This is a genomic window from Nocardiopsis codii (genome assembly GCF_036327455.1).
Lineage (GTDB): Bacteria > Actinomycetota > Actinomycetes > Streptosporangiales > Streptosporangiaceae > Nocardiopsis > Nocardiopsis codii.
In genome coordinates this window covers 1-57,671 of the sequence record NZ_JAUZMY010000016.1, presented here as the reverse complement: position 1 = coordinate 57,671, position 57,671 = coordinate 1, and the positions used below count along the sequence as shown (strand labels likewise).

45 protein-coding genes, 2 tRNA genes and 1 pseudogene (1 of these 48 running past the window's edge) are annotated in these 57,671 nt (G+C 72.4%); 36 read left to right on the top strand and 12 right to left on the bottom strand.

Translation table 11 applies throughout. The features are described from left to right. From Q8791_RS16955 to Q8791_RS16945, 3 genes are all read left to right on the top strand, one after another. Nucleotides 1-2,094, top strand: partial view of a penicillin acylase family protein gene (locus tag Q8791_RS16955; protein WP_330092687.1) — the 3' portion only. The gene continues 837 nt to the left of window position 1, outside the view; the window shows 2,094 of its 2,931 coding nt (coding positions 838-2,931); the start codon falls outside the window, past its left edge; the stop codon is at nt 2,092-2,094. 172 nt (nt 2,095-2,266) lie between these two features. Beyond that, entirely contained in the window at nt 2,267-2,731 is a 465-nt protein-coding gene (locus tag Q8791_RS16950; RefSeq protein ID WP_330092686.1) for an NfeD family protein, read from the top strand. A gap of 36 nt (nt 2,732-2,767) precedes the next feature. Beyond that, the gene (locus Q8791_RS16945; protein ID WP_330092785.1) at nt 2,768-3,850 is read left to right on the top strand and encodes an SPFH domain-containing protein; all 1,083 of its coding nucleotides are present in this window, start codon (nt 2,768-2,770) and stop codon (nt 3,848-3,850) included. A 106-nt stretch (nt 3,851-3,956) separates the two neighbouring features. Here the strand turns inward: Q8791_RS16945 and Q8791_RS16940 are convergent, their stop codons facing one another. Further along, on the bottom strand, nt 3,957-4,922 hold the full coding sequence (locus Q8791_RS16940) for a quinone oxidoreductase family protein (RefSeq protein ID WP_330092685.1): 966 nt from the start codon (nt 4,920-4,922) through the stop codon (nt 3,957-3,959). A 630-nt stretch (nt 4,923-5,552) separates the two neighbouring features. Between Q8791_RS16940 and Q8791_RS16935 the strand changes: the two genes are divergently transcribed. After that, nucleotides 5,553-5,837, top strand: a complete 285-nt coding sequence (locus Q8791_RS16935) for a DUF6504 family protein (protein WP_407942012.1) — start codon at nt 5,553-5,555, stop codon at nt 5,835-5,837. On the opposite strand, the gene Q8791_RS16930 is transcribed toward Q8791_RS16935, so the two are convergent. After that, the gene (locus Q8791_RS16930) at nt 5,834-6,460 is read right to left on the bottom strand and encodes a GNAT family N-acetyltransferase (protein WP_330092683.1); all 627 of its coding nucleotides are present in this window, start codon (nt 6,458-6,460) and stop codon (nt 5,834-5,836) included. The genes Q8791_RS16935 and Q8791_RS16930 overlap by 4 nt on opposite strands. A gap of 179 nt (nt 6,461-6,639) precedes the next feature. Here Q8791_RS16930 and Q8791_RS16925 point away from each other — a divergent pair, with 179 nt between their 5' ends. Beyond that, nucleotides 6,640-7,257, top strand: a complete 618-nt coding sequence (locus tag Q8791_RS16925; protein ID WP_330092682.1) for a DinB family protein — start codon at nt 6,640-6,642, stop codon at nt 7,255-7,257. Between the two features lie 243 nt (nt 7,258-7,500). Here the strand turns inward: Q8791_RS16925 and Q8791_RS16920 are convergent, their stop codons facing one another. After that, complete coding sequence (locus Q8791_RS16920) at nt 7,501-8,610, bottom strand: peptidoglycan recognition protein family protein (protein WP_330092681.1); 1,110 nt, start codon at nt 8,608-8,610, stop codon at nt 7,501-7,503. Nucleotides 8,611-8,909: 299 nt separating this feature from the next. Between Q8791_RS16920 and Q8791_RS16915 the strand changes: the two are divergent. From Q8791_RS16915 to Q8791_RS16865, 11 genes and pseudogenes are all read left to right on the top strand, one after another. Beyond that, nucleotides 8,910-9,212 (top strand): annotated as a pseudogene (locus Q8791_RS16915) (Rv2231c family pyridoxal phosphate-dependent protein CobC); the annotation flags it as partial. 300 nt (nt 9,213-9,512) lie between these two features. Continuing rightward, complete coding sequence (cobT, locus tag Q8791_RS16910; RefSeq protein WP_330092680.1) at nt 9,513-11,894, top strand: nicotinate-nucleotide--dimethylbenzimidazole phosphoribosyltransferase; 2,382 nt, start codon at nt 9,513-9,515, stop codon at nt 11,892-11,894. A 234-nt stretch (nt 11,895-12,128) separates the two neighbouring features. After that, nucleotides 12,129-12,902 (top strand): enoyl-ACP reductase FabI, encoded by a 774-nt coding sequence (gene fabI / locus Q8791_RS16905; protein WP_330092679.1) that lies wholly within the window; start codon nt 12,129-12,131, stop codon nt 12,900-12,902. Between the two features lie 209 nt (nt 12,903-13,111). Beyond that, entirely contained in the window at nt 13,112-14,392 is a 1,281-nt protein-coding gene (gene cobA, locus Q8791_RS16900) for a uroporphyrinogen-III C-methyltransferase (protein WP_330092678.1), read from the top strand. 72 nt (nt 14,393-14,464) lie between these two features. Continuing rightward, entirely contained in the window at nt 14,465-16,363 is a 1,899-nt protein-coding gene (locus tag Q8791_RS16895) for a dynamin family protein (protein ID WP_330092677.1), read from the top strand. Then, nucleotides 16,360-18,969: a GTPase gene (locus Q8791_RS16890; RefSeq protein ID WP_330092676.1), complete on the top strand. Its 2,610-nt coding sequence runs from the start codon at nt 16,360-16,362 to the stop codon at nt 18,967-18,969. The genes Q8791_RS16895 and Q8791_RS16890 overlap by 4 nt, the downstream gene beginning before the upstream one ends. 576 nt (nt 18,970-19,545) lie before the next feature. Further along, nucleotides 19,546-20,928: a GGDEF domain-containing protein gene (locus Q8791_RS16885; RefSeq protein WP_330092675.1), complete on the top strand. Its 1,383-nt coding sequence runs from the start codon at nt 19,546-19,548 to the stop codon at nt 20,926-20,928. Nucleotides 20,929-21,012: 84 nt separating this feature from the next. Continuing rightward, nucleotides 21,013-22,236 carry a DUF4192 domain-containing protein gene (locus Q8791_RS16880; RefSeq protein ID WP_330092674.1) on the top strand — a complete coding sequence of 408 codons (1,224 nt, stop codon included), beginning with the start codon at nt 21,013-21,015 and terminating at the stop codon, nt 22,234-22,236. A gap of 285 nt (nt 22,237-22,521) precedes the next feature. After that, nucleotides 22,522-24,186: an energy-dependent translational throttle protein EttA gene (gene ettA, locus Q8791_RS16875; protein ID WP_330092673.1), complete on the top strand. Its 1,665-nt coding sequence runs from the start codon at nt 22,522-22,524 to the stop codon at nt 24,184-24,186. 232 nt (nt 24,187-24,418) lie between these two features. After that, nucleotides 24,419-24,937, top strand: a complete 519-nt coding sequence (locus tag Q8791_RS16870) for a globin (protein ID WP_330092672.1) — start codon at nt 24,419-24,421, stop codon at nt 24,935-24,937. 132 nt (nt 24,938-25,069) lie between these two features. Continuing rightward, nucleotides 25,070-25,654 (top strand): GNAT family N-acetyltransferase, encoded by a 585-nt coding sequence (locus Q8791_RS16865; protein WP_330092671.1) that lies wholly within the window; start codon nt 25,070-25,072, stop codon nt 25,652-25,654. 158 nt (nt 25,655-25,812) lie between these two features. On the opposite strand, the gene Q8791_RS16860 is transcribed toward Q8791_RS16865, so the two are convergent. Together Q8791_RS16860 and Q8791_RS16855 are read right to left on the bottom strand one after the other, a co-directional pair. After that, nucleotides 25,813-26,253: an acyl-CoA thioesterase gene (locus tag Q8791_RS16860; RefSeq protein WP_330092670.1), complete on the bottom strand. Its 441-nt coding sequence runs from the start codon at nt 26,251-26,253 to the stop codon at nt 25,813-25,815. Between the two features lie 136 nt (nt 26,254-26,389). Beyond that, complete coding sequence (locus Q8791_RS16855) at nt 26,390-28,483, bottom strand: prolyl oligopeptidase family serine peptidase (protein ID WP_330092669.1); 2,094 nt, start codon at nt 28,481-28,483, stop codon at nt 26,390-26,392. A gap of 375 nt (nt 28,484-28,858) precedes the next feature. Between Q8791_RS16855 and Q8791_RS16850 the strand changes: the two genes are divergently transcribed. The 3 genes from Q8791_RS16850 to Q8791_RS16840 all read left to right on the top strand — a co-directional run bounded on the left by Q8791_RS16850 (nt 28,859) and on the right by Q8791_RS16840 (nt 30,484). Beyond that, a complete protein-coding gene (locus Q8791_RS16850; protein WP_330092784.1) occupies nt 28,859-29,359 on the top strand; it encodes an HNH endonuclease in 501 nt (166 codons plus the stop codon). A gap of 314 nt (nt 29,360-29,673) precedes the next feature. Continuing rightward, complete coding sequence (locus tag Q8791_RS16845; RefSeq protein WP_330092668.1) at nt 29,674-29,880, top strand: FmdB family zinc ribbon protein; 207 nt, start codon at nt 29,674-29,676, stop codon at nt 29,878-29,880. A 91-nt stretch (nt 29,881-29,971) separates the two neighbouring features. Then, nucleotides 29,972-30,484: an HIT family protein gene (locus Q8791_RS16840; RefSeq protein WP_330092667.1), complete on the top strand. Its 513-nt coding sequence runs from the start codon at nt 29,972-29,974 to the stop codon at nt 30,482-30,484. Nucleotides 30,485-30,598: 114 nt separating this feature from the next. Here Q8791_RS16840 and ilvD read toward each other — a convergent pair whose 3' ends face one another. Next, entirely contained in the window at nt 30,599-32,461 is a 1,863-nt protein-coding gene (ilvD, locus tag Q8791_RS16835) for a dihydroxy-acid dehydratase (RefSeq protein WP_330092666.1), read from the bottom strand. Nucleotides 32,462-32,750: 289 nt separating this feature from the next. Next, on the bottom strand, nt 32,751-33,554 hold the full coding sequence (locus Q8791_RS16830) for a nuclease-related domain-containing protein (RefSeq protein ID WP_407942011.1): 804 nt from the start codon (nt 33,552-33,554) through the stop codon (nt 32,751-32,753). 192 nt (nt 33,555-33,746) lie between these two features. On the opposite strand from Q8791_RS16830, the gene Q8791_RS16825 reads away from it, so the two are divergent. Continuing rightward, nucleotides 33,747-35,186 carry an amidase gene (locus tag Q8791_RS16825; protein ID WP_330092665.1) on the top strand — a complete coding sequence of 480 codons (1,440 nt, stop codon included), beginning with the start codon at nt 33,747-33,749 and terminating at the stop codon, nt 35,184-35,186. 18 nt (nt 35,187-35,204) lie between these two features. Here the strand turns inward: Q8791_RS16825 and Q8791_RS16820 are convergent, their stop codons facing one another. Beyond that, entirely contained in the window at nt 35,205-36,527 is a 1,323-nt protein-coding gene (locus Q8791_RS16820) for an MFS transporter (protein WP_330092664.1), read from the bottom strand. 197 nt (nt 36,528-36,724) lie between these two features. Here Q8791_RS16820 and malQ point away from each other — a divergent pair, with 197 nt between their 5' ends. Next, on the top strand, nt 36,725-38,761 hold the full coding sequence (malQ, locus tag Q8791_RS16815) for a 4-alpha-glucanotransferase (protein ID WP_330092663.1): 2,037 nt from the start codon (nt 36,725-36,727) through the stop codon (nt 38,759-38,761). A gap of 59 nt (nt 38,762-38,820) precedes the next feature. Here the strand turns inward: malQ and pepN are convergent, their stop codons facing one another. Next, nucleotides 38,821-41,364 (bottom strand): aminopeptidase N, encoded by a 2,544-nt coding sequence (gene pepN, locus Q8791_RS16810; protein ID WP_330092662.1) that lies wholly within the window; start codon nt 41,362-41,364, stop codon nt 38,821-38,823. 212 nt (nt 41,365-41,576) lie between these two features. On the opposite strand from pepN, the gene Q8791_RS16805 reads away from it, so the two are divergent. The 10 genes from Q8791_RS16805 to Q8791_RS16760 all read left to right on the top strand — a co-directional run bounded on the left by Q8791_RS16805 (nt 41,577) and on the right by Q8791_RS16760 (nt 50,467). Next, nucleotides 41,577-42,212, top strand: a complete 636-nt coding sequence (locus Q8791_RS16805; RefSeq protein WP_330092661.1) for a mycothiol-dependent nitroreductase Rv2466c family protein — start codon at nt 41,577-41,579, stop codon at nt 42,210-42,212. A gap of 299 nt (nt 42,213-42,511) precedes the next feature. Then, nucleotides 42,512-42,667 carry a hypothetical protein gene (locus tag Q8791_RS16800; protein ID WP_330092660.1) on the top strand — a complete coding sequence of 52 codons (156 nt, stop codon included), beginning with the start codon at nt 42,512-42,514 and terminating at the stop codon, nt 42,665-42,667. 95 nt (nt 42,668-42,762) lie between these two features. After that, nucleotides 42,763-44,184: an aldehyde dehydrogenase family protein gene (locus Q8791_RS16795; RefSeq protein ID WP_330092659.1), complete on the top strand. Its 1,422-nt coding sequence runs from the start codon at nt 42,763-42,765 to the stop codon at nt 44,182-44,184. 137 nt (nt 44,185-44,321) lie between these two features. After that, entirely contained in the window at nt 44,322-44,471 is a 150-nt protein-coding gene (locus Q8791_RS16790; protein ID WP_330092658.1) for a hypothetical protein, read from the top strand. A gap of 92 nt (nt 44,472-44,563) precedes the next feature. Continuing rightward, entirely contained in the window at nt 44,564-45,031 is a 468-nt protein-coding gene (locus tag Q8791_RS16785) for a ribose-5-phosphate isomerase (protein WP_330092657.1), read from the top strand. Between the two features lie 587 nt (nt 45,032-45,618). Continuing rightward, complete coding sequence (locus Q8791_RS16780) at nt 45,619-46,722, top strand: PP2C family protein-serine/threonine phosphatase (RefSeq protein WP_330092656.1); 1,104 nt, start codon at nt 45,619-45,621, stop codon at nt 46,720-46,722. A 300-nt stretch (nt 46,723-47,022) separates the two neighbouring features. Continuing rightward, nucleotides 47,023-48,366, top strand: coding sequence for a magnesium transporter (gene mgtE, locus Q8791_RS16775; protein ID WP_330092655.1), 1,344 nt, complete (start codon nt 47,023-47,025; stop codon nt 48,364-48,366). Between the two features lie 105 nt (nt 48,367-48,471). Then, nucleotides 48,472-48,669, top strand: a complete 198-nt coding sequence (locus Q8791_RS16770; protein ID WP_330092654.1) for an Rv0909 family putative TA system antitoxin — start codon at nt 48,472-48,474, stop codon at nt 48,667-48,669. Between the two features lie 318 nt (nt 48,670-48,987). After that, nucleotides 48,988-49,824 (top strand): M23 family metallopeptidase, encoded by an 837-nt coding sequence (locus Q8791_RS16765; RefSeq protein WP_330092653.1) that lies wholly within the window; start codon nt 48,988-48,990, stop codon nt 49,822-49,824. 58 nt (nt 49,825-49,882) lie between these two features. Next, entirely contained in the window at nt 49,883-50,467 is a 585-nt protein-coding gene (locus Q8791_RS16760) for a (2Fe-2S) ferredoxin domain-containing protein (RefSeq protein ID WP_407942020.1), read from the top strand. Between the two features lie 251 nt (nt 50,468-50,718). Here the strand turns inward: Q8791_RS16760 and Q8791_RS16755 are convergent, their stop codons facing one another. The 3 genes from Q8791_RS16755 to Q8791_RS16745 all read right to left on the bottom strand — a co-directional run bounded on the left by Q8791_RS16755 (nt 50,719) and on the right by Q8791_RS16745 (nt 53,652). After that, the gene (locus Q8791_RS16755; RefSeq protein ID WP_330092782.1) at nt 50,719-52,584 is read right to left on the bottom strand and encodes an ABC transporter ATP-binding protein; all 1,866 of its coding nucleotides are present in this window, start codon (nt 52,582-52,584) and stop codon (nt 50,719-50,721) included. 151 nt (nt 52,585-52,735) lie between these two features. Further along, the gene (locus tag Q8791_RS16750) at nt 52,736-53,239 is read right to left on the bottom strand and encodes an adenylyltransferase/cytidyltransferase family protein (protein ID WP_330092651.1); all 504 of its coding nucleotides are present in this window, start codon (nt 53,237-53,239) and stop codon (nt 52,736-52,738) included. A gap of 339 nt (nt 53,240-53,578) precedes the next feature. Further along, nucleotides 53,579-53,652, bottom strand: a tRNA-Gly gene (locus Q8791_RS16745). A gap of 117 nt (nt 53,653-53,769) precedes the next feature. Between Q8791_RS16745 and Q8791_RS16740 the strand changes: the two genes are divergently transcribed. From Q8791_RS16740 to Q8791_RS16720, 5 genes are all read left to right on the top strand, one after another. Then, a tRNA-Pro gene (locus Q8791_RS16740) sits at nt 53,770-53,844 on the top strand. Nucleotides 53,845-54,071: 227 nt separating this feature from the next. Continuing rightward, complete coding sequence (gene tig, locus Q8791_RS16735; RefSeq protein WP_330092650.1) at nt 54,072-55,559, top strand: trigger factor; 1,488 nt, start codon at nt 54,072-54,074, stop codon at nt 55,557-55,559. Between the two features lie 296 nt (nt 55,560-55,855). Next, a complete protein-coding gene (locus tag Q8791_RS16730; RefSeq protein WP_267948590.1) occupies nt 55,856-56,380 on the top strand; it encodes a ClpP family protease in 525 nt (174 codons plus the stop codon). A gap of 64 nt (nt 56,381-56,444) precedes the next feature. Next, complete coding sequence (locus tag Q8791_RS16725; RefSeq protein ID WP_267948591.1) at nt 56,445-57,101, top strand: ATP-dependent Clp protease proteolytic subunit; 657 nt, start codon at nt 56,445-56,447, stop codon at nt 57,099-57,101. 278 nt (nt 57,102-57,379) lie between these two features. Then, a partial coding sequence (locus Q8791_RS16720; protein WP_330092781.1) for a ClpX C4-type zinc finger protein occupies nt 57,380-57,671 on the top strand: 292 nt, incomplete at its 3' end.

Here is a 57,671-nt window from a genome sequence, read left to right as displayed (position 1 = left end):
GGCATCTTCGGCGGGGGTGGCGGCGGCGAGGTCCAGGCGGCCGTCGTCCTCGCCAACTTCCAGGACCGCTACGGGGCCGAGGAGGGCGCCGAGCTCTGGCAGGCCTGGCGGATGGAGAACGACCCCGAGGCCGTGGTCAGCGTCGACGGCGAGTTCCCGTACACCGGGACCCCGGACTCCCCGGTCGGCGAGGTCGCACCGGATCCCGGATCCGTCGAACCCTACGACATCGTCCACGACGAGCACGGCTCCGCTGCGAGCGACGAGACCGCGGACGCGCCCGCACCGCTCGCGAGCGCCGTCGAGGAGCCCGAGGACGGCGCCGAGGCCCCCACCGTCGAGGACCTGCCCCAGGAACAGCAGGACGAACTGGAGCAGATGGTCGAGGACGGGGACCTGTCGGCGGCGGAGGGACTCTTCGACGAGGGCGTGCTCCCCGAGGGCTTCATGGACCCGCGCGGCATGTCCAACGCGCTGCTGGTCTCGGGGGAGCACACCGAGAGCGGCAACCCCGTGGCCGTGATGGGCCCCCAGACCGGCTACTTCTCCCCGCAGCTCCTCATGCTGCAGGAACTCCAGGGGCCGGGCATCAGCGCGCGCGGCGCGTCCTTCGCGGGCGTGAGCTTCTACGTCCAGATGGGGCGGGGCGCCGACTACGCCTGGAGCGCCACCTCGGCGGGCCAGGACATCACCGACACGTTCGCGGTCGAGCTCTGCGAGACCGACGGTTCCGCCCCGAGCACCGCCTCGCGCGCCTACGTGGACACCGCGGGCGACTGCACCGCCTTCGAGGAGCTGAGCGTCACCAACGAGTGGTCCCCCACCGTCGCCGACGGCACACCGGCGGGCGGCTACACGCTGACCTCCCTGCGCTCCGAGTACGGGCTGGTGCAGTCGTTCGCGACCGTGGACGGCGCCCCCGTGGCGTTCACGTCCCTGCGCTCCACGTACATGCGCGAGGTCGACTCCATCATCGGGTTCCAGCGGTTCAACGACCCCGGGGACGTCACCTCGGCGGAGACCTTCACGGAGGCCGCGAGCGACATCGGCTACGCCTTCAACTGGCACTACGTCGACGACGAGGACATCGCGTTCATCAACTCCGGCGCGAACCCGGTGCGCGCCGAGGGGACCAACCCCAACCTGCCCATCGACGCCTACTCGGACGCGGGCTGGTCGGGCTGGGACCCGGTCACGAACGGCGCCGACTACCACCCGCAGGAGGACCACCCGCAGGCCCTCAACCCGGACTACATCGTCAACTGGAACAACAAGCCCGCGCAGGGGTACACGTCCGGCTGGTCCACCGGGTCGGTGCACCGCGGCGACCTGCTCGACAGCAGGGTCTCGGCCCTGGTCGGCAGCGGGCACGAGTTCACCACGGCCTCCCTCACCGGCGTCATGATGGAGGCCGGCGTGGCCGACCTGCGCGCCCAGGAGGTACTCCCGCTGCTGCTGGAGGTCATCGACTCGGCGCCGGTGGAGGACCCCGAGCTGGCCTCCACCGTGGAGGAGCTGCGGTTGTGGCACGAGGCGGGTTCGCTGCGCCGCGAACCCCACCGCGACGCCGGGTACTACGCGTACGCCGACTCCATCCGCGCGCTCGACGCGTGGTGGCCGCTGCTGGTCCGGGCGCAGTTCGAGCCCGAGCTCGGCGAGGACCTGTACACGCAGCTGACCAGGGCCTCCCAGACCGACGAGTCGCCCTCGGGCGCCACCGGCGGGGGAACTCCGGGAAGCGTCAACCAGGGGCAGCCGCACAAGGGCTCCTCGTTCCAGTACGGCTGGTGGTCGTACGTCGACAAGGACCTGCGGACCGTTCTCGGCCAGGACGTCGAGGGTTCGCTGGGCGGCGCCTACTGCGGCGGAGGTGACCTGGACGCCTGCAGGACGGTTCTGCTGGACACCCTCGCCCGGGCCGCGGCCACCCCGGCGGGCGAGGTCTACCCGGGCGACGACCACTGCCCGGCGGGCGACCAGCTGTGCGCGGACACGGTGATCCACCAGGCGGTGGGCGGCATCGGCATGTGGCCGATCGCCTGGCAGAACCGGCCCACGTACCAGCTCGTCTACCAGTTCTCCGGCGGACGGTAGGTCGGGCGGAGCGGACGCGGCTCGCGGTGGCCCCGAGCGGGTGCCACCGGGGGCCGCGTTCGTGTCCGCGCCACGGGTCACGGCCCGGGATCACTGCGCCGGAACATGTGCTTCGCCGGGCTTGTGTGGGTAGCGTTAGAAATACCCGGAACGGAGCGGGAGGGTCTCAGGAATGGATGCCTGGTTGATCTGGCTCATCCTCGCCGTCGGCCTGGGCATCGTCGAGATCCTCACACTCACCTTCGCCCTGGGACTCCTGGCGGTCGCGGCGCTGGTCGCGGCCCTCCTGGGAGCCATCGGACTTCCGCTGGCCGTGCAGATCATCGGGTTCGCCGCGGCCGCGGCGGCCGGACTCTACCTCGTGCGGCCGCTCATGCAACGACAGCTGCACCGAGGACCCGACGCACGGTCGGGTGCGGCGGCCCTCGTCGGGCGCTCCGCACTCGTCCTCCGCGAGATCGACGGGGACAAGGGCAGGATCAAGCTCTCCGGAGAGGAGTGGTCGGCACGGTGTATCGACGAGGACCTGGTGATCCCGGTCGGCGCACGCGTCGACGTCATGGAGATCGACGGAGCCACAGCCGTGGTCTATCCGCGTGAGGCCCTGCCAGGGGGCGCAACCGAGCACACGTCCTGAACGACAGCCACGACCCCGAGGTCAGGTGCTGACATGATCGATCCGACCATCCCCCTCATCATTCTCGCGGTCCTGTTCGTCGCGATCGCCCTCTCCGCGATCCGTATCGTCCCCCAGGCGAGGGCGTACAACATCGAACGCTTCGGCCGCTACATCCGCACCCTCGACCCCGGCCTGAACTTCATCGTCCCGGGCGTCGACCGCGTCAACTCCAAGTTCGACCTGCGCGAGCACGTGTTCAGCTCGCGCCCCCAACCGGTGATCACCCAGGACAACCTGGTCGTCAACATCGACACCGTCCTGTACTACCAGGTCACCGCGCCCAAGGCGGCGGCGTACGAGGTCGCCAACTACATCCAGGCCATCGACCAGTTGACGGTCACCACCCTGCGCAACGTCATCGGCTCGATGGACCTGGAGGAGACACTCACCTCCCGCGAGGAGATCAACACCCGCCTGCGCGGCGTCCTCGACGAGACCACCGGCAAGTGGGGCATCCGCGTCAACAGGGTCGAGATCAAGGCGATCGACCCGCCTCCCACCATCAAGGAGGCGATGGAGAAGCAGATGCGGGCCGACCGCGACAAGCGCGCGGCCATCCTGCACGCCGAGGGCGAGCGCCAGTCCCGCATCCTGAAGGCGGAGGGCGCCCGGCAGCAGGCCATCCTGGAGGCCCAGGGCGACCAGCAGGCCGCCATCCTGCGGGCCGACGGTGAGGCCAAGGCGATCGAGCGCGTGTTCCAGGCGGTGCACGCCAACAACGCCGACGCCAAGCTGCTCGCGTACAAGTACCTGGAGACCCTGCCGAGCCTGGCGCAGGGCGAGGGGAACACGTTCTGGGTCATCCCCGGCGAGTTCACCGAGGCGGTCAAGAACGTCAGCCACGCCTTCGCCGGCGACGCCGCCGACAGCAAGCCGTCCACCGAGAAGAACGGTGACGGGCAGGAGGGCGGGCCCGCCCGGATCACCGGTCCGGACCCGGCCCAGTCCTCGTCGGCGCAGGCCGCGATGGACGCGGCCGAGGCCGCGGAACGAGCGGTCGCGGACGCCCGCGACGACGTCCGCCGCGCCGGGGTGGGCATCGCCGGCTCGCCACCGGAGCCGCGCGAGGAAACCTGAGACCGGAGCCCCGACGGATCCCGGTGAGGGCCGGGGAGGGCGGCGCCGGCGAACGGCCGCACCCTCCCCGCGCACCCGCCGGAGGGGCCGCCGGGGAAGCCCGGCGTCACACCAGCAGGAGCTTGCCCGTGGTCTTCCGGGAGGCCAGGTCGGCGTGTGCGCGCCCGGCGTCGGCCAGCGCGTACCGGCCGCCGACCCGTACGTCCAGGCGTCCCGCCCCCACCAGGTCGAACAGGTCGCGGGCCCTGCCCAGCAGCTCCTCGCGGTCCGCCACGAAGTAGGCCAGCGACGGCCGTGTCAGGTACACCGAGCCGGCCGAGTTGAGGCGCTGCGGGTCCACCGGCGCGACCGCTCCGGAGGACTGACCGAACAGGGCCAGCACACCGCGCGGGCGCAGCGAGTCCAGGCTGGCGTCGAAGGTGTCCCGGCCCACGCCGTCGTAGACCGCGGCCACGCCCTCGCCGCCGGTGAGGGAGCGCACCGCCTCGGCCACCGGGGTCTCGGTGTAGCGGATGACCTCGTCGGCGCCGGCCCCCCTGGCCACGCGCTCCTTCTCCTCCGTGGACACGGTGCCGATGACGCGGGCGCCGCGCTCCTTGGCCAGCTGGGTGACGAGCAGCCCGGTACCGCCCGCCGCCGCGTGCACGAGCACGGTGTCGCCCTCGGCCACCGGGTACACGGAGTGCGTGAGGTAGTGGGCGGTCATGCCCTGGAGGAACAGGGCGGCGGCCTGCTCGGAGGACACCGCGTCGGGGACGGGGACGACCAGTGAGGCCTTGACGGCGGTCCTGTCGGCGTACGCCCCCGGGGCCATCGCCCAACCGACCCGCTGGCCGACGGACAGGTCGGAGACGCCCTCGCCGAGCGCGGCGACCACCCCGGCGGCCTCCATCCCCGGGACGAAGGGGAGGGGGACGTCGTACATGCCGCTGCGCTGGTAGATGTCGATGAAGTTGACCCCGCGGGCCTCCACGTCGATCAGCACCTCGCCGGGACCGGGCACGGGGTCGGCGGTCTCACTCAGCCGCAGAACCTCGGGTCCGCCGTTCTCCTCGATCACGATGGCACGCATGGGTCCACTGCTCCTTTCGGGGTCGGTTCCCGGCATCATGCCAGCCCCGAAGCCGGACGCGTCACGCCGGGGCGGCGTGGCCCACGGGGGCGTGCCCGGTCCCGACGGCTGCTGCCCGTCGGCGATCTCGCCGACGGAGAAGCCGGTGAAGAGCACGCCGAGGGGTTCGTTGCCGGGCCCGGGGCGGGTCGCGACGCCGTAGCCGTCGCGTTCGCGTGGATCCCCCGGACGCAGGGGTGGTCCGCCCGTGTGCCCGTTCGACGCCACAGCAGCGACGAGCCGGTCGCAGGGGCCCCGGGCCGGGTCCGCGGTGCCGGGTGCCGCCCTCGCCGACCGGGAACGCGGTGGGCGTCCTGTTCAGGGGTCTGCGGGGCGCAGCGGCCTGCCGCTGTCCGACATCGGGTGGGTGCCTCGCGGTGGTCGGCGGGGGCGGGCTGCTCCGCGTGCCGATCCCGGCCCGGCAGGGGCACGGGGCGCGGCGCCGTCGTCACATGAGGGGATGCGGAAGTCCCCGAAACAGTTCCGCGGGGCCACTGATGTCGCTAGGATTAGAACACATGTTCGATCGCCCGTTCGCGTCTTCCCCACGAGTGGGCGTCCCGGTGGCGTGCGTCGGGGCTCAGGAGGCGGATGATGCTGAGGGGAAGTGTCGTGGGACGGTACTACGGGGCGGAGGTCACCGTCGTCGAGGACGACGGGCGCCCGGCCCGGTTCACGTGGAACGGAAGGGTGTACGGCGTGCGGAGGATCCTCGACCACTGGGTCACCCTGCGCATGGACTGGACCCCGGTGAGCGGGTCCCAGGTGCCCGAGCGCAGGCACTGGAGGGTGGAGGCCGGAGCGTCCCAGGGCGTGTACGAACTGCGCCACGACACCGCCAGCGGGACCTGGCTGCTCTCCCGGGTATGGGGTTAGGGCGCGGCGTCGGCGCGGGGCGCACCACCCCGTGCCGGCGTCCGGCTTCGGGCCAGGTCGGACGGGAGGAGGCTGTACACGGCCAGGTCCGTCCGGCCCTCGTGCAGCGGCATCGCGCTCCGCTCGACACCCTCGAGGGTGAAACCGGCCCCCTCGGCGACCCGGCGGGAGCCGGTGTTCCCGGTAGCCGCCTTGATCTCCACGCGCAGGAAGCCCTGGTCGATCGCCCACCGGGAGACGGCCACGGCCGCCTCGGTCGCGTACCCGCGGCCGCGCCCCCAGGGGGCCACCCAGTAGCCGACCTCGGTGTTCATGGCGGGCCACAGGGTGCGGACCAGGCCGATGGAGCCGATGAGGCGGCCCGAACCCCTCTCCACCACGGCCCACTGCTGGCCCTCGCCCCCGGTGCGCATGCCCGGGGCGATCTGGCGGCACCACTGCTCGGCGTCCTGGCGGGTGTAGCGCACACCGGGACGGGGGATGGGGATCCACTGTTGGAGTTCGGCGTCGGTGCAGCCGGCGTACACGTCGTCGATGTCGGCCTCGACGAACGCGCGCAGGCGCAGGCGCTCGGTCTCCAGGATTACGGAAGGCAGCATCCGTGCGTGCCGGCTGGTGGACATGCCGTTGTCTCCCCTTGTCAACGGTGCGGAGTGCGCTCACGATACGCGCCCGGACCGATCACCCGGCACGGATCGGCCTTTGGGGGCCGGGTGGCCGGCCCGGCCGCGGCCGTGGTGGATCGAACAGTTCCGAACCCCGCCCGTCCGGGCGGGGCGACCCTCGTGAAAGGCGTTCGGGAATGACCGCGAAAGAGTCGGCCGCCATCCTCCTCCAGTACCTCCAGGGGGCCAGGGAGGCCGTGCTGTGGAAGCTGGACGGCCTGTCGGAGTACGACGTCCGACGACCGGTGACACCGACCGGAACCAACCTTCTGGGCCTGGTCAAGCATCTGGTCAGCGTGGAGTCGGACTACCTGGGAGCCGTGTTCGGGCGCCCCTTCGCCGAACCGGTGCCCTGGGCCGATCCCGACGCTGAGCCCAACACGGACATGTGGGTCACCCCCGACGAGTCGCGCGAGTACATCACCGGCCTGTACCGGCGGGTGTGGGCCCACGGGGACGCCACGGTGGCCGAGCTGGGGCCGGACGCCGTCGGCCACGTGTGGTGGTGGCCGGAGGAGCGGCGCGAGGTGACGGTGTTCCGGGTCCTGGTGCACCTGGTCGCCGAGACCGACCGGCACGCGGGACACGCCGATCTCGTCCGGGAGGCCATCGACGGCGCCGCGGGTCTGGGGCAGGGCAACGACAACCTGCCCGCCGTGGGACAGGGCTGGTGGGAGGAGTACCGGGACCGCGTGGAGCGCGCGGCGCGCGAGGCGGGGGCCGCCGCCGGAGGGGGCGGGTCGTCGGAGCGGTGAGGGGAGGGCGCGGTGCCCCTGCCGGAACGCTCCGGAGGGGCACCGCGCCCGGACCGGCCCACGGGGTGCGCGGCCCGGACGCGAGACGGATCCTCACCGGCCGACCGGGAAGGCCGCCCGTGTGCCGCGAGGACCTCCGACGCCGGTGAACTCGTGCCCGGGGCCGATCCCGGCGCCCGGCCCCGCCGGCCGTACGGGACCGCGGCGGAGGGGACGGGGCCGCGCACTCTCCCGGTCACCGCCTCAGGCGGAACCGCCGATGACGCGGTCGCGGATCGCGGTGTCGAAGACCTCGGCGAACGCGTTTCCGGGGCACTCGGTGGCCAGCCAGTCCCGGTGCCGGGAGAGCGCGTCGCCGGGCGTCACGGCGCCGGTCCCCGGATTCACGTACTCGATCCTCTCCGCGGGGTCGACGCCGGTCACCGCGCACAGCACGCGCAGCACGACGACGAGGGCGTCCTGCGCCGCCCGGGTGGGCGGCTCCGCCGTGAAGTCCCCGAGCAGGCACACGCCCACGTTGCCGTGGTTGAAGCCGAAGGCGTGCCCGGCGGTCACCGCACGCGCCCCGCGCGGGGACGGCGGCCCGGAGAACACGGGCACGCCGTCGTCGCCCGAGTGGCGGCCCTCGTAGACCGTTCCGTCCGGGTCGATGAGCACGTGGTAGCCGATGTCGCCCCACGCCTGCTCGACCGCGTGCAGGTAGTAGACGGCGCGCACGTCCGCCGCGGGATCGTCCCCGGTCGGCATGGCGGTGTGGTGCACGGTCAACGCCTGCACCCGGTGGAACTCGGGGGCCCACAGGTCGTTGCCCTCGTCGTCGAAGCGCCACGACTCGTCGGCACCCCATCCGGCCCGTGTGCGGAACGGGATCGACGCGCGGGAGGCCGGCGCGTCGGAGGACTCCGAGGACAGGGACACCCGCTCGGGCCCGCCCAGGCGGAGTCCCTCGCCGTCGGCGAGGTTCACGGCGGCGGTGCCCCCCTGGCCCTCCTGCGAGCGGACCTCGTACCCGACGGCGCCCTCCGGTGCGCGCGCCAGGGCGGCGGCGACCGGCTCGCGGTCGTCGCGTCCCTCGGTGTGCAGGTGGACGGGCCGCCAGGGGCCGAGACCGTCGGCGGTCTCGAACCGGATCGCCGTGTCGGTGTCGCCGGGACGGCCCGTGACCGTCACCACGTCGAAGCGCCGCTCGGGCCGCACCAGCCCTTCGGCGGCGGAGCGCTCCGCCAGGACCCGGGGGGCCGTGTCGCCGGGGGCCGTTCCGGCCAGGGCGGGGCGGGGGGAGGGCAGGGCGGTGCCCAGCACGGCCAGGCCCGCCGCGGCGGTCGTACCGGAGAGGAAGGTGCGCCTGTGCATCGTGTGTCCATTCTGTTCGGAACGATCGACTGCGGGTCGCACTCGCCGGGGGCAGGGGGAGTGCCGACACCCTGGCACAGGCGGGTCTCCGGGGGCACTCGGGACCGGATGCGGGACGAGCGGACCTCCCAGAGCAGTAGAGAACGGTCGGATATGTCGTAGTGTGCGGTGGTTTCGCGGATGTGATGGATCCCGGCGGAGCGGGGGCGCGCATGAGCGTGAAGAGGGAACACGCGACGGGGAGCCGGCCCGAGGACGGGGGCACGCCGTCCGCGGACGTCCCCCCCCGGAGGGAGGACCTGCGCCACCACGGGGACGCCGAGGTCGGCGCCGGGCTCCTCGACTTCGCCGTGAACGTGCGCGGCGCCGCTCCGCCGGACTGGCTCCGGCGGCGCGTCGCCGAATCACTGGACGGCCTCGGGGCCTACCCCGACCCCGCCCGGGCGCGGGCGGCGGTCGCCCGGCGCCACGGCCGCACCGAGGGCGAGGTCCTGCTGACGTCCGTGGCCGCGGAGGCGTGCGTCCTGCTCGCGCGGGCGCTCGCCCCCAGGCGGGCGGTGGTCGTGCACCTCCAGTTCACCGAGCCCGAGGTCGCCCTGCGCGTCCTCCTCCGCGCGCTCGGGGGGCATGGGCGGACGAAAAGCCCGTAAGGGGGCGAACCCAAGTCGGTCGGACAGGCTCTGACCTGGCATGGAGGGGTACGGGGCGTCCGTACCACCCGCGTGCCCACGCGGTCTCTGGCACAGTTGGTGGTGACTTGGGGACCCCGGCGACGGAGCCGGGGCCGACTGGCCGGGGGTCCTGGGACCCGTGCGAGCGGTCGCACACCGCGGACTACGCTTACCGGTCTGTGCCGGAGCAGGCGGGACGGGCAGTCGACATACCTCTCTCGGGGAGCGATCATGACCAACGATGACCGCGGGGACGCCCGGAGCGGCGGGGACGGCGAGCACGAGCCGTCCCGCTGGAGGAGCGGGAAACCCGCTCCAGGGCTCGGTTCCCGCATCGGCGGCCTGCTGGACGGGCTTCCCGAGAGCGGGCGCGGAACCCAGGCGCGGGCGCCGCACGGCGCGGCGGGCTCAGCCAACCCGTTCCGTTCGAGGGATCCCGCGCCCCCGCCGCCCGCGCCCGAACCCCCGGAGGCAGGGGAGCCGGTAGCGGACGCCTCTCCGGCCGCTCCAGAGCCCGAGCTTGCTCCCGAGCCCGAGCCCGCCCCCGAACCGCCGGATCCCGCCTCGGCGAGCGCGCCCCCCGCGGTCGCGCCCCCGCCCTCGGGGCCCCCGCTCCGGCCCAACGTGATCCCCTTCCGCGGGGACCGCGTCCCGTCGGCCGCCACCGGGCCACGGCCCCCCGCCGCGCAGACCGCGAACCACGGACAGGCGGACCAGCACCCCGCGACCACCGAGCCGGAACAGAGCATGTACGCACACGAAGCAGCCGCGCCCCCTCCCGGGCCGCAGCACCCCGGGCCGTCACGGCCCGCACCCCGTCCCGCCCAGGCCGCGCCCGCTCCCGGGGCGGCGCACGCCCAGGCCCCCGCCGGGGCCGGCGGCCGACCGGGCCACGCCTTCGACGACGCCGAGCGCGCCGCCGTCTACCGCGCCATCCGCGAGCGGCGCGACGTCCAGGCGGGCTTCCGCCCGGACCCCGTCCCCCACGACGTGCTCACGCGGGTCCTCGAGGCAGCCCACCAGGCGCCGAGCGCCGGCCACTCGCAGCCGTGGGACTTCGTCGTCGTCCAGGACCCCGTCCTGCGCGCCCGCGTCCGCGACCTCGCCCTCACGGAGCGGGAGGAGCAGGCGGGCGCCCCGACCGGAGCGGACGGCCGCGACCTCCCGGGGCCCGACGCCGCCCTCGACGCGCCGATCAACATCGCCGTGACCGTCGATCCCACCCGGGGCGCCCTGCACGCACCGGGTCGCCACGCCAAGCCCATGAGCGCGTCCCACGCGGCGGCGCTCGCCGTGGAGAACCTCTGGATCGCCGCCCGGGCCGAGGGGCTCGGCGTCGGCTGGGTGGGACATGTCGGCGAACCCGACATCGCCCGCGCCCTCGAACTCCCCTCGTACCTCGACGTGGTCGCGTACCTGTGCGTCGGCCTCGTCGAGGAGTTCCCCACCGAGCCCGAGCCCGGCCCGACCGGCCGGGGGGAGGGACGCCCCCTGTCCTGGGCGGTGCACCACGACCGCTACGGCCGCCGCGGTCTGCCCGGCCAGGAGCCGACGACCCTGCTGGAGGAGACCATCACCGCCATCGGAGCGCTGAACACCCGCGCGGTGGAGGAGGCCCGGGACCGGCAGAACCGGATGACCAAACCGCCGGGCTCCCTCGGGATCCTGGAGGACGTCTCGGCCCAGCTCGCCGGTCTCGCCGGGGAGTGCCCCCCGCCGATCCCCGCCCCCGCCGCCGTCGCCGTGTTCGCGGGCGACCACGGGGTGCACGCCCAGGGGGTGAGCCCCTGGCCCCAGGAGGTCACCGCCCAGATGGTGCACAACTTCCTGGAGGGCGGGGCGGTCGTCAACGCCTTCGCCCAGCAGGTGGGCGCCGAGGTGACCGTGGTGGACGTCGGTGTGGTCGGCGACCTCCCCCGCGCCGCCGGGCTGCTGTCCCGCAAGGTCGCGCGCGGAACGGCGGACTTCACCCGGGGGCCCGCGATGACCCGAGAACAGGCCCTCCAGGCCCTGGAGGGCGGCATCGAGATCGCCCGCGACCTGGTGTCGGCGGGCAACCGGTGCCTGGTCACCGGGGACATGGGGATCGCCAACACCACCCCGGCCGCGGCCCTGGTCTGCGCCTTCACCGGAGCGGACCCGGCGCAGGCCACGGGCCGGGGCACCGGCGTGGACGACGCCACGTACGAGCACAAGGTCGACGTGGTGCGGCGCGCCCTGGCCGCCAACCCCGTCGACCACGAGGACCCCATCGGCACCCTGGCCGCGCTGGGAGGCCTGGAGCACGCCGCCCTGACCGGTTTCGTCCTGGGCGCCGCCGCCCTGCGCGTCCCGGTCCTGCTGGACGGGGTCATCGCGGGATCGGCGGCGCTGGCCGCCGCCGCCATCTCCCCGGACGCGCTCAGCGCCTGCTTCGCCGGACACCGGTCGAGCGAGCCCGGCCACTCCCTGACCCTGGAGCACCTGGGGCTGTACCCCCTCGTCGACCTGGAGCTGCGCCTGGGCGAGGGCTCCGGCGCGCTGCTGGCGCTGCCCCTGCTCCAGGCCGCCGCGCGGGCGCTGCGCGACGTCGCCACCTTCGACGACGCGGGGGTCTCCACCGCCCACCCGTAGGACCCGCTCGCGGGGACGCCGCCCACCGGCGGCGGCGTCCCCGGGGTTCCCCCCCGGGGGCGTGATCGCGGGGGACGGGCGCCGGACCGCGTGTGCCGACGGCCCACGGGGTGCGCGGCACCGGACGCGGCTTCAAAGTCTCCGCCGATTTCTTGTGCCGGTCCACAGGCGACGCGCGGCCCGACCGCCGATACGTTTCCACTGGCAGCGAGTACATCCAGCCAGGGAGACGTCATGAACCTGCTCATCACCGGAATCACCACCCAGTCCTCGATCGCCTACGCGATCACGGAGGAGGCCATGCGGCAGGGGCACTCGGTGATCCTCACCAACCCGCCGGGGAGGCCCCTGTCCATCCTGGAACGGGTCGCCAAGCGCCTGCCCGCCGAGCCCGTCGACATCCTGCCCATGGACGTCACCGACCCCGAGCAGATCAGCGCCACCGCCAAGGCCGTGGCCGAGCACTGGGACCACGTGGACGGCGTCCTGCACGCCATCGCGTACGCTCCCGAGGCCGCGCTGGGCGGCAACTTCCTCAACACCGCCTGGGAGGACGTCGCCACGGCAGTCCACGTCTCGGGCTTCTCGCTCAAGGCCGTCGCCGTCGGCTTCCGCGACCTGATGGCGGCAGCCCCCGACGGTTCCGGCGTGGTCTCCCTCACCTTCGACGCGAGCGTCGCCTGGCCCGTCTACGACTGGATGGGCTCCGCCAAGGCCGTCCTGGAGAACAGCACGAAGTACCTGGCCCGCGACCTCGGCGGCGAAGGCATCCGCGTCAACGCCATCTCGGCGGGCCCGATCAAGTCCCTCGCCGGGGGGTCCATCCCCGGGTTCTCCCAGATCGCCGACTCCTGGGGCGAGAACGCCCCGCTGGGCTGGGACACCAAGGACGCCTCCGTGGTCGCCGGACCCGCCCTGTTCCTCATGTCCCCCGCCTCGCGCGGCATCACCGGCTCGGTGGTGCACGTCGACGGCGGGTACCACGCCATGGGCGCGCCCCTCGCCTGAGCACCGGGCCGGTGTGCGGACGGACCGGACCGCCTCCGGTGCGTGGCGGCTCACACCCTCCGAGCGCGCGGGTTTACCAAGGTGTAACACCGCTTTGACAAGGTGAACCGGAGCAATCGCCGCACATCGCCGGCGGCCGGTGCACCTTGCCGCCGGCACCCCGCCGTCGTCGCCGGGGGCCGGAACCGACGACCGAAGGGGCGCGACCCGTGACCTATCTCCTTGGTTTGCGCATGCGAGGCCGTGACGTGCTCGTCGTCGGCGGCGGCAGGGTCGCCCAACGCCGGATCCCCGTGCTGGTCGAAGCGGGTGCGCGGGTCACCCTCCTGGCCCCCGCGGTGTCCGCGGCGCTGGAGGACCTGGCCGCCGCCGGACACCTCACCTGGCTCCGGCGGGCCTACGCCCCCGGCGACGTCACCGGTCCGGAGGCCCCCGCGTACTGGCTCGTCCACGCCGCCACCGACGACCCGGCCGTCAACGCCGCCGTCGCGGAGGAGGCGGAGGGCGCCCGCGTGTGGTGCGTGCGCGCCGACGACCGCCACGCCTCCTCGGCCTGGACCCCCGCCAGCGGCACCGCCAACGGCATCACGGTCGGCGTCGTCGCCTCGGGCGACCCCCGCAGGTCCGCGGGGCTGCGCGACGCCATCACCGAGGGCCTCGCCGACGGCACCCTCGACGCCCGGCGCGGACGCGAGCGTCTCCGCGGCGTCGCGCTGGTCGGAGGCGGACCCGGTGATCCCGGTCTGATCACGGTTCGGGGACAACAACTGCTCTCCCAGGCCGACGTCGTGGTCGTCGACCGGCTCGCCCCGACCTCCCTCCTTGACCGCCTGCCCGCCGACGTCGAGATCGTCGACGCCTCCAAGATCCCCTACGGCCGTTCCATGACGCAGGAGGACATCAACGAGGTCCTGGTCACCCGCGCGCAACAGGGGCGGTTCGTGGTCCGGCTCAAGGGGGGCGACTCCTTCCTGTTCGGACGGGGAGGAGAGGAGGCCGCCGCCTGCGCGGAGGCCGGGGTCCCGGTCATCGCGGTGCCCGGAGTGACCAGCGCCCTCGCCGCTCCGGCGAGCGCGGGGATCCCCGCCACCCACCGCGGCGTCGCCCAGGACGTGCACATCGTCTCCGCGCACGTCCCCCCGGGTGACAGCCGGTCGACGGTGGACTGGGCCGGGCTCGCCGCCGCGGGGGGCACCGTCATCGTCCTCATGGGCGTCGAGCGCATCGAGGCGATCGCGGAGGCCCTCGTCTCCCACGGGCGCTCCGCCGACACGCCCGTGGCCGTGGTGCAGGAGGCCACACTGCCGGGGCAGCGAACGGTGACGGGTACGCTGGCCACCATCGCCGCCGCGGCCCGTTCGGCCGAAGTGCGGCCGCCCGCGGTGGTGATCATCGGAGAAGTGGTCAAAACAGCGCGGGATCTTGACATACTGCACACGGGAAACCAGTTCGAGCCCGATCGACTGGCGACCGGGCGCGACCCCCAGTGAGGCCCTCGCCGTCGGCGCCCGTCGCCCGCTCGGTGGGGGACCGCCAGTACCGATGAGGAGGGCATACCGATCATGACCCGGCCGTCGGCCGCACCGGACACCACGGGTGACGGTGCCTCGGACCGGTTCGGAACCGGACCGGCCGCCACCTCAGACCAGACCGCCGAGGGTTCCGACGCCGTGTCCGGCGCGGACCCCCAGGACATCGCCGAGGCCCGCCGCGGCCCCACGGTCCCCGTTGCCGCGGGACCGGCCAAACACCGTGCCCCCGCACCGGACGACACCCGTTTCGACCAGGTCCTGGAAACACTGCGCAAGCACATCCGCGACCTGGAGTTCGCCGAGGGGCTGCCCCACGCGGAGGAGGGCCGCACCCTCCAGGCCGACGTCCTGGCCCAGCTGTCCGACTACGTCCTGCCCCGGGTCCGCCGCCCCGACATCCCCCTGCTGATCGCGGTCGCGGGATCCACCGGTGCGGGCAAGTCCACCCTGGTCAACAGTCTCGTCGGCGAGCAGGTCACCACCACCGGCGTGCGCCGACCCACCACCAACAGCCCCGTCCTCGCCTGCAACCCCGCCGACGTCGACTGGTTCAGCGAGGCCTCGTTCATCCCGTCCCTGCCGCGCGTGCGCCAGCAGGGCCTGGCCATGCCGGGCAAGGACGGCATGCTGGTGCTCGCCGCGACCGAGGCCATGCCCCCGGGCGTGGCCCTGCTCGACACCCCGGACGTCGACTCCGCCGTCGCCGCCCACCACGAGTTCGCGGCCAAGTTCCTGGACGCCGCGGACCTGTGGGTGTTCGTCACCACCAGCACCCGCTACGCCGACGCCCGCGTATGGGAGTTCCTCCAGGTCGCGCGCGACCGCGACACCTCGCTGGCCGTCGTGCTCTCCCGGGTGCCGCGCCGAGGCCGCCGCATGCTCCTGGACCACTTCGGCGCGATGCTCGAGGCCAACGGGCTGGGCAGCGCCGCCCGGTTCGCCATCCCCGAGACCGACCAGGTCCGGGGGGAGCGCTTCACCGCCAACGTGGCCGACCACATCCGCGACTACCTCGCGGACGTGGCGGGTGAGGCGGAGAAGCGGGACAGGGTCTCCCGTCGCACGTTCATCGGCGTCATCGACAGCTTCCGCACGCGCGTGCCCGAACTCGCACGCCAGGTGGAGGCCCAGATCGAGACCGGGCGCACGCTCTCCACCGCCGTGGACGACTCCTACGAGGGAGTCCGGCGCCGTGTGGACACGAGCCTGGTCGACGGCTCCCTCCTGCGCGGTTCGCTCCTGGCGCGCTGGCAGGAGGTCGCCGCGAGCGGCGAGCTCGCCAAGAGCCTGCGCATGCGCGGCAGCCGTGCCCGACGGGGAGGACGGGCCGAACAGGCGGAGCGGGGCCAGCGGGTGAGCGCCCTGGAACGCGCCGTCCGCGACGCCCTGGAGGCCATGGTGGTCTCCGCCTGCGAACGCGCCTCCGACGAGATCGAACAGAAGTGGCGCGAGGTGCCCGGAGGCGGGGACCTCGCGGCCAAGGCCCTCGACCAGCCCGGCACCGGTCTGCTGTCACAGCAGATCCGCCAGGAGATCGCCGAGTGGCAGAACGACGTCGCCGAGATGACCACGGTCAGCGGGGCCACCAAGCGCTCCGTCGCCCGGTTCGTCACCTTCGACCGCGACATCGTCGCCCTCGTCCTGATCATCGACCTGCTCGGCTACGAGCGGTCCCGATCCGGAGGCGGCGCACACGCCGCCGACACCTCCGGCCCCTCTCCGCAGCGCCTGCTCAAGGGGCTGTTCGGCGCCCAGTCACTGCGAAGCATTGGCGAAACCGCACGGGACAACCTGCGTCAGCGCGTCCTCGGGCTGCTCGATCGCGAGCGCGTGCCCTTCGACAGCGCCCTGGCGAAGGCCGGAATCCCGTCCGAGGACAGCGCAGTCCAGCTCTATCAGGCCACGTACAACCTTGAGATAGCACGATGACGACTCAGTGGAACCCCGCGCAGGCGCAAGGGGACTACGACGCGGCCGACGGCCGCGCCGAGGCCGAGGACCGCGAGAGCGGGAGGCCCGGTCCCCCCGCCCGCGGCGGGCGCACCCCGCAGGACGAACCGGTGCGGTCCGAAGGCGGACCGTGGCGCGGGTACACCGTGCCCGTTCCCGAGCACCCCGACCACGCCGACGCCTCGGACGACGGTGCCGAGGAACCCTCCTACGACGGCATCACCGGCTACCCGGACCCGTCCGGCGCCGCCGTGCCGCGGGAGGCCCCCGAAGGCGTCGCGGACACGTCGGGGGAGGGCTCCGGCACTCCAGGTGAGACCGGGCCCCCGGACGGGCCCGCACGGCGCTCCGGGCGGCACGCGCGGCACTCCGCGCCCTCCGAGACGGGTGCCCGCCGGACCGAGCGCTTCGGCCGTTCCGCCCGGGCCGACACGCCCGTCGGTGCGGAGGGCGACGTCCTCGCCGCCGACCCGGACGGCATCACCCCGGAGGACCCCGACGGACTCGCCGGGTGGGTGGGGAGCCTCGCCGAGGCGGCCGACGACACCCGTATCGCCGGTCGCACGACCGGCGCGTTCCCGATCGTGGGCCGGCGCGGGGACGCCGCGGCCGGCGACGCCGAACCCTCCCGCGCGCGCCGCGGCCCCGCGCCGGACGGGCCCCCGGACGGCGCGTCCCGCACGGACAGCGCGTCCCGCACGGACGGCGCGGACGGGGCTCCCGAGGACGACGGACCGGTACCCGAGGACGCGTCCGACACCGGGGCCGCGGCCTCCGAGCCGGACGGCCCCGAACCCCTGCCCCGCCGGGTCCCCGGGCCCTCGGCGGTCTCCGGAGCCTTCCGCGCGATCGGCCCCGACACCGTCGCGGCCGACTCCGAGCCCGAGGGGACGGCCGGCGACGACGGGACGGAGGACGACGAGGAGTACCGCCCCACCACCCACGACGAGTGGGAGGCGACCCCGTCGACGAGCAGGGCCGAGCTCATCGAGCGCCTCGACGCCCTGTCCACGCTGACCGAGATGGGCCAGGACGACCTGCCCGCGGAGCTCACGGCACGGGCCACCCAGCTGCTCGACCACGCGGGAGCCCGGCTGCGGCTGTCCGCCGAGCACACCGTGGTCGCTCTCGCCGGCGGCACCGGCAGCGGAAAGTCCTCCCTGTTCAACGCCCTGTGCGGGCTCGAACTCTCCCAGACCGGCGTCACCCGGCCCACCACCTCCAAGGCGCACGCCTGCGTGTGGGGGCACGAGGGGGCCGACGCGCTCCTGAGCTGGCTGGGCGTCCCCAACCGCTACCGGCACTCGCGTACCAGCGTCCTGGACTCCGGCAACTCCGAGCTGACCGGGCTGGTCCTGCTCGACCTGCCCGACCACGACTCCGTGCGCAGCATGCACACCGCCGAGGCCGACCGGCTGATCGGCTCGGTCGACCTCCTGGTGTGGGTCCTGGACCCGCAGAAGTACGCGGACGCGGCCGTGCACCACCGCTACCTGGCCAGGATGGCCGGGCACGGGGCGGTCACCGTCGCCGTCCTCAACCAGGTGGACAAGGTGCAGCCCGACGAGTTGGAGGAGCTGCTCACCGACCTGCGCCGCCTGCTGGAGTCCGAGTCCGGCGTGCATCCGCGCGTCATCACCACGTCCACGGTCACCGACCAGGGCATCCGTGACGTGCGCGGTTTCCTCGCCGAGACGGTGCGCGAACGCCGCGCCCTGGTGGACCGGCTCGTCGCCGACCTCGACCAGGTCGTCGAGCCCTTCGAGGAGTTCCGCGGCGAGGGGGACATCCCCGAGACGGTGTCCGCCGACGTGCGGACCCGGATCCAGGACGGCCTCGCCGGTGCCGCGGGGGTGACCGCCGTCGCCGACGTGACCGAGACCAACGACGTCAGACGCGGCAGGCGCAGGGTCGGCTGGCCGGTGGCCCGCCGGGCCGCCAGGCTCCGCAAGGACCCCCTGGCCGCGGTGCAGCTCGACTTCCTGCGCCACGACAGCGAGAACGGTGTCCGCGGCCCGGTGGACGCGCAGGTGGCCGAGTTGGAGACCGTCCTCGGGGAGGCCGCGGACGCGGTCTCGAAGGGCATGCCCGCACCCTGGCGGCGCCGGATGCGCACCGCCGCGCGCAGCGGGGTGCCCGAACTCCCGGCGGAACTCGGGGAGGCCGTCTCGGCGGCCGTCGGCGACCCCGAGCTGAGCCCCGGGTGGTGGAAGCTCGCCCGCACCGCCCAGTACGCCCTGCTCGCGGTAGCCGGGATCGCCCTGGCCTGGGCGGTCGTCTCGGTGCTCAGCTGGCTCGGCGGCGGCATCACCGGACTGGTGGTCTTCGACGACCCGGTCTTCGCCGCCTACTCGGGCGCCGTGGTGGTCGCGGCGCTGCTGGTCGGCTGGCTGACCGGGGTCGGCTGCGGCAACCTCGTGGAGGTGGCCGCCGTCCAGCGCCGTGAGGACGTGGAGCGCAAGGCCCAGACCAGGGTCCGGGACATCACCGGGCTCAGGGTGGTGGAGCCGATGGAGGCGGAACTCGCGAGGTACCGGGCGTTCCGGTCCGCCTACGAGGTGGCCGTGGCGGCGGACGGGGCCTGAGCGGAGGGCCGGTGCGGAGGGGCTTGTGCGCGAGGTGGAGCGTGACCGCGGCCGGTCGCCGGACCGGGGGCCCGGGGGCGGGCGGCATCATGCCGCCCGCCCCCGGGCGTGTTTCAGAAGCGTGGGTGTCAGACCCAGCTCGCGCCGTGGATCGCCATGTGAGTGCTCCTTCGTGTCAGTGCTGCCGGGGCCGAACCGGCCGGGCCCCCGGGAGGTCGGTGGTCCGAACCGGAGCGGCTGGCGCCGCGCCCCACAGAAGAATGCCCCAGAACCGGTTCGTGACCAACCCCCCTGGGTGTCTCCTTGACTTCTGAGCGGAAGCCCCACCAGCTTTCAACACAATAAGCGATTAAGTTATTACCCAAAGTGATGTAAAGTGTTGGGGTGTCGAGTGGGCCCGCCCTGTGGGCGGTCTCCGGGCGTTCGGCTACCCGCCCGTCGTCACCGAGTGGCATGGTAGGGGAACGCGGGGCGAATCCGACCCGTCGAACGGAGAACCGCAGGAGGCGGCGGACCCATCAGAGTCGGGTGTGGGGGATGAATGGCAGAGCGTGACACAGAAGGGAGGAGGGAGCCGTGAGCATTTCGGAGAAACCTGCGGCACCGGTCGGCCGTGTCCCCGGGGGCCGGTCGTCGTGGCCGGTCCTCCAGGAGCCCCAAGGCCTGATCGTCTACATGTGCCTGCTCCTGGTCGCCGCGCTGTTCCTGTTCGGCGTGGCGTTCGCCTTGACCGTGTTCTCACTGAAGGACCTGGTCACCTTCACCGCGCTGGTCGTCGGCGCGGCGATCTCCGTCGAGGGGAGCCGTCGGCTGGGCACGCCCACGCCCGCCGGGTTCAACCGGGACCTGCTGGGAGCCTGGTGGTTCCCGGTCGTGCTCCTTCTCCCTCCCGTGTACTCCCTGCTCATCCCCATTCCCGTGTACCTGATGGTTCAGCAGCGCACGAGGCGCACCCTGGTGCACCGCCGGGTCTTCAACGCGACCTCGGTGGGGCTGTCGGGGTTCCTGGTGTCGGTGATCTGGCACGGGGTGTGGGGAGGCGGCCTCGTCGGCGGGCTGGGCGGCGTTCTCGAAGCCGGTGAGCCCCTGACCACGGGTCCCGGCGTTCTCGTGGCGGTGCTGTGCTGCGCCGGGTTCACCGTCCTCAACACCCTGCTCGTCGCGCTGGCCGCCCGGATCAGCAGCGGGCCGGGGAACAGCCTCCGCCCCATGTGGGACCGCGAGGCGCTCATCGTGGACGCCGTCGAATTATGTGTCGGCGTCACGGTCGCCATCCTCGCCCAGCTCTCCCTCTTCCTCCTGGTCATCGCCGTGCCCCCGGTCCTCCTCCTCCAGCGGAGCCTCCTCTACCAGCAGTTGCAGATGGCCGCGCGCACCGACCCCAAGACCGGGCTCCTCAACGCTCCCACCTGGGAGCAGGAGGCCTCGGTCGAGATCGCCAGGGCACGCTCCTCGCGGGGGCGCGCCGCGGTGCTCATCGTCGACATCGACCACTTCAAGCGGGTCAACGACAGCCACGGGCACCTCTTCGGTGACCAGGTGCTCCTGGGTGTGGCCACCACCATCGCCCAGCAGCTGCGCCAGTCCGACCTGCTCGGACGGTTCGGCGGCGAGGAGTTCGTGGTGCTGCTGCCCGGTTCCGACACCACCGAGGCCTGGCGTGCCGCCGAACGGCTGCGCTCGCAGGTCGGAGGCATGGACATCGCGGTCGACGGCGTCCCGGTGCACATCACCATCTCGATCGGGGTGGCCGTCATCGGGGACCACGGGAACGACCTGGTCGAACTGCTCACCGCGGCCGACCTCGCGCTCTACCGGGCCAAGGAGACCGGCCGCAACCGCGTGTGCCTGCCCGCGGGGCGCCCCGGTGTCGGCGGCACGATCCCCGGCCCCCGGGAGGCGGAGCTGCCGGATCCCGGCGGCCCCGCGGAGCCCACGGATCCCAGAGAGGTCACCTGAGCAGCAGTCCCACGCAACCGCGGGGTTGTCCACAGGAGCGGGGAAGCCCTTGTCCCGCACCGGGCGATCACGCACCGTGAAGATATGCACTCCGACCAGCAGCACCCCCGCGACCCCCACGATCCACCGGACTCCCCCCGCCCCCGGCACCAGCCGGACCAGGCGGGGCACACCGGCGCCCCGACCCCGACAGGGGCCCTCCGAGACGGCCCCGGGTCGGCGGACCCGGTGCCCCGGACCCGCACGCCCGACGGCGGGGTGTCCGGCGACGCCTCCTCCGGCGCCCTCACGCTGACCAACCCGACCGACATCATCGCCACCCTGCCGTACCTGGTGGGAGAGCCACCCGACCCAGGGGTCGTGGTCCTCGCCATCCGGGGACGGGGCGTGCACTCCGTGTTCTGCGGCGACCTGGACAGGATGGACACCGCCCCCGACCCGATGCGGCGCGCCGCGGCACCCGTCGCGGCGGCCCTCTCCGAAGGGTGCACGGCGCTGGCCGTCGTCGCGTACGGTCCGCCCGAACGGGTCACCCCCTACGTGGACACACTCCTGGCCGCGGCCCGCACACGCGGCCTCGGCGTCGTCGACGCCCTCCGGGTCACCGGCGGCCGGTACTGGTCCTACACCTGCGCCTCGGCCGGGTGCTGTCCGGCCGAGGGCACGCTCGTCAACGTCGACGGCTCCACGGTCCCCGCGAGCGCGGTCCTGCACGGGATCGTCCCGGCACCGCCGTTCCACGCGACCATGGCCGACATCGCCCGCGTACGGGCGCTCCTCACCCCCGTCGACGGGGAGGAACGAGCCGCGATGGACGCCGCCGCGGACCGCGCGGCGACCCGTGCGCGGGAACTGTCGGCCCGGGGGGCCGGCGGCGCGCTCACCGACAGGGGAGTCCCCGCGGCCCTGGCGGCCGTCCGGTCCGAGCGCGAGGGCGAGGCGGTCACCGACCGGGACGAGCTGGCCTGGCTGGGCGTCTACCTGACCGAGACCAGGGTGCGGGACGAGGTCTGGGCGCGGATCACCGCCGAGGCCGCGCCCGTCCACCAGGCGCTGTGGAGCCGGGTCACCCGCCACCTGCCGGCGGACCAGCGGGCGGCCCCCGCGTCACTGCTGGCCGTCGCCGCCTGGCAGCGCGGGGACGAGGCGCTCGCGGCGGCCGCGCTGGACGTCGCCCTGACCGCCGAGCCCGGCTACTCCATGGCCGTGCTGATGAGCCGTGCGCTCGCCTGGGGGCTCCCGGTGGAGCGCTGGCGGGAGTTCACCCCCCGCTGGCTGATGAGGGGGACGGGGCCGCCGCGGGACTGACAGGCCCCGGCGCCGGGGACCCGTCCGGTCGGGTCCGGGGACGCCTCCCCCGCCGAGGGGGCGTGCCTCCCCGGGCCGGGCGGCTCCCCGGCGCCGGGGGGTTCCGGCACGGCCCGCCCGGCCCGGGGCCGCCCGGGCGACCGTTCCGCAGGAGGGGCGGGGAGCGGGGCGCCACGGCCCTCCGCGGGAGGCAGGGCACGACAGGAGCCCCCGCCCGTCCCCGACCGTGTCCCGTGTGCCCTCCGATGGCGGGGGCATGGGCCGCGACGCCCTAGGCTTGGAGGCATGCCGGAGTACATTTTCACCATGAACAACGTGCGCAAAGCGCACGGCGACAAGGTCGTCCTTGACAACGTTTCGGGGTCGTTCCTGCCCGGAGCCAAGATCGGCGTCGTGGGCCCCAACGGTTCGGGTAAGTCGACGCTTCTGAAGATCATGGCCGGCATCGAACAGCCGTCCAACGGCGAGGCGCGACTCATGCCCGGGTTCAGTGTCGGGCTGCTCGCGCAGGAGCCGCAGCTCGACGCGGACAAGACGGTCCTGGAGAACGTCGAGGACGGCGTCGCCGAGACCAAGGCGATGCTGACCCGCTTCAACGAGATCGCCGAGCAGATGGCGACGGACTACTCCGACGACCTGCTCGAGGAGATGGGCAAGCTCCAGGAGCAGCTCGACCACCGCAACGCCTGGGACCTGGACAGCCAGCTGGAGCAGGCGATGGACGCCCTGCGCTGCCCGCCCGGGGACGCCTCCGTCACCCAGCTCTCGGGTGGTGAGAAGCGCCGGGTCGCCCTGTGCAAGCTCCTCCTCGAGCAGCCCGACCTCCTCCTGCTCGACGAGCCCACCAACCACCTCGACGCCGAGAGCGTGAACTGGTTGGAGCAGCACCTGGCCAAGTACCCCGGCACGATCATCGCGATCACACACGACCGGTACTTCCTCGACCACGTCGCCACGTGGATCCTGGAGCTGGACCGCGGCCAGTTCTACCCCTATGAGGGCAACTACTCCACCTACCTGGAGACCAAGCAGGCCCGCCTGAAGGTCGAGGGGCAGAAGGACGTCAAGAAGGCCAAGCGCCTCAAGGACGAGCTGGAGTGGGTCCGCTCCAACGCCAAGGCGCGCCAGACCAAGAGCAAGTCCCGCCTGGCCCGCTACGAGGAGATGGCCGCGGAGGCCGACAAGACCCGCAAGCTGGACTTCGAGGAGATCCAGATCCCGCCGGGTCCGCGCCTGGGCAACACCGTGGTCGAGGTCAAGAACCTCACCAAGGGGTTCGACGACCGTGTGCTCATCGAGAACCTCAGCTTCTCCCTGCCGCCCAACGGCATCGTCGGTGTCATCGGCCCCAACGGCGTCGGCAAGACCACCCTGTTCAAGATGATCGTCGGCGAGGAGACCCCCGACCAGGGCAAGATCACGGTCGGCGACACCGTCCAGATCTCCTACGTCGACCAGTACCGGGGCCGGATCGACAACTCCAAGAACGTCTGGGAGTCGATCTCCGACGGCGAGTCGTTCATCACGGTCGGCAAGGTGGAGATCCCGAGCCGCGCCTACGTGGCCGCGTTCGGCTTCAAGGGCTCCGACCAGCAGAAGCAGTCCGGTGTGCTCTCCGGCGGTGAGCGCAACCGCGTCAACCTGGCGCTCACCCTGAAGCAGGGCGGCAACCTGCTGCTCCTGGACGAGCCCACGAACGACCTGGACGTGGAAACGCTCGGCTCCCTGGAGAACGCGCTGCTGGACTTCCCCGGCTGCGCCGTGATCACCTCCCACGACCGCTGGTTCCTCGACCGCGTCGCCACGCACATCCTCGCGTGGGAGGGCGACGCCAACTGGTTCTGGTTCGAGGGCAACTTCGAGTCCTACGAGAAGAACAAGGTCGAGCGCCTGGGCCCGGATGCCGCGCGTCCGCACGCGGTGACCCACCGCAAGCTGACCCGCGACTAGGGCGTGTTCCGTGGATGCTTTCGGTTGACTCGGCGCTTGCGCCGATCGACGCGAGCCCGGAATGATCCGCGGAACGCGGCCTGGTCCCACTCGGTCCGAACGCACACCCGAGGGGGCACCGGAGCACCGGTGCCCCCTCGGCCGTTCCCGGAGACGGGGTGCCGCCCGCGCGGATATTCCCCGGATCCCGGCCCCAGAGGGGGCCCGGGAAACGTCGCGTACCCTGGACGCGATGACTTCCGCGCGTGATGACCAGCAGAGCATGGGCGAGCAGCCCGTGCGAATGACCTTCTACGAGGCCGTGGGCGGTGAGGAGACCTTCACCCGCCTGGTCCGCCGCTTCTACGAGGGCGTGGCCGACGATCCGGTCCTGCGCCCCATGTACCCGGAGGAGGACCTGGGGCCGGCCGAGGAGCGCCTGCGCCTGTTCCTCATCCAGTACTGGGGCGGCCCGCGCACCTACAACGAGCAGCGCGGCCACCCCCGCCTGCGGATGCGGCACGTCCCCTTCCGCATCGGCGCCGCCGAGCGCGACCTGTGGCTCAAGCACATGCGCGCCGCCGTGGACTCCCTCGACCTGCACGAGGTGCTGGAGCGCCAGCTGTGGGAGTACATGGTCATGGCCGCGCACAGCATGGTCAACGTCCAGGAGGACGTCGTGGCCCCGGAGGTCCCCAACCCGACACGCGTGTCGGTGGCCTCCGACGAAGACGGGGACGACGGCGAGGCCGTCACCATCTCCCTGAAGTAGGGGAGCCCGAGGGGGTGCGGGCGGGCTCCCATTCCGAGGGTGGCGTGGCCGCACGGGACCCTCGTCCGCCCCGCCCCCCGGGGGCGCCCCGGTCGCACCGCGGGGCAGAGGCGAACCGGAGAAGGAGCCACCATGGGCTTGCGCCCCCCTCGGCCGGTCGGCATGGCCGAACTGCGTACCGACCGCCTCACCCTCCGGCGGTGGCGCGATCGCGACCTCGAGCCCTGGGCGGCCATGAACGCCGACCCCGAGGTGAGGGAGCACCTGGGAGACCCGCTGACCCGAGAGCAGAGCGATGCCTCGGTGGCCCGGTTCGAGGCGGACTTCGACCGGCGGGGCTACGGGTGGTGGGCGGTCGAGGTGCGGGACACCGGCGGCTTCGTCGGTTTCGCGGGCCTGGACGAGGTGGAGGACGGCATGCCGTTCACCGGGGTGGAGATCGGGTGGAGGCTCGCCCGGTCCTCCTGGGGGCGGGGTTACGCCACCGAGGCCGCTCTGGCGGTCCTGGCCCACGGCTTCGGCGCCCTCGAGCTTCCCGAGGTCCTCGCGGTGACCACGGCCACCAATCTGCGTTCGCAGGCGGTCATGCGCAGGATCGGTATGTCCCGGGACACGGAGGCCGACTTCGACGACCCGACCGTGCCCGAGGGGCCCCTGCGTCCGAACGTGCTGTACCGCGTCGCCCGCGGTCCGGGGAGCGGGTCCCTCCCGGTGTGAGGGCCGGACTCCGCGGTGGAGTCCTCTCCGTGCGCTTCCCTCCCGGACACCGGCGCGCTCCCGCGTCGTCGACCGCCCGGCCCCGAGGGAGCCCCGGCGGCGAGGACGGCTCCGGCGGTCCCGTGTCCGGGGCCCCTGTGCGGGACTCCGCCCGGAGGCTACGCGTACGCGGCGAGGAAGGCGCGCTCGGTGGCGTCGAGCCGTCTGGCGCTCTGCGTGGCCACGTCGAAGCCCACCAACACGGTCCGCGCCCGCAGGTACACGCGGTCGTCGTCGAGGATCTCGTAGGCGAGGGTGAAACTCGCGTTGCGCACCTCGGTCACCCACAGCTCCACGCGCACCGGGTCGGTCCGGGGGAGCAGCGGCGCCACGTAGTCCGCTTCCTGACGGGCCACGACCATGGCCCCGAACACCTGGTCGCCCTCGACGGCGCCGCCGTAGCGCAGGAACGAGACCCGGGCGTCCTCCAGGTAGGTGAGCATCCGGACGTTGTTCACGTGGTGCTGCGGGTCCAGGTCGGCGTAGCGGACCTGTGCGAGGTGCACGTGCCGCGCGGGGGCCGACTCGGTGCCGACGGCTCCGGCGTCGATCTGTGTCACGTCTGGGTCCTCTCGTGCTGCTCTCCCCGGGGGGCGTACGACTCCTCCGATTGTCTCAACGCCCCCCGGGAGCGGACCCCTTCCCGTGTGTCCGATTCCTGTGTCGTTGCTCTCCCGGCCGCCCGGGGAGGGGACGTCACTCCACGGAGAGCCCCAGGTGGTGGGCGAGGAAGGCCAGCTGCTCGGAGTTGAGTGACACACTGCGGCTCACCGACCGCGCGCTGTGGCCCACCTCGGCCTCCCGGCGCAGCAGGACCGGCCGCTCCTCCACCGGGGCGGAGGTCGCCTCCTGCATCGCCGCGCACAGCTTGCGGGCGTGCAGGGGGTCCACACGCGTGTCGTTGTCGAACACGGTGAACAGGGTCGCGGGATAGCGGGTGTCCTCACGGACGTTGTGATAGGGCGAGTAGCCCAGCAGCCATCCGAGCTGTTCGGGGTCGTCCGCGCTCCCGTACTCCACGTTCCACAGCTGGCCGAGGCCGAACCTCTCGTAGCGCACCATGTCCAGGAGAGGGGCGGAGCAGACCGCGGCGGCGAACAGGTCCGGCCGCTGGGTGACCATGGCGCCCACCAGCAGGCCGCCGTTGCTGCCGCCCATGACGGACAGGCGGTCCGGGGCGGTGACACCGGTGGCGACCAGGTGCTCGGCCGCGGCGGCGCAGTCGTCGAAGACGTTCTGCTTGTGGGCCAGCATCCCCGAGCGGTGCCACTCCTCGCCCTCCTCCAGGCCTCCGCGGAGGTTGGCGACGGCGTACACGCCGCCCGCGCGGACCCAGGACAGGGCGACCGCGGAGTAGGCGGGGGTGAGGGAGATCCGGAAGCCGCCGTACCCGTAGAGGATGGTGGGGCGCGGGCCCTGCGCGGGGGCCGCGGGGGACACCACCAGCATGCGGACGGGGGTTCCGTCCCCCGACGTGTAGGTGACCTGTTCGACCTTCACGTCCGGGAGGTCGATGCTCCCCGGGGCGTCGGCCCACACGGACACCCGGCCGGTGAGCGCGTCGTAGCGGTACACCGAGGACGGATGGGTGTTGTCCGTGTAGCCGAACCACGCCTCGTGTCCCCCCTCGGGGCGTTCGGAGAGCGCGCCGACTGTGCCCAGGCCGGGCATGTCCACGACGCCCAGGATCTCCCCGGTCAGCAGGTCGCGCTGGGTGACCTCGCTGATGGCGTGGCGGCTGTGGGAGACCAGCAGTTCGGGGCGTTCGAGGCCGGGGCCGTCGAGGAGGGCGTAGTCCTCCAGCACCGCCTCGGGCTCCTCGGGGACCAGGGTGGTCCAGTTCTCGTAGCGGGGGTCGGCCGGGTCGGTCACGCACAGGCGTCCGCGCGGCGCGTCCCGGTCCGTGTACAGGTAGAGGCGTCCGTCCCGGCCCACGTGGGCGCTCAGGCCGGCGTCGACGTTCTCCTGGACGGGCACCAGCCGCGGCCGCTCCAGGTCGCCGTCGGACAGGTCCGCGATCCACATGTCGGTGGCCGAGGAGGTGCCCCGGACCGCGAGGAGGATCAGCCAGCGGCCGTCCCGGCTCACGGAGGGGCTGAAGTACTCCGTCTTGTCGCGGTCGGCCCCGAAGATCAGGACGTCCTCCGCGACAGGGCGCCCCAGCCGGTGGAGGTACACGCGCCGGTGGTAGCCCTCCTCCCCCTCGGGGACCTCCTCCCGGGGCAGCCGCCGCACGTAGTAGAAGGCGGAGGAGTCCGGCAGCCACGCGATCGGGCTGTAGCGGGCCCGTTCGACCGGGCCGTCCACCAGGTCGCCGCTGTCGACGTCCACGATCCGCAGGACGGACTCCTCGTCGCCGCCCTCGGAGAGCTGGTAGGCGAGCAGGCGCCCGTCGGGGCCGGGCTTCCAGGCGTCCAGGGTGGTCAGGCCCCCGGGGTCGAGCGCACCGGGGTCGACCAGGACGCGCTCGGGGCCGTCGCCGTCACGGACGTAGAGCACCGCGTGCTCCTGGTCGGCGGTGCGGCGGACGAAGAAACGGCGGTCGCCCCGCCAGACGGGGGATCCGACGGCTCCGGCGCCGAGGAGGGACCGGAGCTCGCCCGCGAACCAGTCGCGCGCGGTGTACCGCCCGGAGGCCTCGGCGTAGAGGGTGTCCTGTGCCGCTGCCCACTCCTTGGTGGCGGTGGATTCGTCGTCCTCCAACCACCTGTAGGGGTCGCCGACCTCGCGGCCGTGCAGATTCTCGATGAGGTGGAGCCGTTCGGCGCGGGGGTAGCGGAGTTCACGCATACTTCGCACTCTATCCACCGCTATCAACCTCTGAGTGTTCGGCGCGGCGGCAGGCTGAATCGGGGTTTGTCGAGCGCACAATAGGACCACGAAAAGCGTTAACACGCGGTTTCTGGGCGGCCCGGCGTAAATTGGGGTGGCGCCGGGGCGGTCCGACCACGCAAACTGAATGCGGGACGCAACTCGGCGGGACCACCGGGAGGTCCGTGTGGCAAGGCGTACGGAACCACCGATCCTCGGATCGGTGCACAGGGAGGTCTCCTGGCTGGCCGAACGGCTGGCCGGGGAAGAGACACGGTCGTTCGACACGACCGGGGCGACGCGATGAGCGCCCGAAGCAGCCGGGAGGGTGGCACAGGGACCGCCCGCCGCCACGTGCTGCTGCTCAACGCCAGCTTCGAACCACTGACGACACTGCCCCTGCGAAGGGCGATTCTCCTCGTGCTGCGGGAGAAGGCCGAGGTCGTCCACCAGGACGACACGGGGACGGTGCTGCACTCGGCGACGCGGGCCTACGACGTGCCGTCGGTCATCCGGCTCAGGCGCTACATCAGCGTCCCGTACAGCCGCAGGGTGCCCCTCACCCGTGTGGCGCTCATGCGGCGGGACAGGCACGTGTGCGGCTACTGCGGGAAGAAGGCCGAGACCATCGACCACGTCATCCCGCGCAGCCGTGGCGGTGCGCACGTGTGGGAGAACGTGGTCGCGGCCTGCAAGCCGTGCAACCACCGCAAGGCGGACAAGTTCCTGGACGAACTCGGTTGGGAGCTGCACATCACCCCGAAGGTGCCGAAGGGTCCCCACTGGCGGCTGATCAACGGTGATCTGCACGGCGACCCCCAGTGGGAGCCGTACATGGCCCACCTCGCGGCGTAGCGTTCGGCCGGTCACGTGCCGGCGAACGGGCTCCAGCGGTTCGGCGGGGCTGGAACCGGGCGTCCCACCCGGCCCCCGCCACACCCCTTCCGCCCTTCGGTGCGGCCCTCACGGGCGGCCGGGGGGCGGCCGTGTGTGCCCGGGCGCCCGGCCCCGCTCCGCCGCCGCACGCCCGGGCCGGGGCTCCCCGCTTCGGCGGGGGACGAGCGGTCCCACCGGCCCTGCCCGCCCCACTGGCCCCACCGGCCCCACCGGCGCCTCCGCGCAGGGGCACACGATGTCCCGGAGGCGGGGAGCGGCCGTATTCTGACGGCATGCCGAGATACGACTTCCGCTGCCGCGAGTGCGGCGACACCTTCGAGCTCTCCCGTCCGATGGCCGAGGCCGGTGACCCCGCGTCCTGCCCGCAGGGGCACGGCGACACCGTGCGGCTGCTGTCCACCGTGGCGGTGGGCGGACGCGCGTCCGCCCCCGCGCCCTCCGGCGGCGGGGGGTGCTGCGGGGGCGGCTGCTGTTCCTGAGACCCCGACGCCCGCGCGGACCCGCGCAGGACCGTCCGGGCCGGCGCGACCCCGCGGGCCCGGACCGACGACGAGAGGAGCCGCGGCGACCGTGGACCGACAACGGATGGACCTCGACGGATATACCGAGCGGGCACGGACCGGCCCGTGCTTCGTCTGCGCGTTCCTCGCGGGAGACGCGGGCTACGCCCACGACACGGTGGCCGAGGACGAGGAGAACGTGGCCTTCCTCGACCGCTGGCCCACCCTTCCCGGCAAGGTCCTGGTCGCTCCGAAGGCGCACGTGGAGCACGTGGTGCGCGATCTGGACGAGGCCGCCTACACCCGGCTCATGCGCTTCGTCAGGGAGGTCGCCCTCGCCGTCGAGGACGTGCTCTCCCCCGAGCGGACCTACCTGTACTCGCTCGGCAGCCGCGAGGGGAACTCCCACCTGCACTGGCACGTGGCCTGCCTGCCGCCCGGGGTCCCCTACGGCGAGCAGCAGTTCCACGCCCTGATGACGGAGAACGGCGTCCTGTCGCCGACACCGCACGAGGCGGCCGACCTGGCCGCTCGCCTGCGGGAGGCCGTCGCCGCGCGAGGGGGGCGCGCCGGCCGCGGGTAGCCGCGTCCCCGGGACGCGCGCCGCTGTCCGCGGGCCGCAGCCGGCCCCGGTTCCGCGCGCACGAGGGGGCGGCCCCGACGGGACCGCCCCCTGCGAGTTCGGCTTCCTGGTCGCCTACCCCTCGATCTGCGACACGTCGCGCGCGGCGCCGGTCGAGGCCGAGGTGGCCATCGCGGCGTAGGCGCGCAGCGCTGCCGTCACGGGGCGCTGCCGGTTGCGCGGGCGGAACCGCCCCAGCTCCTTGAGCAGGCGCTCGCGCCGGGCGTCGAGCTCCTCGGCGGAGACCTCCAAGGCGATGCCCCGGTTCGGGATGTCGATGGTCACGATGTCGCCGTCCTCCACCAGGGCGATGTCGCCGCCGGCCGCGGCCTCGGGGGAGGCGTGGCCGATCGACAGGCCCGAGGTGCCGCCGGAGAAGCGGCCGTCGGTGATGAGCGCACAGGCCTTGCCCAGACCGCGGCCCTTGAGGAAGCTCGTCGGGTACAGCATCTCCTGCATACCGGGGCCGCCCTTGGGGCCCTCGTAGCGGATGACCACCACGTCACCGGGCTCGATCTGCTTGTTGAGGATGCCGTCGACGGCGTCGTCCTGGGACTCGAACACCTTGGCGGGGCCGGAGAAGGTCCACAGCTCCTCCTCCACGCCGGCCGTCTTGACGATCGCGCCGTCGGGGGCGAGGTTGCCGAACAGCACGGCCAGGCCGCCGTCCTTGGTGTAGGCGTGCTCGACGGAGCGGATGCAGCCGTTCTCCCGGTCGGCGTCCAGGGTGTCCCACCGGGTGTCCTGGGAGTACGCCTTGGTGGTGCGCCTGCCGCCCGGCGCGGCGTGGAACAGCTCCACGGCCTTCGGCAGGACGGTGTCGGAGGTGATGTCCCAGTCGGCGATGAACTCGCCGATGGTCTTGCCGTGCACCGTGGGCAGGGAGGTGTCGAGCAGCCCGCCGCGGGCGAGTTCGCCCAGGATGGAGGGGATGCCGCCGGCCCGGTGGACGTCCTCGATGTGGTACTTCTCCGTGTTGGGCGCGACCTTGCACAGGCACGGCACCCGGCGGGAGACCGCGTCGATGTCGGGCAGGCCGAACCCGACGTTGGCCTCGGTGGCGGCGGCCAGCAGGTGCAGGATCGTGTTGGTGGAGCCGCCCATGGCCACGTCCAGGGCCATGGCGTTGCCGAACGCGGCCGGGGTCGCGATCGACAGGGGGAGCACGGAGGAGTCGTCGTCCTCGTAGTAGCGCTTGGCGGCCTCCACGACCAGCCGCCCGGCGTCCTCGTACAGGGCGCGGCGCGCGGTGTGGGTGGCGAGCACGGTGCCGTTGCCGGGCAGGGCCAGGCCGAGCGCCTCGGTGAGGCAGTTCATCGAGTTGGCGGTGAACATGCCGGAGCAGGAGCCGCAGGTGGGGCAGGCGGCCTCCTCCATCTCGTCCAGCTCGGCCTGGGAGACGTTCTCGTCGGCGGCGGCGATCATGGGGTTGATCAGGTCGAGCTTGCGCACGGTGGTGGCGGTGCCGTTCACCACGGTGACCTTGCCGGCCTCCATGGGGCCGCCGGAGACGAACACCGTCGGGATGTTGAGGCGCAGCGCGGCCAGCAGCATGCCCGGGGTGATCTTGTCGCAGTTGGACACGCACACCAGGGCGTCGGCGCAGTGGGCGTTGACCATGTACTCCAGCGAGTCCGCGATCAGCTCGCGGCTCGGCAGCGAGTACAGCATGCCGCCGTGACCCATGGCGATGCCGTCGTCCACGGCGATGGAGTTGAACTCGCGGGGGACGCCCCCCGCCTCGCGGATCGCCGTGGCGACCACGTCGGCGACCTCGCGCAGGTGAACGTGGCCGGGGACGAACTCGGTGAAGCTGTTGGCCACGGCCACGATGGGCTTGCCGAAGTCCTCGCGCTCTACGCCGGTGGCGCGCATGAGGGCGCGCGCACCTGCCATGTTCCTGCCGTGTGTGACCGTGCGTGAGCGTAGGGCTGGCATGGGGTGGGCTCCCATCGTTACGGGTGTTTCCCTTCGATGGTAGCCCCCCGGGAGAGCGGCTTCGGTCTCGGAGTGGGAGACTCGGCTTCCGGATCGTGAGACGGGCCTGGTGGGGTCCCCGGTTCGCGGGCGCGGCGGGGCCGTCCGGCCGAAGCGGCGGGGCGGTTCCGAGGGGCCGCTGCGGGCCCGCCGCCGGACACACGTAAGGCCCGGGTGCCACGGCGTCGTGGTCTGTCCCGGGCCCGTACGGCGTCAAGGGGGGCGGGGCGCCGAGGGGGAGGCGCCCCGTTCAGTACCGGGGAGGGAGGGCCTTCTCCGCGGCTCGGTAGATCTCCTCGATCTCGGTCTCGGTCAGTCGGTCCCGGCCGCTGCGCAGCCACTTGCGGACCTTGGTGCCGGTGATGATGTCCACTCCGCGCAGCCGGTGGCTGTCCCAGGGCATCCCGGGTCCGTAGATGGCCAGCGACGCCCGCACCTTGATCTCGCGCCCGAGTTCGGTGCTGATCAGCTCCTCCGCCCGCTTGGCCTCCTCCAGTGCCTCGTCGATGCGCTCGTTCTTGCTGAACCGGCCGTGGTAGAGCTTCTCCAGCTTGTTGCGGAGCGGGAGGCGCTTGTCCCACGACTCGGAGTCGATCGCGAACGCTCCGCGCCGACCCACGATGAAGTGGTCGATCTGGCCGTTGCCGCCGGGCACCGCGCGCGCGTGGAGCACGCGGTAGCCGAGCTGCTTCATGACCTTGAGCTGGACCTCGGTACGCCGCTGCACGGCCGAGGGCTTGCGCCAACGCGGAATCTCCGACTCGCGTCGGGAGTGGTACACCATGGTGCCGACCAAGGTGAAGATGCCGAGTGTGGCGGCGAGGCGCCAGTCGGACGTGACGAGGCCGAAGACCGCCGTGACCGCGGCCGCGCTGATCGAGCGGACGACCCACTTGCGCGCCGACTGGTTGTCCTTGAGCGCGCCGTACACGGCTCTGGTGCCCGAGGGCTCCTTGTTCTTGCGCTGGTTGGGGAAGAAGAGGGTTTCGAGCCCTTCCTCCTCGGAGTTCTGGGGCGGTTGGCTCTGGCCGTTCACTCTGGTTGCCGATTCCACGTCGGACAGGTTAGTTCTATCCATATCCGAGTCCTAGTGCATTACTTCTCACACTTTTGTTCCCTTACGGTTCGGTGTCGACGGGTGTCGAATGTGCCGGGCCGGGGAATGGTCAGGGGTTGGTCGATCTCTCGGGGGAACTGCGGTTCACCTTCGTGGTGCCCCCTGTGGTTCCCACTAATCTGGGTCGGCATGACCCAGATCCACGACCTTCCGGCACACCGGCTCGCGGCGATGGTCCGCAGTCGTGAACTGTCCCCTCCTGAGATCACAGAGCACTATCTGCACCGGATCGAGCGGTTTGACCGCCGCTATGGCGCGTACATTACGGTCGCCTCGGAAATGGCGCTCGAGCAGGCCCGTTACGCGGAGAAAAGGCTGACGGGCGACACGCCGGACCCCCTGCCGCCGCTCCTCGGCGTCCCCGTCCCCGTCAAGGACCTCGACCCCGTCGCCGGGGTCCGCTTCACGCAGGGCTCGGCCGTCCACCGCGACACCGTCGCCCCCGTCGACTCCGACCTGGTCGCGCGCCTGCGCGACGCGGGGACCGTGATGGTGGGGAAGACCAACACCCCCGAGTTCGGCTCCAGCTGCTACACGGAGAACGGCGTCGCCGCACCCTCCCGCAACCCGTGGAACACCGACCTCTCACCCGGAGGCTCCAGCGGCGGGGCTGCCGCGGCCGTCGCCGCCGGACTGGCGCCGGTCGCACAGGGCAGCGACGGCGGCGGCTCCATCCGCATCCCCGCCGCGGTCTGCGGCCTCTTCGGACTCAAGCCCACCCGCGGCCGGGTCTCCGGGTCGCCCCTCAAACCCGACCTCGTCGGGCTGTCGACCGCCGGGCCCCTCACCCGCGACGTCCGGGACGCCGCCCTGCTCCTGGACGTCATGGCGTTCTCGCGGCCCGGGGACTACTACACCGCGCCGCCCCTCGCCCCGGGCGAGACGTTCACCGACCACGTGGACCGGGAGCCCGGACGCCTGCGCATCGGCGCCTACGCCTCCACCGGGTCGGCGGGCATCACCGTCCACCCGGAGGTCGCGGCGGCCCACGAGGACGCGGTCCGCCTCCTGACGGAACTCGGCCACGACGTCGAGGAGGTGCCCGAGCCCGGCGACGCCCACTTCGGCGGCACGTTCACCGACGACTTCCAGGTGATCTGGGCCGCCATGGCCTCCGCCTCCCCGGTACCCCCCGGCCGGGAGTCCGAACTCGGCCCCCTCAACCGCTGGTTGCGCGAGCGCGCCCGGTCGACGCCGGTCCCCGCCTACATCGCGGCCTGTGCCCGGCTGCAGCGCGGTGTCCGCTCCCTGGTCGCCGCCGCCGAGCCCTACGACGCCGTGCTCACCCCCACGCTGGCGATGCCCCCGGTCCAGGTGGGCCACTTCTCCGGAGCCGGGCCCGAGGAGGAGTTCCGGAGGATGACCGCCTTCACACCGTTCACGTCCGTCTACAACGTCTCGGGCCAGCCCTCGGTGAACGTCCCCCTGTACTGGTCGGCCGACGGCCTGCCGATCGGGTCGATGCTCACCGGGCGTATGGGCGGCGAGGGCACCCTGCTGGCGCTGTCGGCACAGCTCGAACAGGCCAGGCCGTGGTTCCACCGGGTGCCGCCCGGCTGGAACGGCTGACCCGCCGCACGGCGGGGGTCAGCGCGGCTCGTCGGCCGCGGACACCGCAGCCTCGGCGCCCGAGGCCGCGCCGTGCACCGGAGGCGCGTCCAGGACGGGCGCGACCTCCTCCACCGTCGGTCCGCCGTCGGCCTCGGCCTCGGGCCCGGGGCGGCCCAGGAACAGGCTCAGCACCGCCGCCACCAGGACGAGGCCGGCCGCCCCGGCCACGCCGCCGGCAATGCCGTCGGAGTCGATCAGCGCACCGGTGAGCGGCCCGGCGATCGCGCCCCCGGTCCCCATCGCCGTGGCCGTCCAACCGAACGCCTCCGCCCTGCGGTGCGCCGGAGCCGTGTCCCCGATGCGCCCCATCACCGCGGCCAGGGTCGGAGCGAGGGCCAGCCCCGACACGAACAGCAGGGGCGTGATCAGCAGGGGGCTGGGCAGGTGCATGACCGGCGGCACGAACGGGATCAGGATCGCCAGGCCGAAGGCCGCGGCGAAGCTCCGCAGAGCCACACGGGGCCGCCCGCGCAGGGACCCCGCGACCACTCCGCCCACCAGCGAACCCAGCGCCCACACGGAGGCCATCGCCATCACGTACTGCGGTGCGTCGAGTTCGTTGGCCCAGGCCACGATGACCAGGTCCATGCCGATGACACCGGAGACCATGAGCAGGCACATCGCGAAGACCACGCACAGGGCAGGGTAGAACAGCAGGCTCCGGCGCGGGCGCGCGCCCGCAGCGGGACCCGCGGCCTCGACCGGAGCGGGGCCGGTCACCCCGGCCCGGCGCAGCGACCACGCGAAGCCCACCGCGCCCAGGACGCCCAGCGCCGCGAGGAGGAACAGGGCCGAGCGGGGACCAGCCATCGCCACGACACCCGCGGTGAGCACCGGGGAGAAGATGAAGAGCAGTTCCTGCGTGGTCGCCTCCGCCGCGTAGATCGCCTGTCTCTCGGGTCCGCGGGTGAGGCGCGGCCACAGGGCCCGCACGATCTGGTTGGCGGGCGTCCCGAACAGCCCCGTCCCCAGCGCGAGCGGCAGCGACAGCCACCACAGCACCTCCGGAAGCAGGGCGAGAGCCACCAGCCCCACGCTGAACACGAGTCCGCACACCAGCACCAGCCGGTCGGTCCCGCCCCGGTCCGCCATGCGCCCGCGCAGCGGTCCCACCACGGCGATGCCGAGGGTGAAGGCGCCCGCCACCAGCCCGGCCAGGGTGTAGGAGTCCGTCCAGTCCTCGACCAGGAACGTGACCGCGATCATCAGGCCCGGCGTGTAGAAGCGGGCGGCGAGGGACCAGGTGAGGAGGGACAGGACGTGGGGCGTGGCGAAGAGCCGCCGGTAGTTCGCGAGCACACCTCGATTATGCAGACGGGCGGACCTTTCGGCGATCCGATTAACGCCCTGCTCAGAACAGCGGCCCTCACGTTGCGCGACGTCTCGTCGCACCGCGTCCGCCGTCCGGTACCGGCCACCGGCCGCGGTCACGTTCTGGCCCCACGCCGGGACGACCTCCGGTGTACGGAGGCCCCGGTAGGGCATGATCGGTTCCTGTGAGGGACGCTCAGCTGGCCCGTGTGGCCGAGCAGTACGGGGTCGCGACAAGCTACGAGGACTGGCGGGGGAGACAGGTCCCGGTCGGCCCGGACACCATCCGTCATGTCCTGCGGGCGCTGGGGGTGGATCCGGAGGCGCCCGACGCCGCGGTGCCGCGCGGCCTGCTGCCCCCGGCGGTCGTCGTCCGCGAGGGGAAGGCGCCCGACCTGGTGCTGCCCGGCGGCGCGCGCAGTGTCGTCGAGACCGCCGACGGTTCCCTGCTGCCCTTCGACCCCGGCCTCCCGCTGGGCTCCCACGTCCTGCGGGTCACCGACGGCGGCGTCGAGCACGACGCGCCCCTCCTCGTCGTCCCCGACCGGCTGGAGCCGCGCGCGCTGAGGGACGACCCGCGCCTGTGGGGGATCATGGCGCAGTTCTACAGCGTCCGGTCACGCGCCTCGTGGGGGACCGGCGACCTGCGCGACCTCGCCGAACTCGCCGACTGGAGCGCCCGCGACCTCGGCGCGGACTTCACCCTGGTCAACCCGGTGCACGCCACCGAGCCGCTGCCGCCGATCGAGCCGTCGCCCTACCTGCCGGTCAGCCGCCGCTACGCCAGCCCCCTCTACATCCGCGTGGAGGACGTGCCCGAGTACGCCAGGCTCGACCCCGCACAGCGCGAGGGCGTCCAGCGGCTGGCCCGCCCTCTGCGCGAACGCGGCCGCACCGCGGACCTGCTCGACCGCGACGCCGTGTGGAGGGCCAAGCGCACCGCCCTGGAGGTGCTCTTCGAGGTCCCTCGCGCGCCCGGCCGGGAGGCGTCCCTGCGCGCCTACCTCGAACGCGAGGGCAGGGAGCTCGTCGAGTTCGCGACCTGGTCGGCGCTGGCCGAGGAGTACGGGAGCGACTACCGCGCCTGGCCCGGGAACCTGCGCGACTCCGGCTCCCGCGCCGTGGGCGCGGAGGCCCTGCGCCGGTGGCCCGCGGTGGAGTTCCACCGCTGGCTCCAGTGGGTCCTCGACGAACAGCTCGCCCAGGCGCAGGCCACCGCCCTGGCCGGCGGGATGGGCGTCGGCATCGTGCACGACCTCGCCATCGGGGTGCAGGCGGGCGGCGCGGACGCGTGGATGTACGGCGACGCACTGGTCCCCGGGCTGCACGTGGGCGCGCCGCCGGACGAGTTCAACCGGCTCGGCCAGGACTGGGGCCAGCCGCCCTGGAACCCCAGGAGGCTCGCCGAACTCGGCTACACGCCGTTCCGGCAGATCCTCGACCAGGCGCTCCGCCACGCGGGCGGTGTCCGGATGGACCACGTCACGGGCATGTTCCGGCTGTGGTGCGTGCCCGAGGGCGCCTCCGCCGACCAGGGCACCTACGTCGGGTTCGACCACGAGGGCATGGTGGGGACGCTCGTCCTGGCCGCGCACGGGGCGGACACCGTCGTCGTCGGGGAGGACCTGGGCACCGTGGAGCCGTGGATGCGCGAGCACCTCGCCGACCGCGGGGTGCTGGGCACGTCGGTCCTGTGGTTCGAGCAGGACGCCGGCGGTGCACCGCGCGCGCCCGGGGAGTGGCGTGCCGACTGCCTGGCCACGGTCGCCACGCACGACCTGCCGCCGGTGGGATCGTTCCTGTCCGCCGAGCACGTGGAACTGCGCGACCGGCTGGGCCTCCTCGCACGCCCGGTGGAGGAGGAGAGGGCCGAGGCCGAGGCCCGGGTGGAGCGGTGGCGCGTGCTGCTGGTGGAGCTGGGCCTGCTGGAAGACGGGGTCGACCCGGTGGCCGACCCGGCCGCCGTGGTGGCGGCCATGCACGCCTACCTGGTGGCGACCCCGGCCCGGATGATCGGGGTGGCGCTCACCGACGTGGTGGGGGATCGGCGGATGCAGAACCAGCCCGGCACCAGCACCGAGTACCCGAACTGGCGCATCCCGCTCACCAGCGCCGAGGGCGAGCCGGTGCTCGTGGACGAGCTGCTGGCCGACCCCCGCATGGTGGCGCGCATCCGCCGCACGCTCGGACCGGTCGGCGGTGGCCGGGGCCGCTCCCTGTAGAGGGCCCGGACGCGCCGGCGGCCCCGGGGGACTCCCCGGGGCCGCCGCGTCGTGCGTCCCTACGGGCGGTTCCCACCCGCGGCGATGTCGACGGCGCGGGCGCGCAGTGCGCGTTCCACGCCCGCACGGCCCTCGATCAGCAGGCGGCGCAGGGCCGGGGCGGGGTCGGCCTCGGCGATGTAGGCGTCCGTGCGGTCCAGCGTCGCCTGCTCCACCAGCCCGCTCGGGTAGACCACCTCGGCGAAGGTCTGGGCGAACTCGCCCGTCCACTTCTCCCACGCAGGGGCCAGCTGCGCGAAGTACTTCTCCATGTAGGGCCGGTACAGCTCGGCCTGGCCGGGCTCGGTGAAGCCCATCAGGACCGCGCGGAACTCGGCGTTGGCCAGCTCCTCGCCCACGATCCGCTCCCACGCGGCGGCCTTGGCCGCGGCGGTCGGGACCGCGGCGCGGGCCCCGGCGGCGTGCCGCTGGCCCGCGGCCGTCGGGTCGGCCTCCAACTCGGCGGCGATCTCGGCCTCGCCGGCCGCACCCGACGCGACCAGGCGGCGCAGCAGGGTCCACCGCAGGTCCGTGTCCACGGTCAGCCCGTCCACGGTGATCGCGCCGTCCAGCAGACCGCGGATCAGGGACAGGTGGGCGTCGCTCACGGCCGTGCCCGCCAGCGCGTTGGCGTAGGCGAGCTGGAGGTCGCCGCCGGGCTCGGCCGCGGTCAGCAGCTCGCGGAGCCGGTCGGAGAGCTGCTCGAACCCGAACGGCCGCCACGCCGGGTCGGCGTACATGTGCAGGGCCGAGGCGGCCTGACGCAGCAGGGTCTGCGCGACCATCACGTCGTCCACGCCGCTGATCCCGGAGATCACCAGGGCCACGTAGTCGCGGGCGGCCATCTCGCCGTCGCGGGTCATGTCCCAGGCGGCGCCGAAGGCCAGGGCCCGGGGCAGCGACTCGCGGATCTCGCCCGCGCCCTCCACCACCGTGCGCAGGGAGCGCTCGTCGAGGCGGAGCTTGGTGAAGGTGAGGTCGTCGTCGTTGATCAGCACCAGGTCCGGCTGGACCGTGCCGACCAGCGCGGGCACCTCGGTGCGCGCTCCGCTGACGTCCAGCTCCACCCGCTCGCGTCGCACGATGCCGTCGGGGGTGCGGTCGTACAGCCCGATCGCCAGACGGTGCGAGCGCAGCGTCGGGTGCTCGGGGGCGGCCTCCTGGAGCACCGCGAACGACGTGAAGGCACCGTCGGCGTCGACCTCGAACTCCGGGCGCATCGTGTTGACGCCCGTGGTCTCCAGCCACTCGCGGGACCAGCCCGACAGGTCCCGGCCGGAGGCGGCCTCCAGGTGCTTGAGGAGGTCCTTCAGCTCGGTGTTGCCGAACGCGTTCTCCTTGAAGTAGGCGCGCACGCCCGCGAAGAACGCGTCCACGCCCACGTACGCCGCGAGCTGCTTGAGCACCGAGGCGCCCTTGGCGTAGGTGATGCCGTCGAAGTTGACCTCGACCGCCTGGATGTCGACCATGTCGGCGGCGATCGGGTGGGTGGAGGGCAGCTGGTCCTGGCGCAGAGCCCAGGACTTCTCCACGTTCGCGAAGGTCGTCCAGGCGTCGGTCCACTTGGTGGCGTTGGCCTGGCAGTACACACTGGCGTAGGTCGCGAACGACTCGTTCAGCCACAGGTCGTCCCACCAGCGCATGGTGACCAGGTCACCGAACCACATGTGCGCCATCTCGTGCAGGATCGTCTCCGCGCGGCGCTCGTAGCGGGCGTCGGTGACCCGGGACCGGAAGACGTAGTCCTCCAGGAAGGTCACCGCTCCCGCGTTCTCCATGGCTCCCGCGTTGAACTCGGGCACGAACAGCTGGTCGTACTTGCCGAACGGGTACCGCAGGTCGAACAGGCCGTGGAAGAAGTCGAAGCCCTGCTTGGTGACCTCGAACAGGGCGTCGGCGTCCAGGTGCTCGGCCAGCGAGGCCCGGCAGTACAGGCCCAGCGGGATGCCGTCGTGCTCGTCGCGCACCACGTGGTACGGGCCCGCGATGAGCGCGGTGATGTACGTGGAGACCACGGGCGTGGCGGGGAAGTGCCAGCGCACCCGCTCCTCGCCGGCCGCCTCGCGCACCACGTCGGGGGCGCTGTTCGACACGACCTCCCACGACGGGGGAGCGAACACCGTCAGCTCGAAGGAGGCCTTCAGGTCGGGCTGGTCGAAGCACGTGAACATGCGGTGCGCGTCCGCCGTCTCGAACTGGGTGTACAGGTACACCGAGTCGTCCACGGGGTCCACGAAGCGGTGCAGTCCCTCGCCGGTGCGCATGTAGGCGGCGTCGGCGACGACCGTCAGCTCGTTCTCGGCGGCCACCTCGGGAAGGACGAGGCGCTCGCCGTCGAACAGCGCGGGGTCGAGCTCGGCACCGTTGAGCGTCGCCGTGAGCACCCTCGGGGCGGCCAGTTCGACGAACGTGCGAGCACCCGCCTCCGAGCTGGAGAAACGGACCACGGTGGTGGACCGGAAGGTCTCGGCACCGGTGGTCAGGTCCAGCTCCACTGCGTAGGAGTCGACGCTGAGAATCCGCGCCCGTTCCCGAGCCTCGTCCCGTGTCAGGTTCCCTGCCACGCCACGCTCCCTCCACGGCCGCCGTCGTCGTCGGCCGGATCGTTGCCGACCACGGCGAGTCCGCCGCGTGGGTGGAGCGTCGTCGGGCCGGAGGTCGTCTTCACTCGGCACTGATCCTGCCACGCGCGCGAGCGGAATGCGCAACCGATGGCCGGGGTTGCCTACCTACGACGTGAAGTTCCCGTCCCCCGTTTCTGATCCGAGGAGCAGCGATGACGCAGACGACCGACCCGAACGACGGGTCCGGGACCGTGTACGCCGACATGTGGTTCGACCCCGCGTGCCCGTGGGCGTGGATCACCTCGCGCTGGCTCGTCGAGGTCGAGAAGGTCCGGCCGGTGAGAGTGCGCTGGCACGTGATGAGCCTGGGCGTGCTCAACGAGGGCAGGGACCTGCCCGAGAGCTACCGGAAGTCCCTCGACCTGTCCTGGGCCGCCGTGCGTGTCTGCGTCGCGGCCGAGCAGCGCTTCGGCCCCGAGGTCCTGGGGAGCCTGTACACCGCCCTCGGCACCCGCTTCCACAACGGCGCCGAGCCGCGCGACACGGACACCATCCGCGCCGCGCTGGCGGACGCGGGCCTCCCGGAGGACCTGGCGGAGGCTGCGGGGAGCACCGCGTTCGACGAGGCGCTGCGCGCCTCGCACGGGGAGGCCATGAAGCTGGTCGGCGAGGACGTCGGCACCCCCGTCGTCCAGGTGGAGGGCGTGGCCTTCTTCGGCCCGGTCGTCACCCCCGTCCCGCGCGGCGAGGAAGCCGGGAAGCTGTGGGACGGCGTCCGCCTGGTCGCCGGGACCGACGGGTTCTTCGAGCTCAAGCGGACTCGCACCCGCAACCCCGTCTTCGACTGAACGGCCGGGCCGTGAGGACTCCGCCCGTGTGCCACGGTCCGCCGCAGCACACGGGCGGAGGCCTCTCCGCCGTGCGCCGTCCCTCCCGTGGGCGCGGTGCGGGGCGGCCCCCGGCCGCCTGCGCCGTGCCGCCGTCGCGGGGCGGGTCCCGGCGGCGGGCGGGCGCGGTCCAGGAGGCGGGCACGACACGGCACACTGGAGGAGGGCCCGGAGAGGGCCCGCCGGGCGCAGGACGCCGGTCCGCGCCGCCGGACCGCGGCGGCCGGAGCACCGAACGACACGAGAGCGAAGGACCGCCCATGCCCGGACCCGACGACCGCAGGGCCGAGTTCCTCGACGACCTCGACATCCTGCCCGACACCACCGGCGACGAACGCGGAGTGGGCTGGGGCGAGGACTCCGAGGAGGACTCCACCGCACGGCTCATCGCCGACCGCCCGCCGCACTGGGGCTGACACCGGTACCGCCGGTATCCGTGGAACCACGGGTGAGCGGTCCCGTCGCGGTCCCGGTCTGGTCAACCCGAATCGCGTTCTGCGACAGTGGGTCCATGCGATCCCTCTACATCGACGGCGCCTGGCGCGATTCCGCCTCCGCCGACGCCCTGGACGTGGTCAACCCGGCGACCGAGAAGGTCATCGACAGCGTTCCGGCCGGAGCGGCCGAGGACGTCGACGCCGCGGTCGAGGCCGCGGCCGCCGCCTTTCCGGCCTGGTCCGCGCTCACCCCCGGGCAGCGCGTCACCCACCTGGCCAGGGCCCACGAGCTGTTCAGTGCCCGCATCGACGACATCGCCGCCGAGATCACCCGGGACATCGGCGCGCCCGCGGTGTTCTCCCGCAAGGTGCAGGCCGGCCTGCCGGCCCTCATGTTCCGGACCTACATCGACCTGGTCGAGGAGTCCGGTGAGCGCTACTTCGGCGGCGAGAAGGTCGGCAACTCCCTGATCGTGCGCGAGCCCGTCGGCGTCGTCGGCGCCATCACGCCGTGGAACTACCCGCTCCACCAGATCGTCCTCAAGGTCGTCCCCGCGCTCCTGGCGGGCAACACCGTCGTCCTCAAGCCCAGCGAGATCGCCCCGCTGAGCGCCTACGCCCTCGCCGAGGTCCTCCACGAGGCCGGGCTTCCCGCCGGCGTGTTCAACCTGGTGTCCGGCACCGGGCCGGTCGTCGGCGAGGCCATCGCCGCCCACCCGCGCGTGGACATGGTGTCCTTCACCGGCTCGACCCGCGCCGGGACCCGCGTCAGCCAGGTCGCCGCCGAGACCGTCAAGAGGGTCGCGCTCGAACTGGGGGGCAAGTCGCCCAACGTCATCCTGCCCGGTGCAGACCTCGCCAAGGCCGTCAAGCGCGGTGTCGCCGACGTCATGCGCAACACCGGACAGAGCTGCAACGCACTCACCCGCATGCTCGTCCACCGCGACTCCTACGAGGAGGCGGTCTCCCTCGCGGCCGGGTCCGCCGCCAAGTACGTGCCCGGCGACCCCGAGGACGAGGCCACCCGGCTGGGCCCGCTCGTCTCCGAGGCCCAGCTGGACAAGGTCCGGGGCTACGTCGCGCTCGGCGTCGAGGAGGGCGCCCGCCTGGTCACCGGAGGCCCCGAGCCCGTCGAGGAACGCGATCGCGGCTACTACGTCAGGCCCACCGTCTTCGCGGACGTGCGCAACGACATGCGCATCGCCCAGGAGGAGATCTTCGGCCCCGTGCTGGTCCTGATCCCCTACGACACGGTCGAGGAGGCGGTCGCCATCGCCAACGACACCGTGTACGGGCTCAGCGCCGCCGTGTGGTCCGGCGACCCCGAGAGCGGGCTGGCGGTCGCGCGCAGGCTCCGGGCGGGGCAGGTCGAGCTCAACGGCGGCGCCCTCAACCCGCGGGCGCCCTTCGGCGGCTACAAGCGCTCCGGGAACGGGCGGGAGTGGGGGCTGCCCGGCCTGGAGGAGTTCTGCGAGGTCAAGGCCGTCCAGATGTGACCGGGGCCGTGCCCGGTGTGCGCGGTCTCACGGCCCCCGACCGGCGTTCCGAGGAATCGGCCCCGGTGACGGCCGCGTTGTGGGGTGTGGAAAAATTCCGTCTGGTCATCCCCTGGTCGAACCCAATGAGGTGTGTGTTGAGCAACAAGCCCGCGGTCTCCAAGGCAGGACCCATCGGCAAGGACATCAAGTCGATGATCGTCTACAACGCCGTCGCCATCATCTCCATGGCCCTCTTCGCGGTCCTGGGCCTGAGCGTCGCCGCTGCCGCCGCCGGCGCGGTCTGAGCGGACCCGTGCACTACGGCGCCCCGCCCGCGTCCCCGGACGCGAGGCGGGGCGCCGTGCTCCCTGCCCCTGTGACCTGCCAGACTGGACACGTGCGTGTTTACCTTGGATCAGATCATGCGGGCTTCGAGCTCAAAGAACACCTCGTCTCCTGGCTGAAGGAGAGGGGCCACGAGGTCGTCGACGCGGGCCCCCGCGTCTACGACGCGGTGGACGACTACCCGCCCTTCGTCCTGCGCGCCGCCGAGGGCGTCGCCTCCGACCCCGGCTCGCTGGGCGTGGTCATCGGCGGATCGGGCAACGGCGAGCAGATCGCCGCCAACAAGGTCAGGGGCGTCCGCGCCGCCCTGGCCTGGAGCGAGGACACCGCCCGCCTGGCGCGTGAGCACAACGACGCCAACGTGCTCGGCATCGGCGGCCGGATGCACTCCCTGGAGGAGGCGGCCCGCTTCGTGGAGGTCTTCCTCGCCACCCCGTACAGCGACGAGGAGCGGCACACCCGCCGCATCGCGATGCTCACGGACTACGAGGAGACCGGCGAGCTGCCGCCCCTCCCGTAACCCGTCCCCCGCCCCCGGGCCGCGGTCCCCGTCCGCCGCCCGGGGGCGTTCCGCTGCCCGACCCCCGGCTCTCCCCCCGGAGCGGCGTGCCCGGTCGGGGGCCCTGGTGGGGCCCCTGCCGCTGTGAGATCCTGAGGTCCGGCCGCGTCCCCGGGACGCGCGCCGAGTCCCGGCCCCGGCCCCCGGGCGCGTCCGGTCACGGAACAGTGTCCGAGAAGGGTGTACATCCCCGGAAGTCGGGGCCGTTCCACCGGCACCGGGGGAGTGCCCGCCTCCGTACGCTCGGTTATCGGCTGAACCCAAACCCTCGGTTTGGGGGAGAACACCGCTGGTTGCACGTGCCAGGGCGACACCCCCCGCGCTACAGTTCGTGCACAGTGGCGGGCCCTCGTTGTCCGCGGCACGGTGGTGCCCGGCGAGCTGCGTATCCAGCCACCACGACCGGGGGGTGCCCCACACCGCCCCCGGCCAGCCGAACCGGTGCCCGGTGGCGACGCGGCCCCCGCGGCCGTCCGACCGTGCCGTCCGACCTCGCCGCCCGAGAGGGTGACCCCGCTGGTGAGCGGGTGCGCCGATGATGAGGATTCATGAAGCCCACACCGACCGCCAAGACCACCCGGCTCCTGCGCTCCACAGCGCAGAGGCTCGTCGCGGTGCTCCGGCGCAAGGTGCTGTTCCGCTACAGGCTCGTCCTCATCACCCTCGTCACCCTGGCCGTGGGCATCGGCGTAGGGGCCGTGTGGGGCCCCTCCGGCTGGTTCCCGCCCAGCTCCACGATCCTCACCGTGCTGGCCGGCGGACTGCTCCTCAAGCGCAAGAGCCTGGCGTTCCTGCTCGGCGTGGTCGCCGCCGTCCTGGTGTTCGTCGCCTACATGCTCGACTTCGGGCAGGTCGGGCCGGGCCTGCTCGTCACGATCGGGGTCACCGCCGTCCTCTCCTACCTGCTGTCGGGGGTGCGCGAACGCCTCGGAGTCCAGGGGCTCAGCGGCGAGATGATGCTGCTGGACCTGCGCGACCGGCTCCGCCACCAGGGCCGGATGCCTGGGCTCCCCGACGGTTGGGGGCGCACCGCGGTCCTCCGCCAGGCCGGCGGCTCCTCCTTCGGGGGCGACTTCGTCGTCTCCATCCGCAAGGACAACAGGCTGGACGTGGCCGTGGTGGACGTCTCCGGCAAGGGCGTGGACGCCGGGACGCGCGCGCTCATGCTCTCCGGGGCCTTCAGCGGCCTGATCGGCGCGGTGCGCACGGAGGACTTCCTCGCCCACTGCAACGACTACCTCATGCGCAACAGCGGCGGCGAGGGGTTCGTGACCGCGGTGCACCTGAGTGTGGACCTCGACACAGGCGAGTACCAGATCGCCTCCGCCGGGCACCCGCCCGCGCTGCACTACGACAGCGGAGCCGGACTCTGGAGCACCACCGAGGCCAAGGGTGTGGTCCTCGGCGTCATCCCCGAGATGACCTACACCTCCGCCCAGGGCAAGCTCCGGCCCGGCGACGCCATCATGCTCTGCACCGACGGCCTCATCGAAACCCCAGGTGAGGATCTCGACGCCGGGATCGACCGGCTTCTCGGCGAGGCCGAGCGGCTCGTCCCCCAGGGGTTCGCCACCGGGGCCGGGGAGATCGTCGACACGCTCTCCAAGGACAAGAACGACGACTGCGCCCTCGTCGTCCTCTGGCGCGACTGAGACCCACGGGCCGTCCGAGCCCTCCCCGTGCCGCGCCGCGAGGTGCGGGGTGCGGCGGCCGGCCCTGCCTGAGGGTAAGGTCGGAATGCTCCCCGTCCCCGCGTACGGCGGTCAGTCCGTACACGTCCCCGGATCGCCGTGCCCGCCCCCACAGCCCCCGGGCGCCAACTCCCACGGCCCACCACACCAGTGACGACGGGACCGGAGCGGGGCCCTTCCACAGGCCCACCGCTATCCGACGACTGGTGTCGCCCGCGGGTCCTCCCCGCAGGGCGTAGGAGACGCGAGGGGGTGCTTCGCATGTCAGAAGGCGAGCGCGCTGCAGAACTGATCGAACTGGTCGAGGACAACGACCTGACCGGTATCCGGCTCTGGTTGGCCGAACACAGGCCCTACGAGATCGCCGACGAACTCTCCCGTATGGCCGGCGGCGACGCGATCATCCCGTTCCGGCTCCTGGACAAGGACCGTGAGCTGGAGGTCTTCGAGGAACTCGACCCCAGCCAGCAGCAGGCCATCCTGCTCGGCCTCCGCGACAGCGCCTTCCACGAGATCCTGGAGGAGATGGACCCGGACGACCGGGCCCGCCTCATCGGGGAGGCTCCCGCGAAGATCGCGACGCGGGCACTGGCGGGCCTCAGCCCCGCCGAGCGCAAGATGACCGCCTCGCTCCTGGGCTACCCCGAGGACTCCGTCGGCCGCTACATGACCCCGGAGACGGTCATCCTGCACCGCGACCTGCTGGTGGGCCGGGCACTGGAGGTCGTGCGGGCCCGGGGCGCCGACGCCGAGACCATCTACACCCTCCCGGTGGTCAGCGACGGCCGCCGACTGGTCGGCACGGTCACCCTGGGAGACCTGGTCATCAGCGACGACGACCGGCTGCTCAAGGACATCGTGGACGTGTTCGCCCCCCGGGTGCGAGCGTCCGAGCCCGCGGAGGACGCCGCCCGCCTCATGCAGGAGGCCAACCTCGTCTCCCTGGCCGTCGTGGACTCCGAGGACCGGTTCCTGGGCCTGCTGACCTTCGACGACGCCCTGGAGGTCATCGAGGCCGCTGACTCCGAGGACATGGCCCGGCAGTCCGGCGCCAGCCCCGTCGGCGACCACTACGTCTCCGTCAGTGTGCTGCGGCTCGTGGGCGCGAGGTCGGTCTGGCTGATGCTGCTCATCGTCGCGGCCACGCTCACGGTCAACGTGATGCAGGCGTTCGAGACCACGCTGGAGGAGGTCACGGCGCTGGCCATGTTCGTCCCGATGCTCATCGGCACCGGTGGAAACGTCGGCGCCCAGTCGGCCACCGCCATCGTGCGCGCCCTGGCCGTGGGCGAGGTGCGGGTGCGCGACCTCCCCCGGGTCATCTGGAAGGAGGCGCGGGTCGGCCTGCTCCTGGGCATCATGCTCGCGGGGCTCGCCCTGGCCATCGGCTCCCTGCTGGTCGGTTTCGCGGTCGCCGCGGTGGTGGCGTGCTCCGTGATCGCCGTGTGCACGTGGGCGGCGATCATCGGATCGGCCATGCCGCTCTTCGCGCGCAAGGTCGGCGTGGACCCCGCCGTGGTCTCCTCCCCGATGGTGGCGACCCTCGTGGACGCCACCGGTCTGATCATCTACTTCTCCATCGCCCGACTGGTTCTGGGCATCTGACCCGACCGCGGTCCGGCGCCGGCCCGGTCGTGGCGGCACGATCCGCATGAATACCCCTCGAACCGGGTATCGCGTCAGGAGCAGGACGGATCTAGGGGGGATTCCATGTCCGGTACCGGAGATGCGTTCAACCGGCTGAAGAAGGCCGTCGACGACAACGCCGAGAAGGCCCAGGGCCTGGTCGGCAAGGCAGCCCAAGCCGCGAAGAAGGCCACGGGAGGTGCCCACGACGACAGGATCGACAAGGGGGCCGGAGCCGCGACGGAGTACCTGCGCAAGCGTGCCCGGGACGACAAGAAGTAGCATCGGCCGCCGTGCGTGAGCGGGGCGGGCGGGGAGCGTCCACAATGGAGGATGCCCTCACCCGCCCCGTTCTGTTCCCCGGACCCGGACGCCCCGCCCGCGTCGGCCGTGCCGGGAACCCCGCCCGCGTCGGCCGTACCGGTCGACACGACCGCGCAGGACCCCGCGCAGAGCCGGACGGCTCCCGTGGTTTCGGACGCCTCGAACACACCGGTTCGTGCGGATGACCCGGGCGGCCCCGGGGACCCGCGGGCCCCCGGGCGCCGGGGGATCGGGCCGGGGGGCGGGCGCCTGCCGGTCCTGCTGGCCAGGATCCGTATGCCGCTGATGTGGGCGGCCACACTCGTCCTGCTCGCCGGTTACGCCGGGGTGCCGTGGTGGGCGGGTGCGGCGCTGCTCGTCGTGGCGCTGGCCGTGTACCTGCGCGCGGGTACCGTGCGGCGCGAGCCCAGGACGGTGCTGCCCCCGGTGCGCGGCAGGTGGATGGCGCTCACCAGCCCCGTGGACGGGGTCCCGAGCCAGGGCAGCCACGCCTACGGGCAGACCTACGCGCTCGGCCTGGTGGCCGAGCCCGGGGGAGACGCCCGCCCCGACATCGCCTGGCGTCCGCTCAGCCGCCCGCCGGAGGACTTCCCGGCCTTCGGCCGACCCGTGTACGCCCCCGCCGACGGGACGGTGGTGACGGCGCACGACCGGCGGCGCGACCACCGCAGCCGCAACTCGTGGCCGTGGCTGTTCGGCGCGGTGGTGGAGAACACGCTGCGGGAGTTGCGCGGCCCGGCGGGGATGCTCGGCAACCACCTGGTGATCGACATCGGGGGAGGGGACCACCTGCTTCTGGGCCACCTGCGGCGCGGCTCCCTGGAGGTCCGCCGCGGGGACGCGGTGCGCGCGGGGCAGCTGGTGGCCAGGTGCGGGAACTCCGGGGCGTGCACCGAACCCCAGGTTCGGGTCCAGCTCATGGACCACCGGAGGCCCCTCTTCGCCGCGGGCCTGCCGATCGTGTGGGCGTCAGGGTGGAACGGGAGGGACGGCGGGGCCGGGCTTCCGGAGACCTGGCGGCCCGTCGTGGTCGAGGCACCGGAGTCCGGTGAGGTACCCGCTGGTCAGAGCGCCGACGGGGCCGATTACGCTGGTGAGGTAAGGCGAACCTAACGAGACTGGTGGGAAGGTGGGGAAGAGCGTGAGCGCTGTCGAGGGGCGCCCCTGCCAGCTGACGGTCTGCCGGGGCTGCTGCTGCGGGACCCGGAAGAAGGTCCCCGGAGTGGACCACAAGGCCCAGCTCGCCCGTCTCAGCGCCATCGACGACCACTCCGGCCGCACCGTCCCCGTTCGCACCAGCAAATGCCTGGGCATCTGCTTCCAGGCCAACGTGGTGGTCGTCCAGCCGTCCCAGGAGGGGCGGGCCGCCGGAGGCAAACCCGTCTGGCTGGGACGGGTCACCGAGGACGCACTGGTCGAGGCCGTCGACGACTGGATCTTCGACGGAGGGCCCGGCGTCGCTCCGCTGCCCGCGGTCCTCGCCGACCACGTCACGTCCAAGGACGCCAAGAAGCCGAAGAAGAACAAGAAGCCCAAGCACTCCAAGGCCGCCAAGAAGGAGCGCCACAAGGCCCGGGAGAAGAAGAGGGCCCGGGCGGAGAAGGCCTCCGGTTCGGGGCAGCGGCCGGACAAGGACCGTGCGGAGTCCAAGAAGCCCAAGAAGCCCAAGAAGCCCAAGAAAAACAAGAAGGACGAGAAGGACAAGAAGGCGAGGAAGAAGGAGAAGAGGGCCCGCAAGGCCGCCGCGCAGGCCTAGGTCCGGCCTCCGGCTCCTGCCGGGGCCGCCCGCCGGACCTGCTCCCGCCGCGCCCCCGTGCTTGTGGGGCACCACCGGGCCGAACGCCGGACATCGACCCGCGGGAGACCGCCCGCAGCCCCTGCGACACCCCCCGGCACTCCGTCGCCGTCGGCGCCTCCGGTGTCCGGCCGCTGGACGGCCGGGCCGGGCGGGGGCACTCGGCGGAGAGGCGCCGCAGGGCGCCCCGGACCCCGGGGCGCCTCCTTCCCTCAGGCCCGCGACTGCGGTGCGAACTGGGTGCGGTACAGGGCCGTGTAGAGGCCTTCCCGCCCGAGCAGCTCGTCGTGCGTGCCCCGCTCCAGGATGCGGCCGTCCTCCAGCACCAGGATCTGGTCGGCCTCCCGGACCGTCGCCAGCCGGTGCGCGATCACCAGTGACGTCCGCCCCTCCAGCGCCACCGCCAGGGCCTCCTGCACGGCGGCCTCGGACTCCGAGTCCAGGTGCGCGGTCGCCTCGTCCAGCACGACCACCGCCGGCGCCTTCAGCAGCAGGCGCGCGATCGCCAGGCGCTGCTTCTCGCCGCCGGACAGCCGGTATCCCCGGTCGCCGACCATCGTCTCCAGACCGTTCGGCAGCTGCGCCAGGAGCGGGCCGAGGCGGGCCATCCGCAGCGCCTCCTCCAGCTCGGCGTCGGTCGCCCCGGGCCGGGCGTACCGCAGGTTCGCGCCCACCGTGTCGTGGAACAGCTGGGCGTCCTGGGTGACCACGCCCACCGCCTCCCGCAGCGAGTCCCCGGTCACTTCGCGCAGGTCCAGACCGCCGATGCGCACGTCGCCCTCGGTCGGGTCGTACAGGCGCGAGACCAGGTGGGTCAGCGTCGTTTTCCCCGCGCCCGACGGGCCGACCAGGGCCACCATCGTGCCCGGCTCCGCCCGGAACGACACCCCGCTCAACACCTGGGTGTCGTCGTCGACCTCCGCCTGGGGGGTCAGCTCCAGCGATGCCACCGACGACTCCCGCGCCCCCGGGTACCGGAAGGACACGTGGTCGAACTCCACGCCCAGGGGGCCCTGCGGAAGGTCCCGGGCGTCGGGGCTCTCCTTGATCCCCGGCTCCAGGTCCAGCACCTCGAAGACCCGGTCGAAGGAGACCAGCGCGGTCATGATCTCCACGTGGACGTTGGACAGGGTCGTCACCGGTCCGTACAACCGTGTGAGCAGGGTGGTCAGCGCGACCAGGGTGCCCACCTCGAACGCCCCGTTGATCGCCAGCAGTCCGCCGACCCCGTACACCATCGCCATGGCCAGCGCCGTGATCAGGCCCAGCATGCTGAACAGCAGGGAACCGAGGACCGCCTGGCGGACGCCCAGGTCGCGGACCCGGCCCGCCCGGTCGGCGAACCCGGCCGACTCCTCTGCGGGGCGGCCGTACAGCTTGACCAGCATCGCTCCGCCGACGTTGAACCGCTCGGTCATCAGGGAACTCATGTCCGCGTTGTTGTCCATCGCGTCGCGCGAGATGTGGGCGAGCCTGCGCCCGATCAGCTTCGCGGGGACCAGGAACAGCGGGACGAGGACGAGGGCGACCAGCGTCACCTGCCACGACAGGGCGATCATCGTGACGAGCACCGCCACCACGCTGATCAGGTTGGACAGCACCGACTGGAGCACGGAGGTGATCGCCCGCTGCGCGCCCACCACGTCCGTGTTGAGCCTGCTGATCAGCGAACCCGTCTGGGTGCGGGTGAAGAACGCCAGCGGCATCCGCTGCACGTGCGTGAACACCTGGGTCCGCAGCAGGTAGATGACACCCTCGCCGATCCGCGCGGACAGCCACCGGCCCAGCAGGGTCAGCACGCCCTCCAGCACGGCCAGCCCGGCCGCGGCGACCGCCAGCCACACCACCAGGGAGGTGTTCCCCGGCAGGATCCCCTGGTCGATGATGGCCCGGAGCAGGAGCGGGTTGGCGACCACGATGGCGGAGCCGACGGAGGTCACCAGGAGGAACCACACGATCGCCCGCCAGTGGGGGCGGGCGTAGGAGATGATCCGGCGGGTGAGGCCGGGGGGTAACTGCTGGCCCTTGGCGCTCCCGTCGTTGACCAGAGCCCTGTAGGACGGTCTTCCCGACATCATGGACATGGGCGGCCCCGTTCTCGTCGCTGCTTCGCCACGCCTGCGTCAACACCGGTGCAGGTGCGTGGCTTCCCGCAGAGGGAGTGCGGCGCCGCCGCCGGGCCCCGCCGCGGTCCCGGTCCGCGCGGGCGGAGGCCGTCGCGTCAGGGCGTCACAGGGAGTGGGCGAGGCGGCCGAGCGCCGCGGTGGTGGAGCGGCCGGGGGTGAAGGGGAGCTCCCAGGCCTGGGCGCCGAGGGCGTCGGCGCCGCGGATCTTGGCCTGCGTGTACCGGTCCCCGGCGGTGTACGCCAGAGCGGCGGGGTCGATCGGGCGCAGCAGTTCGGCGTAGGCGGACCAGTCGGCGACACCGGGAGGTCCCTCGATGACGAACGCGCCCGCCACGCAGGCGAGCGCGGCCACGGTCTCGGCGCGCTCCTCGGCGGGGTTCACGGGTCGGCCGGGCCCCTTCCAGGCGCCCACCCGGCGGTCGGACTCGATGCCCACGACGAGGGGCAGGCCGCGCTCGGCGATGGACTGGAGGAAGCGGACGTGTCCGACGTGCAGCACGTCGAAGGCGCCGGTGACGACGGCCGGCCGCTCCAGGAGTTCGGGCCGCTCGAACCAGTGGGCGCTGAGGGGAGTGCTCGCCTCGTGCGTCGCGTCCGTGTCCGTCATTGAGCCACCCGTCTCCACAAGCGAGGGCACCCGTGTCCGATTCGTGCCGACGGGCTCACCCGAAAGGTCAACGTACCCGTTCGGGGCGGGTATTCCGCCTCGGGGAGGGGACCGGACGCCGTCATCCCCGGCGCCGGGCCTCGACGGCCGCGTCTGTGGGGCACGTCACCGGGGGGCGGGTGGGGCTCAGGGATCGGCGGGGCCGAGCGGAGAAGGGGCGTCGAGAGCGCCGACGTGCAGGGGAGGGGCCGGCGGGGGCGACGACGGGCCGCGGTCGCGGTGTGTCCCGGTTCGGGGCCGAGGCGGCGTGACGCGCATCCGGGGCCCGGAGTGGAGCGGTGGAGCGGGCGACGAGAATCGAACTCGCATGACCAGCTTGGAAGGCTGGGGTTCTACCATTGAACTACGCCCGCGTGGCATCGGAGACTTCGAGTTTCCTCTAGACTCGTGGAGCCGACGGAGACAAGAGTACAGTCTCCCGAGCCTTGGTCGCACACCCGTCCCGGGAGTGCGATCCTTGGTGCGGTGTACGGGGTGTAGCGCAGCTTGGTTAGCGCGCATGCTTTGGGAGCATGAGGCCGCGGGTTCGAATCCCGCCACCCCGACGAAACCATCCGTGGCATCGGCCTTCGGCCGTACGCCGTGGCCCCCTGTCTATCTGCCCTAGACTTGGTGCGATCAGCAGGAAACTGTAAGTCCCAGCCCGTCGCAGGGCACCCCGTGTGAACGTGTTCGCCATGGCCCCGGGGTGCGCTCGTGCATTTCGCCGTTGTGTGTGGTGCGCCTGCGGGCCGACGCGGACACCAGCCGGCAAACCTAGGAGTACCGCCCCGTGAAGACCGATGTCGAGGAGCTGAGCCCCACCCGGGTCAAGCTGACCATCGAGGTGCCCTTCGAGGAGCTCGATCACGCTTTCGACGTGACGTACAAGTCGCTCGCCAAGCAGGTCCGGATCAAGGGCTTCCGCCCGGGCAAGGCGCCGGCGCGGCTGATCGACCGCTACGTCGGCCGCGGCGCGGTGATCAGTGAAGCGGTCAACCACGCCGTTCCGGAGCTCTACAACGAAGCCATCCAGAAGGAGGAGCTCTTCGCGCTCGGCCAGCCCGACGTGGAGGTCACCAAGCTGGAGGACAACGAGGAGCTCGCGTTCACCGCCGAGGTCGACGTCCGCCCCAAGTTCGAGGTCGAGAACTACCGGGGCATCGAGGTGACCGTCGACAGCGCCGAGGTCACCGACGAGCAGGTCGACGAGCAGACCAGCACGCTGCGTGAGCGCTTCTCCACCCTCGTGGGCGCCGACCGCCCCATCGAGAACGGTGACCACCTGTCCATCGACCTCTCCGCCGCGATCGACGGCGAGAAGCTCGAGGACGTGGCGGTCAGCGGCTACTCCTACGAGGTCGGCACCAACGCCATGCTGGAGGGCCTCGACGAGACCCTCGTCGGCCTGGAGGCCGGCGGCGAGGCCACGTTCAAGACCACCCTCGTCGGTGGTGAGCACGAGGGCAAGGAGGCGGACGTCACCGTCACCGTGCACAGCGTGAAGGTCAAGGAGCTGCCCGAGCTGGACGACGAGTTCGCCCAGATGGCCTCCGAGTTCGACACGATCGAGGAGCTGCGCGAGGACGTGCGCAAGCGCATGTCGGAGGTCCGCCGCCTCCAGCAGCTCTCCGCGGCCCGTGACAAGGCCCTCGAGCAGCTGATCGAGTCCGTCGACGTGCCGCTGCCCGACGCGGTCGTCGACGAGGAGATCACCCGTCGTCGCGAGAGCCTCGAGCAGCAGCTCGCCCAGGGCGGCCTCACCAAGGAGGCCTACCTGGAGTCGCAGGAGAAGACCGAGGAGGAGTTCGACGAGGAGCTCACCACCGGTGCCCGCTCCGCCGTCAAGGCCGGGTTCATCCTCGACCAGCTGGCGATCCAGGAGGACCTGAGCGCCGACCAGGGCGAGCTCAGCCAGTACGTGTTCGAGCAGGCCCAGCGCATGGGCGTGAGCCCGGACCAGCTGGCCCAGCACCTGGTCGAGTCCAACCAGATCCGCGTCGCCTTCACCGAGGTCGTCCGCGGCAAGGCCATGGACCTGGTCCTGGCCGGCGCCCGGATCACCGACGAGGACGGCAACGTCATCGAGCAGGAGAACGCCGAGGAGGCCGCGGCCAAGGCCGCGGCGGTCGCCGCCGAGGAGTCCCTCGAGGTCATCGAGGACGACACCGCGGAGACCGGCGCCGACGACGCCGAGGTCGAGGTCGAGGAGCCGAAGGCCGAGGAGGCCAAGGCTGACGAGGCCAAGGCCGACGACGCCCCCGCGGCGGAAGACAAGTAGTCTCAGCGCCCAGCGTGCACGGGCCCCGTCCGACCCCGAGGTCGGGCGGGGCCCGACGTGTTCGCTGGTGGAAGAAAGTGCTGTACGGCCCTGCGCCACCCTGCGCTCAAAGCGAACAGGGACGGTATCCGGACGAGCCCGGCTTCCGTCGGCGTTAGTGTCGCTGTATCGCAACCGTTTCGATTCCGGAGCAGGTGACGAGAGTGCCGCCGACCTTTGATGAGTCCCCGCGATTCGACGCTCGTACGTCCGAGTCGCAGATTTCCCCTTTTATTGAGCAGACGCCTCAGCGCCTGTTGCGCCAGCGCATCGTCTTCCTCGGCCAGCAGGTCGACGACGAGATCGCGAACCGCCTGGTTGGTGAGCTCCTGCTGCTGTCCGCCGAGGACCGTCAGCGGGACATCACCCTGTACATCAATTCGCCGGGTGGGTCCGTGACAGCGGGCATGGCGATCTATGACGTCATGCAGTACATCCCCAACGACGTGCGCACCGTGGGCATCGGCATGGCCGCTTCCATGGGCCAGATGCTCCTGTGCGCCGGTGCTCCCGGCAAGCGCTACGCGCTGCCGCACACCCGCGTCATGATGCACCAGCCGTCCGGTGGCATCGGGGGCACCGCCTCCGACATCCGGATCCTGGCAGACCAGCTGCTCTACGTGAAGAAGATGTTCATCGAGAAGATCTCGGAGCACACGGGGCAGACGGTCGAGCAGATCGAGAAGGACGCCGACCGCGACCGCTGGTTCACCGCTCAGGCGGCCAAGGAGTACGGCTTCATCGACGAGGTGCTCGAGGGCACCCTCGACGTGACCAGGTGACCGTACCCAGAGTTGACCCGTCGGACCTGGTTCCAGGAACGGCGCAGTGCGTGGAAGGCGTGAAATGACCGAGTACAACCCCAGTCTCATCGGCGGCGCGGCCTCGATGGCTCCCCAGAGCCGCTACGTCCTGCCGTCCTACGTGGAGCGGACGTCGTACGGCGTCAAGGAGATGAATCCGTACAACAAGCTCTTCGAAGAGCGGATCATCTTCGTCGGCGTGCAGATCGACGACACGTCGGCCAACGACCTGATGGCCCAGCTCATCACCCTTGAGCAGCTCGACTCCGAGCGGGACATCCAGATGTACATCAACTCGCCCGGTGGGTCGTTCACGTCCCTCATGGCGATCTACGACACGATGCAGTTCGTGCGCCCCGACATCCAGACGGTGTGCATCGGCCAGGCGGCCTCGGCCGCCGCGATCCTGCTCGCGGGAGGGACGGCCGGGAAGCGCGGCGCGCTTCCCAACGCCCGCATCCTGATCCACCAGCCCGCGACCGAGGGCATGCACGGCCAGGCCAGCGACATCGAGATCCAGGCGAACGAGATCACCCGTATCCGTACGCAGCTGGAGACCACCCTGGCCCGCCACACCGGCCGCACGCCGGAGCAGGTCTCCAAGGACATCGAGCGGGACAAGATCCTCACGGCGGAGGAGGCCAAGGAGTACGGCATCATCGACTTCGTGCTCCCGTACCGCAAGGCCTCCCTCAAGTAGGGGTGTGACAGAGCCGAAAGACCTTCCGCGGCCGCTGTGAACGGAGTGTTCCGGTGGGGAGTTTCGGTAGTGGTGAAGCGTGGGCCGGACCGGCCCTTGACCCGCCTGGGGGAGCCCGGTGGTGAAGCCGGTCCGGTTTTTCGCTTAGTCTGGCGGAGAGCGACACACAGATCGCCTCGTCCGTGACCTTCGTGGGCGGGTACGGGAGATTCGACTTCCGTGCGGTTTCGCACCTGAGCGGCACCGGCGGGGCGGCCTTAGTTTTGAGGAGTGGCTGGGTGGCACGCATCGGCGACGGCGGGGACCTGCTGAAGTGCTCATTCTGCGGTAAGAGCCAGAAGCAGGTGAAGAAGCTCATCGCCGGCCCCGGCGTGTACATCTGCGATGAGTGCATCGATCTGTGCAACGAGATCATCGAAGAGGAACTCGCCGACGCCACCGAGCTGTCGTGGGACTCGTTGCCGAAGCCGCGGGAGATCTACGAGTTCCTGGATTCGTATGTGATCGGTCAGGATCAGGCGAAGAAGGCCTTGTCGGTGGCGGTGTACAACCACTACAAGCGTGTGCGGT

What these genes read in the sequence shown, in the direction of transcription:
- ilvD (WP_330092666.1), bottom strand. Translation starts at nt 32,461, where the DNA reads ATGCCAGCCCTACGCTCACGCACGGTCACACACGGCAGGAACATGGCA.
- Q8791_RS16825 (WP_330092665.1), top strand. Translation starts at nt 33,747, where the DNA reads ATGACCCAGATCCACGACCTTCCGGCACACCGGCTCGCGGCGATGGTC.
- Q8791_RS16950 (WP_330092686.1), top strand. Translation starts at nt 2,267, where the DNA reads ATGGATGCCTGGTTGATCTGGCTCATCCTCGCCGTCGGCCTGGGCATC.
- Q8791_RS16865 (WP_330092671.1), top strand. Translation starts at nt 25,070, where the DNA reads ATGGGCTTGCGCCCCCCTCGGCCGGTCGGCATGGCCGAACTGCGTACC.
- Q8791_RS16780 (WP_330092656.1), top strand. Translation starts at nt 45,619, where the DNA reads ATGAAGCCCACACCGACCGCCAAGACCACCCGGCTCCTGCGCTCCACA.
- mgtE (WP_330092655.1), top strand. Translation starts at nt 47,023, where the DNA reads ATGTCAGAAGGCGAGCGCGCTGCAGAACTGATCGAACTGGTCGAGGAC.
- fabI (WP_330092679.1), top strand. Translation starts at nt 12,129, where the DNA reads ATGAACCTGCTCATCACCGGAATCACCACCCAGTCCTCGATCGCCTAC.
- cobT (WP_330092680.1), top strand. Translation starts at nt 9,513, where the DNA reads ATGACCAACGATGACCGCGGGGACGCCCGGAGCGGCGGGGACGGCGAG.
- Q8791_RS16880 (WP_330092674.1), top strand. Translation starts at nt 21,013, where the DNA reads ATGCACTCCGACCAGCAGCACCCCCGCGACCCCCACGATCCACCGGAC.
- Q8791_RS16940 (WP_330092685.1), bottom strand. Translation starts at nt 4,922, where the DNA reads ATGCGTGCCATCGTGATCGAGGAGAACGGCGGACCCGAGGTTCTGCGG.
- Q8791_RS16935 (WP_407942012.1), top strand. Translation starts at nt 5,553, where the DNA reads ATGATGCTGAGGGGAAGTGTCGTGGGACGGTACTACGGGGCGGAGGTC.
- Q8791_RS16755 (WP_330092782.1), bottom strand. Translation starts at nt 52,584, where the DNA reads ATGATGTCGGGAAGACCGTCCTACAGGGCTCTGGTCAACGACGGGAGC.
- Q8791_RS16930 (WP_330092683.1), bottom strand. Translation starts at nt 6,460, where the DNA reads ATGTCCACCAGCCGGCACGCACGGATGCTGCCTTCCGTAATCCTGGAG.
- ettA (WP_330092673.1), top strand. Translation starts at nt 22,522, where the DNA reads ATGCCGGAGTACATTTTCACCATGAACAACGTGCGCAAAGCGCACGGC.
- Q8791_RS16855 (WP_330092669.1), bottom strand. Translation starts at nt 28,483, where the DNA reads ATGCGTGAACTCCGCTACCCCCGCGCCGAACGGCTCCACCTCATCGAG.
- Q8791_RS16925 (WP_330092682.1), top strand. Translation starts at nt 6,640, where the DNA reads ATGACCGCGAAAGAGTCGGCCGCCATCCTCCTCCAGTACCTCCAGGGG.
- Q8791_RS16795 (WP_330092659.1), top strand. Translation starts at nt 42,763, where the DNA reads ATGCGATCCCTCTACATCGACGGCGCCTGGCGCGATTCCGCCTCCGCC.
- Q8791_RS16750 (WP_330092651.1), bottom strand. Translation starts at nt 53,239, where the DNA reads ATGACGGACACGGACGCGACGCACGAGGCGAGCACTCCCCTCAGCGCC.
- Q8791_RS16805 (WP_330092661.1), top strand. Translation starts at nt 41,577, where the DNA reads ATGACGCAGACGACCGACCCGAACGACGGGTCCGGGACCGTGTACGCC.
- Q8791_RS16800 (WP_330092660.1), top strand. Translation starts at nt 42,512, where the DNA reads ATGCCCGGACCCGACGACCGCAGGGCCGAGTTCCTCGACGACCTCGAC.
- Q8791_RS16890 (WP_330092676.1), top strand. Translation starts at nt 16,360, where the DNA reads ATGACGACTCAGTGGAACCCCGCGCAGGCGCAAGGGGACTACGACGCG.
- Q8791_RS16770 (WP_330092654.1), top strand. Translation starts at nt 48,472, where the DNA reads ATGTCCGGTACCGGAGATGCGTTCAACCGGCTGAAGAAGGCCGTCGAC.
- Q8791_RS16870 (WP_330092672.1), top strand. Translation starts at nt 24,419, where the DNA reads ATGACTTCCGCGCGTGATGACCAGCAGAGCATGGGCGAGCAGCCCGTG.
- Q8791_RS16895 (WP_330092677.1), top strand. Translation starts at nt 14,465, where the DNA reads ATGACCCGGCCGTCGGCCGCACCGGACACCACGGGTGACGGTGCCTCG.
- Q8791_RS16725 (WP_267948591.1), top strand. Translation starts at nt 56,445, where the DNA reads ATGACCGAGTACAACCCCAGTCTCATCGGCGGCGCGGCCTCGATGGCT.
- Q8791_RS16765 (WP_330092653.1), top strand. Translation starts at nt 48,988, where the DNA reads ATGCCGCTGATGTGGGCGGCCACACTCGTCCTGCTCGCCGGTTACGCC.
- Q8791_RS16845 (WP_330092668.1), top strand. Translation starts at nt 29,674, where the DNA reads ATGCCGAGATACGACTTCCGCTGCCGCGAGTGCGGCGACACCTTCGAG.
- Q8791_RS16920 (WP_330092681.1), bottom strand. Translation starts at nt 8,610, where the DNA reads ATGCACAGGCGCACCTTCCTCTCCGGTACGACCGCCGCGGCGGGCCTG.